This is a genomic window from Brevundimonas bullata, from assembly GCF_003350205.1.
GTDB classification, from domain to species: domain Bacteria; phylum Pseudomonadota; class Alphaproteobacteria; order Caulobacterales; family Caulobacteraceae; genus Brevundimonas; species Brevundimonas bullata.
The window spans coordinates 1-55,548 of sequence record NZ_QLLC01000017.1; the positions used below are offsets into that span (position 1 = coordinate 1).

Consider the following 55,548-nt stretch of genomic DNA (forward strand, 5'->3'; position numbering starts at 1 on the left):
ACCGCCCCAAGCTAACAGCTGGGCCGTAATGCAACGGTTCCGCAAGGGGAGAAGGGATCAGATCAGTTCTTGGCCGGAACCCGCGTGTCCGTGGATGGGTCTACCGCACCGGGGCGGCCTTCGGCGGCGGCTTCGGCCTGATTGCCTTCCAGCTTGTCGGCGACCTTGCCGGCGCCGTCCTCGACCGCCTGAGCCGCCTTCATGGCGCCGGACTCGACGACTTCGCCCGTCTGGGCGGCGACATCGGCGGCCTTGTCGCCAGCGGCCTCGGCGTTGACCTCGGCCTTCTGTTGTTCGGCCTGGGTGCAGGCGCTGGCGCCCAGGGCCAGGATGGAGGCGGCGGCGATGCCCAAGGTACGAGTGGAAAGCTTGCGGGTGCGCATGGGATGTCCCCCTTCTTGCGATAAACCTTGGCGGTAAACGCCGTCAGTCCCAGGGAGTTGCGTTTCCTAGTCCAGATCCACCGGCAGGGTCTGGCTGGCCAGCAGCCGCTCGGTCGTGGCCCAGTGGTCCGGGCCCTGACCCTCGACCCAGGTCTGCACCATGTCGCGGCCCAGACCGTAGTTGATGATGTAGCTGCGATAGGTCTCGATGAAGCTGAGGCGCTGGTTCGCGCGGTCGCGGGCGATCAGATTGTATTTCTGCAGCTGGTCCAGCGCCGTCTCGCGGTCGATGCGCCCGGCCAGATAGGTGTCGGCCACGGTGTATTCGGCCCGGCCCAGCTCGCGGGTCAGGGCCAGAAGCTGGGTCTGGGCCTCGGCCGTCGCCGGGTCCAGTCCGGCCAGGGGATAGAGGACGCGCTTCTCGAAATCGGTGCGCTCATGGCCGGGGAAGGCCAGGTCGATGCCGTAGTTGGCGCTGCCCTCGGCGATGAAGGACATGGGGCTGAACAGGGGGTAGACGCTCATCTCGACCCAGCCCTTCTGTTTCACAAAGGTCTGTTCCAGCAGGGCGTTATAGACGTGGTGGCCGGGATAGCCCTCGTGGCAGCCCAGATCGACGGCGCGGTCGATATAGATGGGCAGGTCGGTGTTCACCTGGATCAGGCTGAAGGCGTTCCCCTTGTACCAGTTGTAGCCCGACCACGGCTTGTCGTTGACGAACTCCAGGGTGAAGGTCTCATGGGCGGGCAGGGTCATGCGCCGTTCGGTGCGCGCCTTGCACTCGTTGATGGCGGCCCGCATCACCGGCTCCAGCCGGTCCTTGGGAATGACGTAGCCGGCGCGGAACGCCGCGACCCGGTCCGCCAGCGGTCCCTCGCCAGGGACCAAGGCGTCGATGCGCGCCAGCACGGGTTCATAGGACGACAGGGGCCGCAGTTCCGGCCGCACGCCGAATTGGGCCTCGGCCTCGTCGGCGAAGCTCATCTTCTCCCCGGCCAGCATCCGCAGGCGCGCCGAGGCCGCCGAGACATGGGCCGACAGATAGGCGCGGCGTTGCAGGCTTTCGGCGTCCAGGCCCGCCGTCGGCAGGGCGACTAGGCGACGGGACAGAGCGGCGGCGCCCTCGGCCAGCTGGGGCAGGGCGCGCGGGCTGGCCTTGGCCGCCTCGGCCCATTCGGCCGGGCCGTAATAGGCGTCGACATAGCCGGGCTCGCGCTCGCCGATCTCCAGCGTCAGGGCGACATAGTCGCGCGCCACGGCGTCCAGGCTGTCCGCCGCCGGTTGCGGCGCGGTGGCGCAGGCGGTCAGCAGGCTGGCGCCCATCAGGGCGGCGATCGTCATGTGGCGCATGGAAACTCCCTCTCTCCGGGACCGACGCTAGGCGTTCGCGCACGCATCGCCAAGTCTGGCTCAAGAGAAGGCGTCGCCGCCGAGATTCAGGGATTGAGGCCGCCGAGCCCATGCTGTAAGCACCGCCGTCCGGCTCTTGAGCCGCAGACGCACCCGTAGCTCAGCTGGATAGAGTGCTGCCCTCCGAAGGCAGAGGTCACAGGTTCGAATCCTGTCGGGTGCGCCACTTCGGTTTAAAACTGAGAACTCCGCCACTGGCGGCGTAATCCCCACCACCACTGGACGCCAAGGCTCGCAGCAGCTCCGTGCGGGAGCCGATGATTCGCGCCTCGGTCTTGCTGATGACCTCCACTCGCTGGGTCAGGGCGCGGAGGTGATCCCGTCGATAGCCACTGGTCCGATCCCCCAGCTTGCGCCGCGCGGCGCTGGCGAACCGATTTAGGGCGTCCGGTGTGATCGTCGGCGCCAACCGATCCACGGATGCGCTGATCCGCTCAGCGTCCGCCCGAGCCTGATCCCGGATGCCCGAAAGTTCGCCCACGCGATCCTTCAGCGAGGCGTCGTCAGGCGCCAAGAGGCCGTTCTCAATGGCCTCATAGAGCCGATTGAGTTTGGCGTCGGCTTCGGTGGCGCGCTTGCGCATCTCCGCGATGTGGCTGCGTCGCTGGTCCGCCCACTCTTCTCGACGATCCAGAAGCTGTTCCATCAGCGCCGCGAGACGGCCCGGATCGAGCAATCGAGATTCGAGGTGATCGATGATGGCGTCATCGAGTTTGTGCATCGGGACGGCGAGGCCCTTGCAGCCTGCCCCGCCCATGCGGGCCTTGGTCGAACAGGCGTAGTAGCGATACTGGCCGCCCGCCTGACCCTTTCCAGTCCTCAGTGTCATGGCGCCGCCGCACGCGCCGCAGAAGCAGATGCCCGTGAGCAGGTTGGGACCGGTGGAGACGCGGGGCGGCGTCCACTTAGGGCTCCGGGACGTGAGACGTGCTCTGACGGCCTCGTGGTCCGCCTTCGACACTATGGCGGGCACGGCCATGATGGCGTGTTCCGACTCCGGCTTATGAGCCTTGGTTTTGTGGTCGCGAGTGTTGAACCGGTGCTCGCCCATGTAGGTCGTACGGGTCAGGATCTGATGGACGGCGCTGATGCCCCAACGCCCGCCGTCACGGGTGCGGACGTTTTGATCGTTAAGCCGCGTGGCGATTGTCTTCAGACCCATCGGCCCCTGGGCACCGTCACCGGTCAGCGCCCAGCGATAGATGGTGCGGACTGTTTCGGCCTGAAGGGGGTCGATCTCCAGCGTCTTCTTGATCTTCGCCCCGCGCTGCTCGGCAGCAACGATGCGGTAGCCGATGGGCGCACGCGCACCGTTCCAGAATCCCTGACGAGCATTCTCCTTCATGGCCCGCAGAGTGTGCTTGGCGTTTTCGCGCGACTGATACTCGTCGAAGAGCGTCATGATCTGGCGCATCATCACGCTCATGGGATCGTCGCCCAGCTCCTGGGTGATCGAGACCAGACGCACGCCGTTCTTCGCGAGCTTCCGGACGTAGAACTCGAACTGGAACTGATCGCGGAAGAACCGCGAGAAGCTGTGCACCACGATCACATCGAAGGCGGGCGGCTTGGTCAGCGCAGCCTCGATCATGGACTGGAACGAGGGGCGACGGTCGTCGGTGGCGGTGTTGCCCGGCTCGACATATTCCGCCGTCGCCTCCCACCCCTTGGTCTCGCAATAGGCTTCAAGCTGGCGGCGCTGGTCGGGGATCGACAGGTCGTTGACGGCTTGCCGCCCGGTCGAGACGCGTAGGTACAAGGCCGCTCGGGTCTGAACGCCTGGGGTAATGGTCGCACTGCTCATGTCCGGCTCCTTTCAGAGGCGCGGCCCCAGAACCTCGTCGAGCACCTCGCCAAGCCACGCCTCCACCGCCAGAAGCTCGGCCGGCGTGATCGGAAGATCATCAAGCCAGGTGTCGGTGACGCGGACGGCCGATTGTACGCCAACTGGCCGGACTTGCGGAGTCCGGCGGCGATGCGCCTCCGGTTCTGATGACGGCTGGACATACATGCCCGCCAAGCTGTTCGCTGTAGGACGACGCGCATACTCGTAACCTCTCCCTCGCAAATCTGCGGCCGCCGCTTTCTCGAAAAGCGGATCGATCCATCGATCCATGCCGAGCCCTCAGCGGCGGCGGCTGACCGGGTCAACGCCTGCGGCGCCAGCCGCAGCCCGCAGGGCGCGGAGCGGGGTTGAAGCGGGCGGACGGCGCTGCTCCCCACTCCGAAGATGAGGGTCGATAAGGCCAAGCTTGTCAGACAATGCCGGCGCAAAGCCTATCCTGCCCTAGACCCTCATTTGCGTTTCGGAGGACCACTACCGGCCGCCTCATCGACGGCGCGGGTCAGCCGGACAAGCGCCTCCGCCAGACGCGTTTCGGCGGCTCTCTTCTCGACGCCCAAGTGGTCGGCGATCTGTTCTAGCGGCATTCCAACGAAGCGATGGAGGACGAAGACATTCCGGCAGCGGCGAGGGAGGCGGCGGATTGCCCGAGCAAGAACCCGGCGCTCGTGCTCTTCGCCGTGGGACTCCGATGGCGGTAGGCTCATTGATCGGTCCCGCCCCCAATGCCTATCGCGGCCTCGACCGCGCTGAGAAGGTCGCAGATGGCTTGATCGGCGATTTCGGGTGGAAGCGGGAGCTTTGGCTTTATGCCGGTACGCAGGGCCCCTGAGCTATAAAGTGGGCCGAGCACCGCAGCGAGTTTGCCAACGCCGTCAGGGACGCCCTCAAATCTCAGCATTCTGACGCAGCGGAGCGCCTTGCTCAGATCGTGCCGGAGCCAGACGCGTGTCCAGTCGTCAGAGAAGCCGCGATGCAGGAGATAGGCTTTGAGGCCAAGCTCAATAGCGATGGCGGAGTGATAGGCCGACTGGGCGCCTACGCGGTCATCGTCTGTCCAAGCCATCGCGTGGAAGCCTCGGGCGTTACGGGCGAAGGCGATAGCCAGTCGGCGCTGTGGCGGACGCCGCCGCCACCGTCGTGACCGGAGTAAGACACGCTGAGGGGTTGGCATGCGCAGACCTCCGTAGCGACGGCGCGGCATGCAGCCGGACGGTGTCGGCTGGCGTTTCGGCACAAGGTGCGTGAAGATGATCACACCGACCCGACTAAGTCAACACGGTGTACTCATAAAGGAGCACGTCGTGCCGACTATCACACCTTTGCAAGTCAAGCTGGCCCGAACCGCGGTAGGACTCGGAGTTAGAGAACTCGCTGAATCGGCTGGCGTCGCCCCGTCCACAATCCAGCGTTTCGAATCCGGGCGAGGGGACATGCAGTCTCGCACGTTAGACAAGGTGCAGAGGTGCCTTGAAGCCTCTGGCGTGATCTTCATTCCGGCTGATTCAACGGGCGGGCCAGGCGTTCGATTGAGGGCTCATACGGAGCGGAGTGCTCCAACGGAAGCACCCTAGAGAAGGCGCAGCGATCGGCACAGCTCACGCCGAGGCGGCATTATGCCAAACGTCCACGGGAACATCCCAGTGACATTACTCTAACAATGTTGCTAATTTGTTCTCACCGCTATTGGCGAGGGTTTGCGAAGATTCTTATCGCGAGGTCCGACTTCCGCCGCGACGAGGACGCAAGAAGTGCTAAGCGGGCTGCCGGAGCGCTCGCCCGAAACGGGAAGACTTGGTTAAATCCCGAGTCGGTAGGATCAACGGGAGGGAGGAAAGGCGCATGTCGGTTCAACACATCCTCGACCTTCTCGATTCCCACGCCGCCGGGGATGAGGAACGGCTGTTATCGGTCGCCCTAGCCGCCGCCGCCGCGGAGGCCAGGGCGGGCCGTCCCCAGGACGCCGCTGCCCTGAAGGAGGCCGTCCAAGCTCTCCGCTCCGCCACTCCGAAGGCCGGCGCGACCGCCGCCCCCATTCCCCTGGCCCGCCCCCGGGGCGAGCTGCAGTCGCTGATCATCAGCAGCTATCCGCGCACCACCCTGGCCAGTATGGTCCTTTCGTCCGAGATGGAGGCCCGGCTCCAGCGTCTCGTGAGACAGCAGCGGGAGCGCGCCGCCCTGCGCGACCATGGCCAGCGCCCGTCCACACATCTGCTGCTGATCGGCCCGCCCGGTACCGGCAAGACGATGACCTCGGCCGCCTTGGCCGGGGAGCTGAAGCTCCCTCTATTCACCGTGAAGCTGGAGGCCGTCTTCAGTCGCTACATGGGCGAGACTGCTGCCAAGATCCGACTGATCTTCGACCAGGCCGCGCAGACCCGGGGCGTCTATCTGCTCGACGAGTTCGACGCCATCGGAGCCCGCCGCGGCGATCCCAATGACGTCGGCGAGATGCGCCGGGTGCTGAACTCGGTGTTGGCCTTCATGGAAGAGCCCAATCAGACCGACAGCGTCATAATTGCCGCGACCAACCATGTCGAAATCCTCGACCGGGCCTTGGCGCGGCGGTTCGACGAGGTGGTCGAATACGGCCTGCCGAGCGTCGCTGAGGCCAAGACCCTGCTCTCGACCCGGCTGAAGAAGTTCAAGCTCGACGCCCGGGCGCTCAAGGCGCTTGCGCCCGACCTCGAAGGCCTCAGCCAGGCCGACGTCGTCCTGGCCGCCGACGCCGCGGTGAAGGACGCCATCCTCGACGGCCAAAGCAAGGTGTCGCTCGATCTGGTGCGCACGGTGCTGCAGGAGCGCCGCGCGGTCAGCGCTCGCTTCCATTCCTAGATTGCGCAATCGATGCAACCGGTGATGATCAACGAATCATCACCGCCGGAAAGCCGATGGCTCTCGAAGACTTCAGCCGCCACACCCTGGCCCATCTGACGATCGACGCCTTTCGCGAGGCGGGTCCCTACACCTATCCTGCGCGCCGCCAGACGCGCACGCCTCAGCGCGACGACTATTTCGCGCACGGCCGGCAGTTGCTGGGCCAACTGGCGGCCGCCTTGCCCGCCCTGCCGGTCCAAGGTGCCGATCCCCGCCTCGTGCTGGATGGATTACGACCGGGCGCTATCGTCTCGGTGGAGACCCGCGCGCCCCAGTCCGATCGTCAGGGCCCGGCCAAGGTCCCGGCCACCTTCGAGCTTCCGGCCCAGGACCTTATCGTCCTGCGCACCAGTCGACGCGATGACCGATCCGAAGTGGCTGTCGTCTTCGTGCCCGACGCCGCCCGCCCGGCCCTGCAGCAGAGGATCACCGCCTATGGCGCCCGGGAGCTCGGTAACCGCGAACGGCCGTATGTGGATCAGTTCGAGCGGATCGAGACCTTCGCCGCCGCCAGCGCGGAGGACCTGTTTGCGGGCGATCACGACTCGAACGACCCGCAGCCTCACTGGTGGGAGTTGTGGGTGCGCGAGGGCAAGGCCGAAGGTGTGCGCGTGCAGGCGCGCGCCGCCGGGTTCGAGGTTCATGCGGACACCCTGATCTTTCCCGACGTCGAGGTGGCCTTTGTCCATGCCGCCGCAGCCACCCTGCGCGGCCTGCTCAACCGCATGCCCGGAGCCGTCGCCGAGGTCCGGAGGTCGGTCGGCACGATCGAGCCCTTCTTGACCTTGGCGACCAACGCTGTGAACCAGCACGACTTCGTGGCCGAGTTCGGCGGGCGCATCCGGGCTCCGGCGCCGGACGCGCCAGCCATCTGCATTCTCGACACCGGCGTCTCCGCCGCCCATCCGCTGGTGGCGCCTGGCCTGGCCCACGCCACGACGATCAACGCGGACTGGGGAACGGACGACCACGCCGACGACACGGGGCACGGGACCGGCCTGGCGAGCCTGGCCCTGTTCGGCGATCTGGAGGCACCGCTGAACGATCTGCGCGTGGTCCAGCTCGGCCATGCGGTCGAATCCGTCAAACTCCTCGCCCCGCGGGGGGCGGTGCAGACCGATGTCCACAGCTATGGCGCGGTGACCCAGTCCGCCATTTCCGTGATCGAGATCGACCGGCCCGGGATCGAGCGGTCCTTCTGCCTGGCGTCCTCCACCGCGCGACACCCGCCGACCCGTCCTTCCAGCTGGAGCGGCGCGATCGACCAGGCCGCCGCCGGCGCGATGAGCGGCGAGCGCGCACGGGGCATGGCCGCCGCCCAGACCCCCAAACGGCTGATGCTGGTCGCCGCCGGCAACGTCATCGGCGGATCGCTGGAGGAGATCGAGGCCGGTGCCCGCATCGAGGATCCGGCCCAGGCCTGGAACGCTCTGACCGTGGGCGGGGTGACCGCCAAGACGACCGTCGAGCCTGGAGCCGCACGGCTGCGTCCGGTCGCGGCGGCCAATACGGTCAGCCCCTACAGCGCCGACACAGTGGGCTTGCCGACCGACCTGCTGCCGATGAAGCCGGAGGTGATGTTCGAAGCTGGCAACATGACCGTGGATGCGGCGAACTGGTGCGACCTGCATCCGGCCTTGTCCCTGCTGGCCGCCGGCCGGGATGTAGAGAGCGAACCTCTATCCTCCTTCTGGGCCACGAGCGCGGCCGTCGCGGTCGGCGGGCATTTCCTGGGTCGGCTGAAGGCCGAGCTGCCCGGTCTGTGGCCGGAGACCTATCGGGCGTTGATGGTGCACAGCGCCCGCTGGCCCGAGCCCATTCGTCGGCAGCTCATCGGCACGGGGGCCAGCTGGCGGACGCGGCTGAGCAAGGCCGATATCCAGCGACTGCTGCGCCGGGTCGGTTATGGCGTCCCGGATCTCGACATCGCGACGCGGTCGGCCCGCAATGATCTGACGCTCCTGGCCCAGGCCGAAATCCAGCCATATGCGGCCGGAGCCAACGATCAGGGGGCGGTCTTCAACGAGGTGCATTTCTACGACCTGCCTTGGCCGGTCGAGGCCCTACGCGCCCTCGGGGACCAGCCGGTGACGATGCGGGTCACCCTCTCGTACTTCATCGAACCCAATCTGAGCGGCAAGGCGGCCACCCGTCCCGAAACCTACCGTTCCTACGGCTTGCGGTTTGCACTGAAGAAGCGAACCGAGACGGATCTTGAGTTCAAAGGACGGCTCAGCCGTCTGCAGAACGAGGCACAGGTGGCCGCGCTAGAGGCCGGCGACGAAGACGCGGACGCTCAAGGCGAGCGGTCTTTCTGGCTGCTGGGGCCCAAGGCGGTTCAGGCCGGATCCCTGCACTGCGACCTCTGGCGCGGCAAAGCGTCCGATCTGGTCAACCACGACCTGATCGCGGTTCATCCCGTGGGCGGCTGGTGGAAGTCGCACCTCGGCCAGCGGCGGCGCAGCGACCGGGGGCGTTACGCCCTGGCCCTGTCCATCTCGGCCCCGTCGTCGGAGGTCGATCTCTACAGTGAGTCCCAGGCCCTGGTGATCGACAAGGACATCGAGATCCTGCTCGGCTGAGATCGAACGCCGCGGCTCAGGCCGGGGGCGCATCCGCTCGGCGACGTTGATTTGTCCTCCTCGACGAACCCGTAAGCCCCTGCCTATTTGGCCGCCTTGGTCGCGAAGACGCAGGGTTCGGCGTCGGTCGGCGGCGCGAAGACCGGCCACCAGAACGGGTGCGCGGTCCATCCGAGATCCCGACCGCCCTGCTGCTGCAGCAAGGCCAGCACTGGCTTGCTGCGGGGCTCATCGAGGAGCTTGCGCCTCAGCACCGTACCGACGATCGACCGGCCGGATTTGTCGCCCGACTTTTCCCGGTTCAGCCGGCGGCCGGTTTCGGCGATCAGGGCGATCTTGCCGTCGCCGCCGTGCTTGGCGTCCGAGTAGTAGTCGATCAGGGCGCGCATGGCGTCCCACTCGAATTCAACAGTGTCGAATTCCATGCTGTTCTCGATGGCGGCGATAATTTCCAAAGCCATCTTGCGCTCGACCTCGACGAACTCGCCGGTGTCTCGCCAAGCGGGATTGATCAGCTTCTCCAGCTTGGCCTGAACAACCGCCATGGCGTTGCCGCCACGGGTCTGAAAATCGGTCGGCAACAGCAGGCTTGACGGAGAGACCGACACCATCTCACTCAGCATCACCTTGTTCGGCGCGCAGGGGCGCACCCGGCCGGTAGGGTCGGACTGGATGAAGACAACGCCGGCGTCTTCCTTCTTCTCGTCGAAGGCCGTGCGGAGCGCGTTTTCCAAGGCGTTTATCGTGTAGAGCCGGTCGTAGACCGCCCGCGAGGTGTAGAAGCGCGTCACCGCCAGGTCCTGCCGATTGCGGTTCCCGTACATGCGCGAGTGCTGCAGCACCGTATCGGCCTGCATCGTCCGGGGGTTCCGCCCGTAGTAGAAGGCAATGAGGTTCGGGATCGTGATCCCACGATCCAGAATGTTACCGCCGACCCATATGTTGTAGGGCGTGCGCAGCTTCAGCTCGGCGTTGTCATCGAGCAGCTTCATGACGTCGTTGTCGGAGTTCACCTTCTCGACGACGACCTCGTCACTCTGCAGGGCGTCGATGAATGCGTCGAAAGCGTCGTCGCGGGGCGGCATCTTGCCCTTGTCGGCGGTGACCGAGGCCTGCAGGTCGTCATATGCTTGATCGAACATTGGCCGCAGCGCGTCGGGGGCGCTCTCCGCCGCCTCGATGATGGCACTGAAGATCCAGTCGATCACCTGATCCTGCCAGGCGTGCGCCGCCCGCTGGATATCGTTGTGGATGACCATGGCGTACTTGGTTGGCCGCAGACCGGCCTCCCGCTGCTGCCACTGCCGCACACCCACGGCCACCACGAAGGTGGTGATGGCGCGGCGCAGGCCCGTGGTGTTGGGCGTATCGAGCACGGTGCTCTGGCTAATGCGGCGCTTGTCGGCCTTACGCAGCGAGTCTTGCTCCTGGTCGGTAACCTCGACGATCAGCTTGGACCGCGGGTCGTCATCGTCGAAAGCGCCGAAATAGTCGTCGCCACCGACATAACCGCCATGGATCGGCAAGGGCTCGGTGAACGCCGGCCGCTTGGGCGTGAACACGTAGCTCTCGCCGCTCGCCGTCTCCTCGTAATCCTCGGGCTGCAAATAGAGCGAATAGGGCGTGGCGGTGACCTGCAGGAAGGCGATGCCGTTGGACATCCCGCGCAGCTCGTCGATCTGCCCCGCGATCGTGCCTTGAGCGATCGCGCCGGTTCCCTTGTCACGGACGAAGCGCACGCTGGCCAGGTCGGCCTCGTCGTCAATCAGCAGGACCTTGCGGTTCTGCAGGCCCTGGTTGGACTGCATGAAGTTGATCAGGCGCTCCAGATTCTTGGCCTGCTTCTTGGCGACAACGACGATCTTGCGGCGCAGCTCTCCGCGCTTAAGCGTAGGGAGGTTCATGATGTCGAGCACCATGATCTCATCATCGGCGATGAACTCCTTGAAATCGGAGCTCAACCGCCTGACCGTCTGGGCTGATAGGGTTTTGGTCCCCTTAGTCAGCACCAGGGCGATGTCAAAGCCGCGGTCGAACGCCTTGGCGATCACTCCGACAAAGGCGCGCGTCTTTCCGGACTGGATCTTCCCCAGCAGCATTCCCGGGCTGCGCCCACTGGTGCCGTTGGCTTCAAGGCGGGTGACGATCCGATCGATGCAAGCGGCGAGGCCCTCGTCATCGTTCCGCTGGCTCTTCAGGCGTGGATAGAAGTTCGAGCCCTCGTCCATCTCGCCGAGTTTACGGTTGTTGCGCTTCAACCAAGCGCGGATCTGAGGCTTTCGGAAGACCGGCCCCGAAGCCAACTCGGCCAGCGGCGACGGGAAGTCAGATGAGCGCGCCCGCCAATTGGTGACTGCTTGGCTGGTCACGCCGGCCAAAGCGGCGATTTCGTTGATGCCGACCAGATCGTGTTCCATTTATCACCTGTGTGGTTTGTACACAGTGTGTACGTCGCACACAGCGCAGGAGTCAACAGTCGTGATCGTGATCAACTCGTCGCTTGGGTACCCAGATAGGCCAGTTTCCGGCAGGTGCCCAATGACATCTTATGGCGCTGACCGGACATCAGCCGGCCACCGCGACCGCTGTGGAATAGTTCTCGGCTTCGTCCGAGCCGGCGCACCTTCGACAGGCCTCGGTCGGATGCGAAGAAGTCCGGTAAACTACGATCGCTTTGGGCTCAACTCGGGCTTTGGCGACGTCCGCTTTCGGGCATGGCGTCGGTCAACCTCCGAATTCTGAGGTCTGAATCTCAGATGACTTTGGGACTGTCTACTTTTGGCGACGAGTCTGTTGGGGCGAGCATGACCATCAAGGTCGTGATCGACGGCGCGTGCCGCGATAAAGCTACGGCTCTCGTGGAAACTCGGGCGTTGGCCGCTACGCAGGGGCGTCAGCTCGCTGTTAGCCGCATCATGGCCCATTGCGCCTCAAACAGGCTGCGCTCGTAATCGGGCATGTCGTAAGCGCCGAGGGTCGCCATCTCGGCCAGGCCGGCGGTGGCATCGCCGGTCTCCGCCAGAAGCAGGGCATACATCCGGCGAACTGGCACGACCATATTCGCAACGGCCGGCAAGTTCGGCAGAACCATCCCTTCCATAAACTGACGCGCCTGGCCGTGCTGGCCCATTTCGCGCATGTCGTCGACGAACTGCAGCGCCGTCTTCATGTAGGACCTGTGAGCGTTACCCAGAACATAGAACTTCAGTGCGAACATTCGATGCAACGGCTGGAGCCGCCGTAGCGCTTCGAGGGCATGACACTCCAGATCCAGCGCATCGCCGATATGGCGGAAATCGTCGTCCATATCCTCGTAGGGTGTGATCAAAGCGAGGATATCAGGCGGGTTCAGGCCGAGGATCCGGGCCTCGCTCAGGCCGAGGCGCCGGTAATAGCCACGGATCACGCCGCCGACGGTCTTGGCCGCGTCGCCCGGTCGCTTCGCCTTCAATTGGGAGAAGGCGAGGTTGTAGTTGAGGACCAGGGTCTGCACCTCGGTCAGGTCCGGCAGGCGGGCGGCGCGGTCGTAGGCGGCGCGCACGGCCTTCATGTTGCCGGCCTCGCCCTGTGCGGCCATGACCTTCATCACCGCAGCCAGGGTCGCGACCTTGCCGAGGACGCCGGAGGCGAGGATCGGTTCGATGGCGGCGACCCGGGTTGCGAAGGTCTCCCAGCGCTCATAGCGCTGGTCCCAGAAGGCCAGGGCGTCGAGCGCCCAGAACCGTTCTTCCGGGTCCTCCACCGTCGCGGCATAGGTTTCGAGGACGGCGTAGAGCTCGACCGGATCGCCGCGCTCGTGGAACATCTCGAAGGTCGCCAGATCGACGAGGGTGTCGATCTGGCCGGTGCGGGCCAGCAGCCGCATCCAGACCGCGAAGCGCCCGAACCGGGCGGTCCCGACGAGGGACTCGCCGATCAGGTCGCGCAGGCTTTCGAGCAACGTCTGCTCGACCGCCGGGGTCTGGGCGAGTGCGGCGGCGGCCGGGATGCGGAATGCATCGTGCAGCCGCACGCCGTCTCCGCCGACGATCTGCACCAGGCCCGCGCGAATGAGCGATTTGACCGCCGGCTGGACACGCGCCGGCTCCCCGAGCTGGGCGCCGGCCCACGCTTTCACCTCCTCTCGCGTCAGGGGCGCGTCCAGCAGGCTCAAGGCGGAGGCGACCAGTTGTTCCGCCTCGCCCAGGTCTTCGAAGGCCCGTCGCAGGATGATCTCGGGGGCGGTCTCGACGGCCTGATCGCTGGCCTCGACCGCCGCGCAGAACGCGGCCGCATCGCCGCTGTAGTGATCGACCGCCAGGCGCGCGGCGCTCTGGATCAGCAAGGGCAGGGCCGACGTCAGGCGGACCAGTCGCGTGATGGTGGCCGCATCAACCCGTGCGCCGGCCGCATCGAACTCGGCCGCGATCGTGTCAGCGCTCCAGCCGGCGAGTTCTTGCCGCTGGATCGGCAACAGGAGGGCGAGCTCGTCGGTGCCTGGCCAGGGCTGGGCGATCATCACGAACCGGAGCGCGGGCGCCGCCGTCAGCAACTGGCGCAGCGCGCCGACATCCATCCGTTGGACATTGTCGAGCACGACCACGACCGGAATGTTCTGTTGGGCCAACAGGGCGGCCAGATGCCTGAACAGGTCCAGACCGAACGCCTCCGGCAATGCCGCGATTGCCCGGGCGCTTTCGGGCTGAGTCAGAAATCGGGCCGCGAGCTCGCGGCCGAGGCTGTTGGCCACCGCCGCCGCCGGCAGGTCGCCGACGTCGAAATAGGCCAGCGGCGCCGCCGAATGACGGGCCGCGTGTGAGGCCCAGGCCGTCTTGCCTGCGCCGGAGAACCCCGTCAGCAGCCGCAGACGGTCGCCGTCGTCCAGGCGCGGCTCGTCCGGCTGCGGCCGGTAAGGCTGGGGCGGTTGCGGGAACGTCTGCAGCTGAACGACGAACTGCTCATAGAGGGCGGGGAGCTGATCGACCGTCACGCGACGGTCGCCCGCCCCGGTGGCGGCGTACTGGGCGACGGCCGCCAGTTTCCAGACCAGGGCCTCAGGCGGCAGTCCGGCGAAGGCCACGCCGGCCGCGGCCGCCTGGCAGGCGGCCAGCCCCGCCTCCAGGTCCGGCCAGGCGTCGGGCACGGGCAGATCGCTGGACTGCCCCGGCCAAGCGATCTGCACGTCGGCCGGCCAGTCGGCGGCGGCGAGGGCCTCGGCCAGCGGTCCGTTCGGCGCGACGTTGCTGACAATTAGGAACCGCGGCGCGCCCGGACGATCACCGCGGGCATGGGCGTCGCGCAGGTCGGCGAACCGCGCGAGCGCGCCGTCGACATCCCCGGAGGCGAGGGGGGCGGAGCGCGTCTTGACCTGGATGTAGAGGCGGCCCGTCGCCTGTACGAGTTCAACGTCCTCGTCGCGCTCCATCACCACGGCCGTGGCACCGGAGTTGGCCATGTTGAGCACGCAGGCGGCCGCATAGAGGTGCTGGTAGAGAAAGCCCCTGTGCAGGGCGCTGATCCGCACGAGTTGGCGGGGCTCGAGAACGTCTACATCGGCATCCTCAATCAGTTGGGGCATGGGGCGCGGTCATCGTCAAAGGGGTGAGGACCCGAGTGAGGTCCGTAGGGAGATGAAGCAGATTTTGCGCGAGGCGCCTGAGGCTGTCTTCGGGCGACAGGCCGCCCGGGTCGAGGACACGCAGAATGGTCGCGAGCGCCGCCCGCGTATCGCCGGTCTGCATCCTCTGGTCAACGCATTGATGACCGCTGCTCACTTCCGCATCAAGTGTCGCTTCCCCCTCGGCTGGTCTCCAGGCACGCATATGCGGCAACGAATTCCCAACAACTTGCGGCCCGCCAGGAAAGCTCGATTTCGCGAATCCGGACACCGGCGGCGACCAGACGTCGCGAGCCAGACGTCGCGAGTATGTCGAAGGCCCGCAGGCCATCGGCCGGGAACCAGACACTCGGGCGTCCACCTAACGTCGGCTTTCCGGCCGACAAGGAATGCCCGCATCTGGCGCTGACCGGACACGGTCTGCTGCCGGCTTGCGCCACAGCGACATCCACGGACCAGACTCCCGATATCCGCCGCAGATGAGCTACTGGCGCTTGCCAAACATCAGCCGGTCACCGCGACTAGTGCGGAATAGTTCTCGGCTTCGTCCAAGGCGGCGCGCCATTTCTTCACATACGGTTGTCGCGCGCCATCTTGAGCGACGCTGAGCCATCTGCCTCCGGGCGCGCATCAGCGGGCCGGGATAACGGGACTCTCAGGCCGCAGAGCTGACCCGTCTGTCGCTGATCGACAGGACGGCGTCGCCGCGCAGAAACGCCTTCGTCGCGTATCTTTCGCAAAACCCCCTTACTGCGCCCATGGCTTAGGCGCGGCGAGAAATGTGGGAGGCGACCATGACCAACAGGCTGACGGGCAATCTTTTTGGGGCCAGCGCCATGGTGCTGGCGATGGCGATCAGCGGGGGCGCGCTGGCCCAGGACGCGGCGGCTCCGGTCGTGGCGGCGGTGGATACGACCTCGACCGGCGAGGCCAGCAGCGGCGTGATCGTGCTGGGCGCCGAGGCTCGCCAGCATCGTCTGGTCTCGGCGGCCGGGCTGTCGGGGCTGGAGGTTTTCGACCTGACGGGCGCGCGATTGGCTGCGGTTCCGGCGGGCGAGGCCGGCGGCCTGGACGTGCGCTACGGCTTCCCGATCAAGGGCCGGCCTGAGACCCTGCTGGTCTCGACCGACAAGACTGAAAACAGCCTGCGTATCTTCGCCATGCGCAATGGCGCGCCGGTCGAGGTGGGCGCGCGCGCCGTGCCTCTGGGTTTCGCGGTCGAGGACGTCTGCCTGCTGCGCAACGCCAGCGACGGCGGTCTCTATGCCGTGGCCGTGGGCGACGGCGGCGAGATCGAACAACTGCTGCTCTACGCCGATGCCGAGGGCAGGGTGGACGCGCGCTCGGCGCGCCGGATCAATCTGTCGTCCAAGGTCAAATACTGCGTCGCCGACGATGCGACGGGCCAGCTCTACGTCTCGCAACAGGCGGTGGGCGTCTGGCGCTTCAACGGCGACCCGGAAGCGGACGCGGCTCCGGCCCTGGTCGACGCGGCGCGGCTGGGTCGGATCAGCGAGGAAAGCGGCTCTCTGGCCCTTTATGACGGCGGCCAGGGCGCGCGCTATCTGATCGCGACCGACGCCTCCAGCGGGCGGCTGTTCGTCTATGACCACAGCGCCGACGATGCCTATCTGGGCGCCGCCAGCCTGACGGGACGCGGCGGCGCGGCGATCAAGGAGCCGGGGGCGCTTCAGGCCGTCGGCACGCCTCTGGCCGGTCTGCCCTCGGGCGCGCTGCTGGTGACGGACGAGGACGCCGCCGAAGGGGCCAACTACAAGCTGGTGTCGATCGCCGCCCTGACGGGGGCGCTGAACCTGTCCGCGGGAACGCCGCAGGACGCGCGCGCCGTCGCCGCGCCGCGCTTTCCCGCCGTCGTCGCCGTGGCGGAAACCGTCCCGGTCGGCAGCCCCGGCGACGCCGCCGACGACCCCGCCATCTGGGCTGATCCGATCAACCCGGCCAACAGCCTGATCATCGGCACGGACAAGAAGGCCGGGCTGAACCTCTATGACATGCAGGGCCGCGTCATCCAGCACCTGCCCGACGGCAAGATGAACAATGTCGATCTGCGCGATGGCTTCATGCTGGGCGGGCAGCCGGTGGTGCTGGTCACGGCCAGCGACCGGACCAACAAGGCGGTGGCTATTTATCGCCTCGACACCGAGGCGCGGCGCCTGATCAACGTCGCCGATGGAGTCCAGCCGACGGGGCAGGGCGATCCCTACGGCCAGTGCATGTATCGCTCGGCCCGGACCGGCAAGACCTATGTCTTCATCAATGATTCCAACGGCGAGAAGCGCCAGTCGGAACTCGCCGACGCCGGAAACGGCAAGGTCCGCGCGGTTCGCGTGCGCGACTTCGCCTTCTCCAGCCAAGTCGAGGGCTGCGTCGCCGATGATGCGGCGGGTCAGCTCTATGTCGCCGAGGAAGACGTCGGCCTGTGGCGTCTGTCGGCCGAACCGGACGGCGGCTCGGCCATGACCATGGTCGCCCGCATCACCGAGAACCCGGCGCTGAAGGACGATATGGAGGGCGTCGGCCTCTATGATCTGGGCGGCGGGCGCGGCTATCTGGTGGCGTCCAGCCAGGGCAATGACAGCTACGCCGTGTTCCGCCGCGAAGGCGACCAGGCCTATCTGGGCTCCTTCATCGTCGTCGCCGACGGCGCGCGCGGCGTCGACGGCGTGTCCGAGACCGACGGTCTGGACGTGACCAGCCGCAACCTCGGCCCCGGCTTCGAGCACGGCGCCATGGTGGCGCAGGACGGCCGCAACGTCCTGCCGGGCGAGAACCAGAACTTCAAATACGTGCCGTGGACGTCCATCGCCGAGGCCCTGGGGCTGGAGGTGCGGCGCTAGGTCGGACCGCGGAGCATCCAGCTCTGTCCCTCCGGCGGCTTCAGGCTGGGTTCGACTGGGTCGAAGTTCGACATCATCGTCATTTGACCCAGGCGGTGCGGCGTCCGATGAAGGCCGGGTGAGCGATCCCCTTCTTCCCGTCCGACGTCTGCCCAAGGGGCGCCTGCCCGCGCCGCCGCCGGGTCAGGGGCGGATCGAGGGGTTTGCCGACATTCGCCTAAGCGTCGAACAGGCCGAGGCCTCGCTGGAGGCGGCGGCGGATCGGCTGTCGCTTCCGCGTTCGGGTTGGTCGTCGGGGCGGTTCGACATGCTGGCGATTTCCGGCGGCGCGGCGGGCGGCGCCTATGGGGCGGGGGCTCTGGTCGGGCTGAGCGAGGCGGGGACGCGGCCCGAGTTCGCCCTGGTTACGGGGGTCAGCACCGGCGCCCTGATCGCGCCCTTCGCCTTTCTCGGCTCAGCCTGGGACGAGCGTCTGGCTGACGCCTATGTCGGGGGTCACGCCGCCGACCTGTTGAGCCTGCGCCGACTGGCCTCCAGCTTCACCGGCGGGCTGTTCCGGGGCGAGGCTCTGGACGCCCTGATCCATCCCTTTGTCGATGAGGCCATGATCGACGCCGTGGCGGCCGAGCACGCGCGGGGGCGGCGGTTGCTGGTGGCGACGACGGACCTCGACAGCCAGCGCGCCTGCATCTGGGACATGGGGGCCATCGCCGCGCATGGCGGCGAGCGGGCCGTGGCCCTGTTCCGCGAGGTCCTGGCTGCCTCGGCCAGCCTGCCGGGGCTGTTCCCGCCGCGCCGTTTCCCTTGCACAGTTGAGGGCGAGTTCGACGGCGAGCCTTTCGAGGAGATGCACGTCGACGGCGGCGTCGCCGCGCCGCTGTTCCTGATGCCCGAGGGCCTGTTGCGCTGGAACCGCCTGGGGCGGCGGCTGCACCGGGGGCGGGTGCATGTCCTGGTCAATACGGTGCTGGAGCCGGAGCCGCGCACCACGGCGCCCAATGTGGCGGCGGTGCTGACCCGCAGCTTCGACGCCATGCTGCGGTTCTCCTATCGCCAGGCCCTGGGCGTGGCGACGACCTTCTGCGCGGCGCAAGGGTTGTCGATCAGCGTCGCCTCCATCCCCGACGTCCCGGATCAGGGCGGCATGTTGAGCTTCGACACCGTCACGATGCAGCGGCTGTTCGACGCTGCGCGAGAGCGGGCGCGTGCGGGGGATCTGTGGCGCTCGCCCGTGGCTGAGCGGCAGGGTCTTCAGGGTCTGCTGGATCGGTTGCGGCCCAGAGGATAGGGGGCGGCTGAGGTCTTGCCTGACCCCGGCGTCGAGGCGCATGGAGGAGGCCTTCTCCCCAAGACGTTCCAAGGCCCCATCGTGTCCGAGATTGAACAAGCGCCCGTCCTCATGCCCGAAGGCCAGCCGGTCGGCCGCGTCATCGCCATGCCCGCCGACACCAACCCCGAGGGCGACATCTTCGGCGGCTGGCTGCTGGCCCAGATGGACCTGGCCGGCGCCACCCCGGCCTTCGAGCGCGCCAACGGCCGCTGCGCCACTGTGGCCCTGGACGGCATGGTCTTCCACCAGCCGGTCTCGGTCGGCGACGAGGTCTCGACCTACGCCAAGGTGATCCACACGGGGCGCACCTCGATCCGCGTCCACGTCGAGGTCTGGAAGCGCTCGCGCGGCGAGGCCGAGGCCCGCTCAGTGCGCGTGACCGAAGGCGTCTTCACCTATGTGGCCATCGACGCGGACCGCAAGCCGCGCCCCTTGCCGCCGGTTCTGGACAGCCAAGCTTAAATCTATCAAGGTTCGCTCGACGCCTCGGGGGAGGCTTGGGGGCTGACAATGTGGATTTTAGGGGCGTTTCTGGCGGGCCTGTTCCTGATCTTGCGGGAACTGGTGCCGCTCCTTCAGGCGCGAAGCAGCGGGGTCGTCTACACCAAGGGGCATAGTCGTCGGCGCGTGGCGCGCGCTGATGATCCCGAGCGGTTTCAGGCCCTGTGTCGCGGACGGTTCAAGGCCATGGGGCTCGGCGCGGTCATCATCGCCATCGCCCTGGCCTGGCTGGCCGTGAATCTCCTGCTGATGGCGGCGGACGCGGCCCTGCCCGCCGCCTGATGGTCAAGCCAAGACCAAGCGCCGCACTCGGTAATTCTTGACGTTCGAGGCTTCGCACCCTACCTGCGGGCCATGGCTATTCGTCGCATCCTGACCATCGATAACGCCGCCGACCTGGCGATCCTCAAGGCTGTCTCCCCGCCCGTGGAGGGCGGCGTGACCGACGCGCTGCGCGCCCTCATGGACGACATGCTGGAGACCATGTACGCCGCGCCGGGCATCGGCCTGGCCGCCGCCCAGATCGGCGAGCTGAAGCGCGTCGTGGTCATGGACCTGGGCGACAAGCCGGTCGAAGGCGCGTCGGAGGACCCCGAGGCCGAGGAGAGCGAGGACCTGCAACTGGCCCGTCGCAACCCGCGCTTCTTCGTCAACCCCGAGGTCGTCTGGGCCTCGGACGAGATGTACGCCTACGAAGAAGGCTGCCTGTCGGTGCCCGACTATTACGACGCCGTCGAACGCCCGGCGCGCATCCGCGTGCGCTACATGGATTACGCCGGCCAGCAGATCGAGGAAGAGATCGAGGGTCTCTACGCTGTCTGCTTCCAGCACGAACTGGATCACCTGAACGGCGTCCTGTTCATCGACCACCTGTCGCGCCTGCGCCGTGAACGCGCCGTCGCCAAGGTCAAGAAGAACGCAAGGCTCGCCGCCTGATGGCCCGCAAGACCACGATCATCGACCCGCGCGGCCGTCGTCGCCTGACCCGCAATCAGAAGGTCGGCGCCGCCAGCCTGGCCACCATCGTCGCCGTCGCCGCTGTCGGCGTGGTGGCGGGCCTGCTGCTGGACCGCCTGCTTGATTTCGACGACGCCCTGGACGCGGGCGGCGAGTGGGACGAGGGCGGCGGCGTCTATACGCGCTGGATGTAATCCGCCCCAGGGTCTAAAGGCGTGGCCATGCGCCTAGCCTTCATGGGAACCCCCGACTTCGCCGTGCCGTCGCTGGCCGAGCTGATCGCCTCGGGACACGAGATCGTCGCCGTCTATTCGCAGCCGCCGCGCCCCAAGGGCCGGGGGCAGAAGCTGACGCCGTCGCCCGTTCACGCCTTCGCCGAGGCCATGGGCCTGCCGGTCTTCACGCCCGAGAGCATGAAGTCGCCGGAAGCCATCACTGACTTCCAGAGCCTCGATCTCGACGCCGCCTGCGTTGTCGCCTACGGCCAGATCCTCAAGCCGGAAGTGCTGGAGGCGCCGCGTCTCGGCTGCTTCAACCTGCACGGCTCGCTCTTGCCGCGTTGGCGCGGTGCGGCTCCGATCCAGCGCGCCATCATGGCCGGCGACCGCCAGACCGGCGCGCAGATCATGCGGATGAGCGAGGGCCTGGACGAGGGCGCGATCATCCTGTCCGAGGTCATGGACATCCATCCCGACGACACGGCAGCCAGCCTCACCGAGCGCATGTCGCACCTCGGCGCCGCTCTGTGGCCGCGGGCGCTGGCCGCCATCGAGCGCGGCGGCTTCACCGAGACGGAACAGGTCGGCGAAGCCACCTACGCCAAGAAGATCACCCCCGCCGAGGCCCGCATCGACTGGACCCGCCCCGCAGCCGAGGTGGACGCCCATATTCGCGGCCTGTCGCCCTTCCCCGGCGCCTGGTTCGAGGTCGAGGCGGACGACGAGCCGGTGCGGATCAAGGCCCTGATGTCGGCTTTGGCCGATGGCGAAGGCTCGCCCGGTCAGGTGCTGGACGACGTCCTGACGGTGGCCTGCGGAACCGGCGCGGTGCGTCTGAGCCGCGTGCAGCGGCCCGGCAAGGCGGCGCAGTCGGCCGAAGAGATGCTGCGCGGTTTTCCGGTCGCAACCGGAACCGTGTTGGGCTGATGCCCCGCTATCGTTTCACGGTCGAATATGACGGCTCAGCTTACAACGGCTTTCAGGCTCAGGCCGGCCAGCCGACGGTGCAGGGCGCGATCGAGACGGCGGTGACGGCCTTCAGCGGCCAGACCGTGCGCATCGCCGCCGCCGGGCGCACCGACACCGGCGTTCACGCCACGGGCCAGACCTGTCACGTCGATCTGGACAAGGCCTGGCCGGCGCGGACGGTGATGAACGCCCTGAACGCCCACCTGATGCACGAGGCGGTGGCGGTGCTGGACTGCGCCCCCGTCAGCGACGACTGGCACGCCCGTTTCACCGCCAATGGGCGCAAGTATCTGTATCGCATCCTCAACCGTCCCGGCCGTCCGGCGCTGGACCGGGGCCGGGTCTGGCACGTCAAGAAGCCGCTGGACGCCGAGGCCATGCATGCGGCGGCGCAAGCCCTGGTGGGGCTGCACGACTTCACCACCTTCCGCGACGCCCAGTGCCAGTCGGCCAGCCCGGTCAAGACGCTGGACGTCGCCCGCGTCAGTCGGGTGGGCGAAGAGGTGCATCTGGTGTTCGAGGCGCGCAGCTTCCTGCACCGTCAGGTGCGCTCAATGGCGGGCAGTCTGGCCGAGGTCGGCCTGGGCCGCTGGGCCGTGGCCGATTTGGCGGATGCGCTCGCTGCGCAGGACCGCGCGCGCTGCGGCCCGGTGGCGCCGTCAGACGGGCTCTATCTGACGGGCGTCACCTATGAGGCCGAGGCTTAGGTCTTCATTTTCTATCGTCATCCTCGGGCTTGATCCGAGGATCGAGTGTTCGGCTCCGCATCGGTGGAAGGGCGCCCGCGACCATGCCCCATTGCCCTGTCGTCGAGCGCGCGGGGCGCCCGATCCTCGGGTCAAGCCCGAGGATGACGGAGGGAAGAAGCGGTCGCGTTTCTTCTAGCGTTTGAACAAACCGCCCAGGGCGTCGCCGAGGCCGCCCGGCAGGTTGTTCATCAGGCCGCCGAGCAGGTCGTCCGCGCCCTCGGCCGAGCCGTTCGGCGTCAGGCGGTCGACGGCTTCCGGCAGCAGGCCCGCCAGGGTCTCGCTGGCCTGTTCCGGCGAAATGCCGAGCTTCTGTGCGAAGTCGGCGATGGGACCGGAGCCGAGCACCGCCACGATCTGTTCGGGCGAAATCCCGGCGTTGCCGCCCTTGCTGATCCACGAACCGACGACGTCGCCGAGGCCGTTCTGACCGAATTTCTCGGCCAGACCGGCGACGCCGCCCTGACCCTTGAGCAGGTCCGACAGGCCGCCGGCGGCGTCTCCGCCGAGGCCGCCCAGCACGTTATCCAGCAGTCCCATGGTCATTCTCCGATGTGAGGTCGGCAGTCTGAGGGACGGAGGCTACGCTTTTGTGGCGGGATCGCAAACGATCGCAAACCCCGCCGGGATGACGGTCCTAGTTGCGGGCCGAGTTGGAGCTGGAGGTCACGGCCTGGCCGGCGGCTTCCAGATCGCGGCCGACGCCGGCGACGGTGTTGCAGGCGGCGGTGGTCAGGGCGGCGGCGATGACGCCGAGGACGATGAGCTTGCGCATGGAGGTTTCCCCGAAATGACGATTGACGCTTCAACATGAAGCTTGACCATAAGGCAGCATGGCCAATTCATCCTTCAATCTGCTAACGGCGATCTTATGACGCAAGCTCTCGATACCGCCGCCCGCCGTCTGGTCGACACCCTGGTGATGAACGGGGTGGACAAGGTCTTCTGTGTGCCGGGCGAAAGCTATCTGGCCGTGCTCGACGCCCTGGCCGACGTGCGCGACCGGATCGAGGTCATTGTCTGCCGCCACGAGGCGGGCGCGGCCAACATGGCCGAGGCCTATGGCAAGCTGACCGGCAAGCCGGGCGTCTGCATGGTCACGCGCGGACCGGGCGCGACCCATGCCTCCATCGGCGTGCATACGGCGCATCAGGACTCCACGCCGATGATCCTGTTCGTCGGCCAGATCGCCCTGACCGACCGGGGCCGCGGCGCCTTCCAGGAGGTCGATTATCGCGAGGTTTTCGGCGGCCTGGCCAAGTGGGCCACCGAGATCGAGAGCCCGGAACGCACCGTCGAGGTGGTCGAGCGCGCCTTCGCCACCGCCCTGCAAGGCCGCATGGGGCCGGTGGTCGTGGCCCTGCCCGAAAACATCCTGCACGACCACGGCGGCCCGGCTCCGGTGCGCCCGGTGGTCGCCGCCAAGGCCGCGCTGGACCCGGCCTTCGTCGAGCAGGTGAAGGCGCGTCTGGCCAAGGCCGAGCGCCCCATGCTGATCCTCGGCGGGTCGGGCTGGACCGACGCCGCCACCGACGCGATTTCCGGCTGGGCCGAGCGACTGGGCCTGCCCGTCGCCCTGTCCTTCCGCCGCAAGGACCTGATCCGCAACGACCATCCGGCCTATGCGGGCGACCTCGGCCTCGGACCGAACCCCAAGCTGGTGGCACGGGTCAAGGACGCCGATCTGCTGCTGGTGATCGGCGCCCGCATGGGCGAGAATCCGACCCAGGGCTATACCCTGCTGGATCGCGCCAGGACGGCTGATACCCTGATCCACATCCATCCGGGCGCCGAAGAACTGGGCCGCGTCTGGGCGCCGAGCCTGTCGGCGGCGTCTGACAATTCTCTGGCCGCCCTGGCCCTGTCGGCCATCGAGCCGGGCCGTACATGGAGCGAGCAGGGCGCCGCCGCCCACGCCGACTTCCTCGCCTTCTCCTCGCCCATCGAGGTCAAGAGCGCGGTCAACATGAGCGAGGTCGTCGCCCATCTGGCCGAGGCCCTGCCCGAAGACGCCATTATCACCAACGGCGCCGGCAACTTCGCCGCCTGGTTGCACCGCTTCCACCGCCATCAGGCCCGCCGGACCCAACTGGCCCCGACCTCGGGCGCCATGGGCTACGGCTATCCGGCGGCCCTGGGGGCCAAGGTCGTCGATCCGTCGCGCGAGGTGGTCTGCATCGCCGGCGACGGTGACTTCATGATGAGCGCCAATGAGATGGCCACCGCCGCCCAGTACGGGCTCGGCGTCATCGTCGTGGTCGTGGACAACGGGACCTTCGGCACCATCCGAATGCACCAGGAGCGGGACTACCCGACCCGCATCATCGCCACCGAGCTGAAGAACCCCGACTTCGTCAAATACGCCGAGGCCTTCGACGCCTTCGCCGTCCGCTGCGAGACGACCGAGGACTTCCCTGAGGCCCTGGCGGCGGCGCGCGAGGCGGCGGCGGCCGGGCGTCCGGCCCTGATCCACCTGATCACCGACGCCGAGCAGATCGCGCCGGGGCGGACGATCACGGATTTGCGCGGGCAATAGTCTTTTACCCTCTCCCGGCGGGAGAGGGCTTGAGCCTCCGAGAGCGTAGCGATCGGCAAGGCAAAAAGGTGAGGGGCTGACGTCTCCGTCGGCGTGAGCCGTAGCGCGGCGGCTTACGCCGACTTCAACCGCGAACCCTCATCCGACCCTTCGGGCCACCTTCTCCCATCGGGAGAAGGATTGCGTCAGCGGCTTGCACCTGACGCCGCCGCGGGGAACAGTGCCGCCTCGCAGTTCCGAGGGGGTTTCATGCGTCGTTTTCTGATCTCGTCCGCCGCCGTTCTGGCGCTTTGCGGCGCCGCGCCCGCCGTCCTGGCCCAGGCCGCCGCGCCGGTCGCGGCGCCCGCTGAGGCCCAGAGCGAGGATGCGCGCCTCAACGCCTTCTTCGAACAGGCCTTCCAGGCGCGGATCGCGCTGAGCCCGCAGCAGATGACCTCGCTGGGTATCAAGACCGACTACGACAAGCTGGACGATGTGTCCGACGCCGCCTCGGCTCGTTCGCTGGCCCTTCAGGAGGCGCAGCTGGCGCAGATGAAGGCCCAGTTCGATCCGGCCAAGCTAGGCCCCCAGAGCAAGCTGTCCTGGCGCCTGTTTGAGTACGGCGTCGACCAGGCCCGGCTGTCGAACCAGTGGCGCGACTGGGGCTTCCAGTTTGCGGCCAACGGCAATCCGACCACCAGCCTGCCCGTCTTCCTGATCAACAACCATAGCATCAGCAGCGTCTCGGACGCCGAGGCCTATGTTTCGCGCATCGGCGAAGCGGAACGCTACATGGGTCAGGTAGCCACGACGCTGAAGGCCCGCGCCGCCGAGGGCGTGGTCTCGCCGCGCTTTGTCTTTGCGCCGTCCATCGAGAACACCCGCGCGGTGATCGCCGGCGCGCCCTTTGACAACGGCGCCGACAACCCGGTCTGGGCCGACGTCCAGAAGAAGGTCGCCGCGCTCGACGCCGATCAGGCGACCAAGGACCGGCTTCTGGCCTCGGCCCGCGCCGCCCTGACCGGCCCCTACAAGCGCGGTTTCGACACGGTGCTGACGGCCCTGGCCGAGGTCCAGCCGCTGGCCGACAGCGATGCGGGCGTCTGGCGGCTGCCGAACGGCGAGGCCTATTACAACGCCCGCCTTCAGCTCTCGACCACGACTGACCTGACCGCCGACCAGATCCACCAGATCGGTCTGGACGAGGTCGCCCGCATCCAGCGCGACATGGACGCCATCAAGACGCAGGTGGGCTTTGAGGGTTCGCTGCAGGACTTCTTCGTCTTCCTGAAGACCGATCCGCGCTTCCAGTATCCGAACACGGCGGAGGGCAAGGAGCAGTATCTGACCGACGCCCGCGCCTTCGTTGCCCAGGTTATGGCCGTGTCGCCGCAGTGGTTCTCCAACCTGCCCAAGGCGGCGCTGGAGGTGAGGGCGGTCGAGCCCTTCCGTGAGGCGACGGCCTCCATCGCCTTCTACAACTCGCCGGCGCCGGACGGCTCGCGACCGGGCATCTACTACGTCAACCTGTCGGATATGACCCAGGTGCTGAAGCCCCAGATCGAGGGCATCAGCTATCACGAGGGCGCGCCGGGCCATCACTTCCAGATCGCCTATGCGCAGGAGATCGAAGGCCTGCCGCGCTTCCGCCGGTTTGGCGGCTATGGCGCCTACGCCGAGGGCTGGGGCCTCTACGCCGAGCAACTGGGCAAGGAGATGGGCTTCTATCAGGACCCCTATTCCGACTTTGGCCGCCTTTCGACCGAGCTGTGGCGCGCGGTGCGTCTGGTCACCGACACCGGCCTGCACGCCAAGCGCTGGAGCCGCGAACAGGCGATGGACTACTTCCGCCAGAACTCCCTGCTGTCGGAGCGCGACATCCAGAAAGAGGTCGAGCGCTACATCACCAACCCCGGCCAGGCGACCAGCTACAAGATCGGCGAGCTGAAGATCAAGGAACTGCGCGCCAAGGCCGAGACGACTCTGGGCGACAAGTTCGACATCAAGGACTTCCACGCCGTGGTCCTCGGCTCCGGTTCCGTGCCGCTGGACGTGCTGGTCGATCAGGTCGACGCCTGGATCGCGACGGGCGGCGGTGCGCCGGACTAAAAGCTCAATCGCTGGTCCCTCTCCCGATGGGAGAGGGATTGAGCCTCGGAGAGCCGAAGGCGATCCGCCAAGGCGAAAGGGTGAGGGTTCGCGGATGCCGTCGGCGAAAGCCGTCGTGTCGCCGTTCGAGAGCTAAGCCACCCGCAGTGATACGGCTCACGCCGACTGAAGGGCCGAGCCCCTCACCCTTTCGCCTGTTCCAATCGCTTCGCTCTTGGAGGCTCAAGCCCTCTCCCGTCGGGAGAGGGAGGGCGGCCATTGCAGTCAGACTCGGATTTTTCCGACTTTCTGGTGTATGAGCCGCCGCCATGCCCTTTACCGCCACCGTCCTGACCATGTTCCCCGAGGCCTTTCCCGGTCCGCTCGGCGTGTCGCTGATCGGCACCGCCTGGCGCGAGAAGGGGCTGTGGGATTTGCAGACGCTGGACATTCGGGCGTTTTCCGAAGATAAGCGCGGCTTCCTGGACGACACCCCCGCGGGTGGCGGTCCCGGTCAGGTGCTTAAAGCGGACGTGGTGGCCCGGGCTTTAGATAGTCTGGAAGGGCCGCCTCGGCCGCTTTTGTACATGAGCGCACGCGGTCGACCCCTGACGCAGGCGCGAGTGACGGAATGGGCCAAGGCCGACGGAATCGTCGTGCTTTGCGGTCGTTTCGAGGGGGTGGACCAGCGGGTGCTAGACGCGCGCGGGTTCGAGGAGGTCTCCGTCGGAGACGCGGTGCTCGCCGGCGGCGAGGCTGCGGCCATGGTGGCGATCGAGGCGTGCGTACGACTGATCCCCGGGGTGCTTGGCGCGGCAGACAGCCTGTCGTCCGAAAGCTTCGAGGACGGTCTTCTGGAACACCCGCAGTACACGCGACCGCGGACGTTCGAGGGGCACGACATTCCCGAGGTGCTGCTGTCGGGCGATCACAAGAAGATCGCGCAATGGCGAGAGGCGCAGCGGGAGGTGACGACGCAGGAACGGCGCCCGGACCTCTGGGCGGCGCATCTCGCAAAGACGATCGCGGAGCCTGGCTCCGCCAAATCAAAGGCAAAGGGCGCTAAAGCCCGAGGAGAATAGACATGAACATTGTTCAGCAGATCGCTGCCGAAGAAAAAGCCCGCCTGCTCGAAGGCAAGACCATCCCCAACTTCCAGCCGGGCGACACCCTGCGCGTCTTCGTGAAGATCAAGGAAGGCGAGCGCGAACGTATCCAGGCGTTTGAAGGCGTCTGCATCGCCCGCGACAGCGGCGGCATCAACGAGACCTTCACGGTCCGCAAGATTTCCTTCGGTGAAGGCGTGGAGCGTCGCTTCCCGATCCTGTCGCCGAACATCGAGTCCATCGAAGTGAAGCGTCGCGGCGTCGTCCGTCGCGCCAAGCTGTACTACCTGCGCGACCGTCGCGGTAAGTCGGCCCGTATCGCAGAGCGCCAGACGGTTCGTCCGGCCAAGGGCGTGGCTGTTCCGGTCACGGGTTCGGACGACAAGGGCGACGAGGCTTAGTCTTAAGCCCCCGCTCTACGCTGAAAAGATCGAGGCCCCGGCGGAAACGCCGGGGCCTTTTGTCATTCTTGGTGCGCTATCGCGCGCCGCGCGGCGTCGCGCTGCTTGAGCGCGGTTTCTCCCTCCCCTCATGGGGAGGGTGGTCGCGAAGCGACCGGGTGGGGCGGGCGAGGCGATACAGGCGCAGCGCTCAGCCTGCCAAAGCGCCCCCACCCATCTTCGCCCTTCTGGCCGCTAATGCGGATGCAGCGGATTATCGGCGTCGTGCTGGCCTTCGAGGCTGCGTCGCAGGACGTGCATCTCGTCGTGACCGGCTTTGACGGCGGCGTGGGCGCGGCGGATCGTCTCGCGAGTCGTGGCCGACAGGCTGTCGTCGTCCAGGGCGCGGTCGAATCGGGCCTGCAGGTGGGCCTCGCCGCGTTCGACCGAACCGACGACCGAGGCCTCATCCCGCATCAGGGCGTGCTTGATGTCCATGAAGGCGCGGTGCGCCTTGGCCAGGATGGAGCCCTCGTCCTCCGGGTGGCCGCCCATGCCGCGCACCGTGTCCTGCAGTTCGGTGGCGATCCGGCGCCGTTCGACGCTGCGGCTCAGAAAGAGGTCGCGATAACGCATCTCCTCGGTCTCGGCCGCCGCCTCGGCATAGCCGTCGGCGCTGTCGATCAGGCCTTCAGCGAGGCCGTTCAGAACCTTGATGTCGTGGCTATTGGGGCTGCTCACCAGAAACCTCCGTGGCTGACACAGGTAAAACCCGCGCCCCCGGCGAAGGTTGCCGGGCATAGACTGGCGCGAAGATCTGAGTTTGGGCGCGAGCGCGCCCAAACCGATTTCGCTCTAGAGCTTCGTCCGCAGCGACCATAGTTCGGGGAAGCAGCGGCGCTTCAGCGTCTCGACCAGATAGCCGACGCCGTCCGTGCCGCCCGTGCCCTGGCGACGGCCGATGATGCGCTCGACCGTCACCACGTGCTTGTGACGCCAGGTCAGCAGGGCGTCGTCCAGATCGACCAGCTTCTCGGCCAGCTGATACAGCGGCCACCAGCGCTCGGTGTCGCGGTAGACCTCCAGCCAGGCGGCCTCGACGCCTTCGGACGGCTCATAGGTCTGGCTGACGTCGCGGTTCAGCACCTCGGCGGGGACGGGCAGGCCGGCCTTGGAAAGCTGCAGCAGGGCGTCGTCATAGAGGCTGGGGGCTTCCATGGCGGCGAGCAGGGCCGCATGGGCCTCGGGCCGCTCGACGTGGAAGCGCAGGAAGCGCGGGTCCTTGAGGCCCAGCATAGTCTCCAGGCGGCGGAACTGGTCGCTCTGGAAGCCCGAGCTGGCGCCCAGGTCGCCGCGGAACTTCAGATAATCCGAAGGCGTCATGGTGGCCAGGATGTCCCAGCTCTGGGTCATCACGGCCTGGATGCGGCTGACGCGGGCCAGGCTCTTGTAGGCGGGCACCAGATCGCCGGCGCGGATCAGGCTCTGGGCCAGGGCCATCTCGTGCAGGATCTGCTTGAGCCACAGTTCCTTGGTCTGATGGATGATGACGAACAGCATTTCGTCATGCTGGTCCGAGCGGGGGTGCTGGGTGCTGAGCAGGTCGTCGAGCGACAGGTAGCCGGCGTAGGTGATGCCGGCCGGCTCGTGCTTCGCCGTTTCGATCGCGTGAGCGCGAATGTCGTTCTTTGCGTCGGTCATCCGTCACCTATCGCCGGATCAGGCCGCAAGGGCCAGCCCGGAGGCGGCGGAAAAATCAGTTGGCGGCGCGAGGTTCGTTCGCGGCGGCGGCGGCCATCTGACGGCCATTGTCAAAGGCGTCGCGGGCGCCTTTGTAGACAAAGCCGTAGGTCGGATAGACCGTGGTGCCCAGGGCGTTGATCGGGTTGTACCAGACCTTGACCCGGCTCCAGTCGCCCGAGGGGGAGACGTCGACGACGGTGACGTTCTCCTCGACCTTGCCGCGGCTGCCGCCCCAGTTGGCGTGGGTCACACGGATGACGCGGTCGGTCAGGATGTCGGAAACGACGGCGACATGGCCCTTGTCCATGCGGCCATTGGGCTGAAACACCAGCACCGAGCCGGTTTCCGGGGCGCGGCCGGTGCGGAACTTGTCCACCGCCTGACGCCACCAGGTCCAGGCGTCGCCGAAGATGTTGATGCCCGAGAACATGCGCGCGAAGGTCACGCACTGCCAATAGGGGTCATCGGCCTTGGCCGGCGCGGGGCCGATCGCAAAGAAACCAAGGGTCGCCGCAACCGCGGCGGCTGTGAGCCGTTTCATCATCTGGCGTGCTCCCGACTAAAACGCGGACCAAGCCTTAGACGATAGTGTCCGAAGGTTGAAGAACCGTTTCCGACTGTTTCGCCGTGTGATCCACAGGTGCGCGTCGCCGGTCGGCCATCCCGCGCAACGCCTGTCGGGCCGGGCGTTCGATCAGGTGATAGGTGGCGGCGGCGGCTGCGATCAGACCCAGAATGATCCCCAACCACACGAGAACGTGAAGACGCTTGTCGTCTGCGCCCGTCGCGCGGGCGGCCAGATTGACCGCCAGAATCTGCCACGGGGCGCAGACCATATAGACCGAATAGCTGATCTCGCCGAGGTAGACGGCGGGCCTGGACCCCAGCCAGCCGGCGCGCCCATCGGGGATCGAGGCCAGGGCCAGGATCAGCAGACCGGCGGCCAGCACCGTGACGGCGTCCCAGGCCAGGACCGAGGCCGAGCCCACCATGACGACGGCGGCGCTCAGCGCCAGCAGCCCGGCGCGGGGCAGGGGCGCGCGGCGATAGACCAGGTAGAGGGCGCAGCCGTAGGCGAAGCAGGGCACGATGCGCAGCGCCCCCCAGCGGAAGGTGGCCTCGGTCAGGGGGAAGCCCGCCAGACGCTCGAAGGCCGCGTAGAGCCCCATCAGGAAGACCGCCGCGCCCGCCGTCGCTACCCAGGGGCGCTTCCTCAGCGGCCAGGCCGCCAGGGCGAACAGGGGGAAGGCCAGATAGGCGAACCACTCCGCCGAGATCGACCAGGACGGGTGGTTCCAGCCCGCCTCGCCGGCCAAGCCCCAGGCGTGCAGCATCAGCAGGTGGGCGGGCAGGGTCTTCCAGCTCAGCACGCTGTCGTCGATGCTCAGCCCCACAGCCACCGCGCCCAGCCCCAGCGCCATGACGCCCAGCAGGGTGAAGAGGTGCAGGGGATAGACCCGCGCGATCCGCGCCCAGAGGAAGCCGCGATAGGAGAAGCGCTTTTCCGCGAAGGCGTTCAGATAGACGTGGCTGAGGATGAAGCCCGACAGGACGAAAAACAGCTCGACGCCCAGATAGCCCTTGGCCGCCAGGTTGGGCAGGAAGCCCACGTCGAGGTTGGGCCAGAAGGTGTAGAACACCACCCATAGCGCCGCCATGAACCGCAGGGCGGTCAGCGGGCGAAGGTCGACAGGCGTCGGGGTCATGCGGCCACCATGGGATAGCGCCGCTTTGGGAAGCGTCAAGCGGCCTGGGGCTTCAGCAGCAAGACCGGCGCCAAGATCCCTTTCTTTCGCTCATCCCGGCGCAGGGCAGGATGAGCGGGGGGAAGAGGGCTACTCGACCCGCCCGCTTTCGCCCGCCTTTTCGATCGCCGCGCTGGCGGCGGCGCAGCCGGTCAGGCTTTCGCCGCCGATCTCGACCTTGGCGGTCAGGGGATAGGTGCGGTCGCTCATGCCGTCCGAGCAGTCGGTGGCGGTCAAGGTCACGACCAGCGGGGCCTTGGCCTCGGTTTCCGTGGTCCAGACCGCGACCGTGCCTTGCAGCGCCGGGCCGGGGTTGGCGGCCTTCTGCTCGGGGCGGTCCACGCCGGAATAGGTCAGGCCGGCGGGCGTGATCTCGACGGCCCAGAAGGGTTCGGTCCCCAGCACGCGCAGCGGTTGGTCCAGATCGACCCCGGCCAGGGTGCGGGCCTCGGCGGCGGCGGCGGGCGCCTTTTCCGCCGTCGGCTGCGAACAGGCCGTGAGAGCGGCGAGGGCGGTCGCGGCGGCGATAAGAGAGGCGAGGCGCATGGCGGGCTCCGTTTCAGGTCGAGGATCAGGAACCGCAGGCGCGATCCTGGGTCAAGGGGAGGCGCCAAACGCCTCGCGCTGGGTTATGGTCCCGGACATGACGAATCGCGTCGCCGCCCCTTCCGTTCCCCTGACCGCCTGCGAGTTCTTCGCGGGGGGCGGTCTGGCGGGCCTGGGCCTGTCCGGAGGCCTTGCCGGGTTCGACACCGTCTTCGCCAACGACATCGACCCGATGAAGGCCCGCGCCTTTCGGGCCAACCACGCGGGGACGCGATTGGCCGAGGGCGACGTCTGGGATCTGACCCCCGCCGACATCCCCGGAACGCCGGACCTGTGCTGGGCCTCCTCGCCCTGCCAGGACGTCAGTCTGGCGGGCGCGCGCGGCGGGCTGAAGGCCGTGCGTTCGGGCGCCTTCTGGGGTTTCTGGAAGCTGATGCAGGGGCTGGACCTTGAGGGCCGTGCGCCCCGCATCATCGTCATCGAAAACGTCGCGGGCCTGCTGACCTCGGGCGAGGGGGCGGACTTCGAGGCCGTCTGCGCCGCCATGGTCGAGGCCGGATACCGCGTCGGCGCGCTGGAGATGGACGCGGCCCTGTGGCTGCCGCAGTCGCGACCGCGTCTGTTCGTGGTCGCCATGCGCGGGGTCGAGGGACCGACGGCGGCCGCGCCGAGCGGGCCGTTCCACACGCCGCGCCTGATCGCCGCCCACGCCCGTCTGTCGGACGCGGTTCAGACGAACTGGGCCTGGTGGGCGCTGACCCCGCCGCCGCGCCGCAATCTGGATCTGTCCACGGTGCTGGAAGCCAGGGTTCCGGTCTTCACACAGACCCAGACCAAGACCCTGCTGGCCATGCTGTCGCCGCTGCATCGGGCGCGGCTGGACGCCATTCTAGCCTCGGGCGAACGCCGCGTGGGCGCCGCCTTCCGGCGGGTGCGCACCCTGGACGGGGTCAAGCATCAGCGGCTGGAACTGCGCTTCGACGGGCTGGCGGGCTGTCTGCGCACGCCGTCCGGCGGCTCGTCGCGGCAATATGTGCTGATCTGCGACAAGGGGCGGGCTAAGATGCGTCGTCTGACCGGGCGCGAGGCGGCGCGGCTGATGGGCGTCTCGGACGACTACGCCCTGCCGACCAGCGAAAGCGCGGCCTTGAAGCTGATGGGGGATGCGGTCGCCGTGCCGGTGGTCGAGGCCCTGACGCGGCAGCTGTTCGAGCCCGCGTTGGGCGTCGAAGCAGATGGGGCGGTCGCCGCCTAATATTGAAGGTCGTCGTCTTCGGCTTCGTCGCGGCCCGGGTCCAGATGGTTGTCCACCTGATCGTCCCAGCCTTCGCGATCAGAGCGAAACGCAAGGCTCATTAACAGCCAGGCCAGGCCGACGGTGCACAGCACGCCCAGGCCCATGGCGATCCAGCCGTGGATGGACATCGGTCCGCCGTCGATCAGTCGCCAGTACCCGGCCAGACCGAGGGTGGCGACAGCGGCGATGACGACCGCCAGGCCGAGGGCCAGCAGGAAGCGTCCTGCCCGACCTTCGACCCGGGGCGTCTTCATCACGTCAGATCAGCGCTGGACCCACTGGCCCGCGGCGTTCTTGTACCACTGACCCGAGCTGATGCGCGGCAGCAGCTGGGTTTCGAACATCCGGGCGCCGGCTACTTCGGCCGTGGTGCCGGCGTCGGCGGCGCTGCGGGCATAGGCCTGACGACGACCGGCGTTGATGGCGGCGACAGCAGCCTGGGTGTCCGGTTGGACCGAGGTGCGCACGCCGAGGTAGCCGTCGGCCTGCTCGCCGACGGCGCCGGCGGCCTTGGCCTGATCGACCAGAGCCTTTTGCGAGGCGGTCTGGGCCACGGCGGCGCCGGCGGCGACACCCAGAGCAGCGACGGCGGCGACGGCGACGAAGAGTTTACGATGGTTCATGTTCAGCCCCTTTCTTGAACGGTCAGAACAGGTTGGGATTTTCGCGCAGGAGGTTCTGCAGTTCCTGGTCGAGCTTGATGCGGATGTCGGCGTCCAGCTTGGCGTTGATCTGCAGCGGCTCGCTGAATTTGATGTTCACGGTCGGCGTGCACGCTGCGACGCCAACGGCGGCGAGGCCGAGCAGGCCGATCTGACGCTTGCTGATCATGGGGCCGAACTCCGAAGGCGGCGGTTGAGGTCGTGACGATCTAACGCCGTCGCGGGTGAATGGGTTCTGAACAAAGCGGCGCCGTATCTCAAGGGGCGACTTTGGGCGTTTCGCCGCGACGCGCATATTCCAGCAGGTCGGACACGATCTGGTTGGCGTTCCAGGTCGTGTCCAGCGTCAGGTCGATCGGCGTGTCGGACGGCAGGGGCAGCTTCTTCTTGAGGAAGTCGCGGCGGATCACCTCGATCCAGCTGAGGCGCAACTGTTGGCGCTGCGGCGGATCGTGGCGGCCATGGATGTGGAAGCGGACCCCCAGTCGCCCGGCGTCCAGGCTGTTGACCTCGGCGCTCAGGTCGCTGATCGCCAGGTCCTGCATGGCCTGATAGGCGAGATCCTGCATGGTGTTGGGCGGCAGCGGCGTCTCGCCTTCGACCGCGGCCGCGCCAGCGTCCAGATCGTCGAAGACCTCGGGTTGGATCGACAGGCGACCGGGGCGCACGGCGTTCAGGATGCCGCCGCTGATCCGCCAGCCCACGTCGGGGGCGTAGGTGAAGGGCAGGCGGCCCGAGACCACGGCGTCGAGCTGGGCCTTGTCCTGCAGGTTGGCGCTCTTCATCAGCTCGTTCAGCTGAACCTGTTCGACCAGGATCACCCCGCCCCAGGCCTCGCCCGGCGTCAGGGGGACGTTGATGGGTTCGATGCTGATGCGGCCGCCCGCCGCCTCGATCTTGCCGCCCGCCAGACTGAGGAACTTCTCGTCGAGCGCGAAGCGCAGCTCCAGATCGGTCAGGGGGGTGACGGCTTCCAGCCGGTTGATGGTCAGCACCTGATCGGGGGCGGTGATCAGCGGGGTCAGGCTGGTGAATTCGATCCGCCCCTTCATCCCCTGCACCTTGCCCGCCGGGCTGGTGAAGTCGAGCTCGGGGATGGTCACGACGCCAGAACTGGTCGCGGTCGTCGGCGACCAGTCGATGCGCCCCTCGAACCCGGCTGAGCCCTCGACCGGCGACTTCAGATAGTCGGCGGCCAAGGGGCTGAGATCGCTGGGTTGCAGGCCGTATTGACTGAAGGCCAGGTTGGGCGCGCGGATGGTCACGCCGCCGGCCTCGGCCTGGCCGTCGTGCCGCAGGTCGATTCGGCCGATGGCGTGCTCCAGACGGGTCAGGTCGAACCCGCCGCTCCAGACGTCGCCGGCCAGCCTGGCCTCGCCGACCGCCGTCAGCGGCAGGAAGCGCAGCGGATCGGTGGTGTCGGCGACCTGGGCGCGGCTGACCGTCGCGGTCATCGACAGGCCGGCGGGCTTGCCGTCCACGACCAGTCGGCCCTGGGCGTCCGAGAAGCGCATGGCCAGGAAGGGAGCGACGGCGTCGACATCGGCCAGGGTCCCCTGTGCGCGCCACGCCCCGTTCGCGACCGTGATCAGCGGGGTCTCGGCGGGGCAGAAGCGACCGTTGATGTCGGTCACGTCATTCTCGCCCAGTTCCAGCCGCTCGACGCTGAGGGGGATGCAGTCGCGGGTGGTATAGGTCAGCCGCCCGCCGCTGGAGGCCAAGTCGCCCTTGGTCATCAGGGCGATGCTGCGCGCGGGACCGAAGTCCAGCGCTGCCTTGCCGTCAAGCGTGGCGCGGAAGCCGCCGGGCGTCAGGGTCCACGACGGCACGGCGATCTGCGCCTCGGGCAGACCCCCGCCGCGTTGCGCCGTCAGGCTCAGGGCGCCGCCGCCCGACTGGCCGGCCTCGGCCGCGAACAGGGGCGTCGGTGCGGGCGCGATGGTCAGCAGGCCGCCATTTTCCGGGCGGGCCGTAATGGGCCGGGTCAGGGTCAGTTCCGTTCCGACGTTGCTGGTGGACAGCCTCAGGCCCGGCGCATCAATGGCGAAGGCGTTCAGCGCCCGCTTCAGCTCGGCCATCTCGGGCAGGTCGTCGCGGGTCGGCGCGCCGAGGCCGGGCCACGAGGCGCGGGCGGCGGACAGGGCGCCGGTCGCCGTCATCCGGGTCACGCCGTCGCGCACCAGATCCAGATCCAGCCGTCCGCGCGCCTGGTTCAGCTTCAGGTCGCCCGAGGCCAGCTCTCCGGCGCTCAAGGCCAGAGGGCCCTGCATCTCGAAGGCCGCGTCGCGTCCGCCCGCCGTCAGGCCGTCAGAGGTCAGAACGGCCTGGCTCAGGCGCGTGCCCGCCGCCGAGCTGCGGTCCAGCCGGATCACGGCGGGCGACGCGACGCGCCACTCCAGGCCGCGCTGGCCGCGCTTCACCATGACGTCGGCGCGGTTCAGGGCGAGGTCGGCGCCGCGCGCCGTCAGGCCCTCGCCGGTCAACTGTTGAGCCCGCAGCCGCGTCTGGCCCTTGCCGACGATCTGGAAGGTTTCGATCCAGCCTTCGGTCAGGCCGTCGAAGTCGACCGAGGCCTCGGTCTTGCGGCTCTCCATTCCGCCCGCCGACAGGGCGTCGGCGCTCAGGCGGGCGGCGATGACGGCGCGACCGTCGCCGCGACGCATCTTCAGGTCGGGACAGGGCAGGTCGCCGGTCAGGTTCAGCCTGGCGGCGGTCCCGCCCGCCTCGGCCAGGCTGAAGCGGTCGGCGGCGGCCTCGACCTTCAGCGCCACGCGGTCGCCGGTGGTGGTCAGGTCGACGACGGCGCTGAGGCCGCGCGCTTCCGTGTCGCCGCTCTTCAGCGAGGCGGCGGGCAGGCGGGCGTTCAGCCGCATCAGCCTGCTATTGTCGATGCGGGCGTCGGCCAGGATCTGCAAGGGGCCATATTCGGTGTCGATGCGGGCGCGGCCGCCCTCGATGATGACCAGGGGCGCGCGCTGGTCGGGGCGGGGCGGCTTGGCGGTGAACTCTTTGACCAGCGGGTCCAGCGAACCGAGCGACAGCTCGCCGTCCTTCCAGCTGGCGCGGACCAGGGGCCGTATCAGGCGGATACGGCTGGGGGTCACGCCCAGGCCGGCTTTCGACCAGGGCAGGCCCAGGACGTAATCGACCTCGACCCGTTCGACCTTAAAGTCAGGGTTGCGCGGATCGCCGATGCTGATCTTGCCGACGAAGCCGTCGATCTCCAGCTGTTCCACCTCGACGTCGGCGTCGATGCCCTTCCTGTCCAGCCAGCCGACCAGAAGCTCGCGCGCGGCGGCGCGCCGGTTCAGGTAGAGGGCGGCGGCCAGCACGATCAGCAGCAGGACGCCGATCAGCAGAACGATCAGCGCCGTTCTGACGGCGGAGCGTCCACGGCGGGGCGTCTGTGGGCGCGTCTGGGGCTGGGAAGTCGGAGTGTAGTCGGTCAAAGGCGTTCGGCGTTCTTCGGCGTAAGGATGGAGCGACAACGCCACAGATTGGCCGCGGACAACAGTTGTGGCTGCATGAACACTGAAGCGTGGCGCTGTAGTCACTGTTCAGTCAAGCAAGGCCAGAAAAGGGCCGTTCATCGCCGATGATTCAGGAATAACGGTGGAATACTTGACGACGACCCGGCCAAGTTAACCAATTGTAACCTACGCGCTTCCCAAGATGGAACAGACGGGCTATATCGCTCGCTTCGCGTTTTCGGGGCTGCCGGGGCGCGATCCACGATTCGAATGGTTTGGCGCCAGTAGGGCGTCGTCGATTGCCGGGGAACGATGGCTCAGTTTGATCCGCGCCGCCAGCCCATGCGGCTCGCGCCGCATCTCCTGACGACAGCTGCGGCAGTGGCCATCGCCCTTGTGGCGGGTCAAGCCTATGAACCCGTCCGCGCCGAGGAAGTTCCCGCGCTGACATCGGAACAAATCGCCTATCTCGAGACCCAGGCCTACGCCGCCGCCGGCGCGCCGGTCGGTCTGACGGCCCCCGAGGCCATTCCTGTACAAATCCGCCGCGGCGAAACCTTCGAGCAGGCCGTGCGCCGCACCGGCATCGGCGCCGAAGAAGCTAGCGCCGTCGCCGCCACCATCGCCAGCGCCTTTGATCTCAAGGATCTGCGCGCCGGGCTGAAATTCGAAACCGCTGTCTCCAAGCCGCGCGGCGGCCGGGGCGACGCCCGCCTGATCGGCCTGACCATGCGCACGGGCCCGGCCAGCCAACTGACCGTGTCGCGCAGCTTCGACGGCGCCCTGCGCCTGCGCGCCCTCGACGAAAAAGTGACGCAAGAGACCGTCGTCGCCAACGACAAGGTCCAGCGTTCGCTGTCGGCCAGCGCCCGCGAACTGGGCGCCACCTCGGCGGTCGTCCGCCGCGCCAGCCAGTTGTTCGCCCACAAGTTCGACATGCAGCGCGACGTGCGCGCCTCGGACGAGTTCACCCTGGTCTTCGACCGCTCGGTGACTGAGGCCGGCCGCACCGTCGAGACCGGCGACCTGCTGTACGCCGAGCTCAAGGGTCACGCCTTCTATCGCTTCCAGCGCCCCGGCTCGAAGACGGCGGAGTATTTCGACGCCACCGGCAAGAACACGCGTTCGGCCATGATGCGGACCCCGCTGCAGAGCTTCCGCCGCGTCAGCTCCAACTTTGGCGTCCGCACCCACCCCATCTCGGGCTATCGCAAGATGCACCAGGGCATGGACTTCGCGGCCACCACCGGCACGCCCATCGTGGCGCCCGCCGACGGCGTGGTCGTCGAGGCCCGTCGCTGGGGCGGCTACGGCAACTGGCTGCGCATCCGTCACTCGAACGGTCTGGAAAGCGGTTACGGCCACCTGTCGCGCTATGGCTCGGGCATCCGCGCCGGCCAGCGCGTTTCGCAGGGTCAGATCGTCGCCTATGTCGGTTCGACCGGCGCATCGACCGGCCCGCACCTGCACTATGAAATCTGGCGCGGCGGACGGCGGATCAATCCGGCCGGCGTGAAGACCCAGGAGGGCACCGTTCTGGCGGGCGCCGACCTGGCCGCCTTCCGCGCAGAAAAGAGCCGCATCGACCGCATCATCGCCGCTGGCGGCCAGCGTCGTCCGGTGGTGCAGCAGGCCTCGGCCTCGGGCCTGCGCTCCGTCGAAGGCTGAGGACGCGCGTCAGGGGCTTCGCGGCCCCTGCCTCTATCCCACCAGAACCGGCGTCCGGCCCTGCGTCGGGCACTGAACCCCGTGCACCCTCACGTCGGCCTCGCCCAGCTTCAGGCCCAGCAGATCGAGCAGGGGCTGGACCACGCCGTCCAGCACGGGGCCGAGGGGCGTCAGCAGCACGCCGACGGCCTTGGCCAGATCGCCTAGACCCACGAACAAAGGCCCGAGGGCTACATTGGGCTTGAGTTCCTGAAGCAGGCTGACGATCAGGCCGTTGACGAAGCCGCGCGACCGCACGGACTTGGTGGTCTGGTTTGAGATGTCCACGCTGTTGAACGCAGCCTCCTGCCAGTTCAGGTCGGCGATGTTGAGATCGGCGTGCGCCGTGATCGTCACCAGGCCCGCCAGAGCCGACAGGATCGTGGCGTCTGAACTGATCAGCGACGCCTTGAAGTTTTTCAGCTTCGTCTCGTCGATGGCCCCGATGCGGGCGCGCGCCACGCCGGGCCGCACGGCCACCGTCACCGAGGGCGCGCCGACGCAGTTGATCCGGCTCAGCCTGGCCTCGGATGAGGCCGCCTCGATCAGGATCGGCAGCTTGACCTGGGCCAGGCCCGCTAGGCTCTGGGCCGTCGTCGCCTTCAGATAGATCCGGGTCTGGGCGGTGCGGATGATCGGCTCGCCCTTGCTGGTGATGGTCAGCCATGGCGACTTGTTGGGCCGTTCGCCGATGGCCAGCATGATGTCCAGATCGGCCAGACCGGCGCGCGCGCCCAGGTCCAGCGCCACCTGTCGGTCGCCATTGGCGGTCTCCAGCGAGGCCATGATCAGGTCCAGCGCGGACACATCGGCGTTCAGCGCCTGGCGCAGACCGTGCTGGGCGTCGGCCTCGACCCCGATCAGGTCCTTCAGCTTCAGCTTGGCGTCTACGGGGGCGCGGGTCAGCTTGCTCAGGGCGGATCTGGCGTCGGCGCCGGCGATGCTCTCCAGCACTTTCAGCGCCTGGCCCGCCGTCACCTCCTGCTTGAGCAGGGCGTCGTAGTCGCCGGCCGTCAGGCCGATCTCGGTCGCCAGGGCGTCCGAGAACTGCAGCAGATTGACCTGGGCCCCGGCCAGGGCGCGATAATCCATCACGGTCAAGGAGACATTGCTGCCCAGCAGCCCCGACAACAGGGCGTTGGCCAGTCCCCCGTCCAGACTTGCGAGGCGAGAACCGATCGAGAACATGGCCTGGGGCTGCCCGCCCGGAATGGCGGCGGTCGCAGTGCGGCGCACAGCCAGGCTGTCGCGTTGCAGGACCCAGCGGCCGAAAAAGAGCGGCGCAGGGGCCGTCACCTCAACCCGTGCGGCGTTGGGATCGGCGGCGCCGGCAAGGAAGCGATCCTTGGGCTTGATGCGCCCATCGGCGACATAGGCGCCCTTGACGACGTCGACGGTCTGGACGTCGCTCAGGTTGGCCGAGGCTGTGGCGTGGGCGGCGGCGTCGGCCCGGGCCAGGTCGTGGGCCGCGGCCATGGCCGACAGGTCCGCCGCGCCCTGGATTTGCCGCGCCTTCAAGGAGACGGAACCGACATCCACCGCCAGCGCCGCCAGCACGCAAAACACGCCGCCGAACAGGGCGGTCATGACGGCCACGCCGCCGCCTTCGTCCTTCAGGCTGTTGCGGGGCGCCAACTCAATAGCCTCCCAGCCGGACCACCGCCGTCCTGCGGATGACCTTGGGCGGGGAGGGAATGAGGCCCGACAGGGCCATCAGCGGGTGGTCGCTGGCGTCATAGGCGATGTTGACGCGGATGACGTTGGGCGTGCTCTCGACCTCCACCGCCGCCTTGGCGCTGTCCAGTCCCAGATCCCCGACCTGAAGCCCGACGAACGCCCGCGCCAACTGCTCCCGCTCGGCAGGGTCCAGTCCGGCGATCGCCGCGCGCGCCCTCCGACGCCATCGACTGAACCGAATGGGCCATCCAGAACCAGCTGCCGTACATGATCATGCCGAACATCATCATGATCAGCAGGGGGGCGACGATGGCGAACTCGATCGCCGCCACGCCGCGTCGGTCACGCCTGAACCGTGAAAGAAATCCGCGTCGCCTCATGGTCGAGCCTCACTCTTTTTCGGTGATCAACATAATTCAATCACCGTTAAGCGGTGTTAAACGCACAGGTTGAATTCGACGAAGAGGGCGCAGCGCCCGAAGTGAAGCCTTCGCCTTGAGCGACGGCGCTCGAACGGATATGGAAAAGGGGTCTTCAAGGGAGCGGGTGTGAACCCGGCTGCATCATGCCACGGGGCATGGACGCAGCCGTGGAGAAGCCCTTGAACAATGCGGCCGTAGTTCAGAGGTAGAACGTCAGCTTCCCAAGCTGAATGTCGCGGGTTCGATTCCCGCCGGCCGCTCCAAAAATCAACACCTTGGCGCCACGACAGCGACCTCGGCGGAAGCCGTTGGGGGTCAGTTGGGTGCTTTTGTCCGGCTGTGCGCGGGCGCAGGGGCGTCTCGCGGCGAGACGTCCGCGCCGTGCTCGATCAGGATGCGCCGCGCGATGGCGGGGACGCCGTAGATCGGCATCGGCGTACCGAAATGCGCCCGCCAGACCTCGGCAAGTCGCGCATCTTCGTCGTTGGGCAGCAATCCCATCTCGCTCTCCTCGCGTGACGAGGACGCAGGCTAGCCCAGCCTGACGGCGCTGACTGCAAAACCCTGTAACGCGGGTCTGCCTGCCTCAGGTTGTGACGGGACGAGCGGGGCAGGCCTGCGCTTCGGCGTCGACTCCAGTCGGGCGGAACGCTGGGGGGGCGTGCAGTTCCGCGGTGAGGTCGTCGCGCCGAAGCGCCTTGTTTTGGACGGGACGTGTCTGCGTCCCGGCCTGGCCCGCCCGATGGCGTCGATCCCGCGGTTGCGGTGGTGGCGATCGGCGGCCAGGGGTCTGGGGCTCCGTCCACGTCAAGATTTGGCGTTGCGGGAGCGTGTGGGGTGATGGTGTGGCGGCTATCGATCTTCCTTCAGTGTTTTGTTGGTCAATTGGGCAATGTTTCAGCAAAAACTTCATCAATTGATCGGTTGTATGCAGATATCTATACGGTGAACTCAGTATTTTCGTCGACTCATGATATCGTTATTGCCTATTTGACTGTATATTCGGTTCGCTTTGCTAAATATCCCCGGCATGAGGGATGTTTGTTGGAATATTTTGAGGTATGTTGGGCGTCTTCGGGGATCTAGCATCGCGTCTCATCAGCGGCGCGGCGACCGCCTTTATCGAGGGGGTGCAGCCTTGGAGATTTTGGCGTGAGCCAGAGACGGATCGATCCTGCGAGTGTCCGGGCTTCGTTATGCGACCCATTCCGGGTTCCTGCGGACGCCCCCACTCCCGCGCAGGTCGACGCCGTCTGCGGTCAGGCTGCCGTCAACTGGATCGAGGGCGAGCGCCGGGCGCGGTTGATCGTGTCGCGCGATCTGGAGGTCATGTGGATGAACGGCGCGGCGCGGGCCCTGTCTGACGACGGCGAAGCGTTCGGCGTGGAGGGGCGGCGTCTGGCGCCGTCGTCGCCGATCCTCGCGAGCCTGGTCGCCTCGGCGGGCGCTGACGAGGCGCGTTGCACGGTCATGCCGGGCGACGGCGGGCGGCGCTGGGTCGCGTGGGCGCGTCAAGTCTGTGCAGCGCCGACCGCCCTGATCGGACTGACGCTGCAACGGGCGCGAGGCGAGGCCCGGTTCCAGGCCCTGATCGACCACCACTTTCTGACGCCGTCGGAGGGCCGGATCATTGAAATGCTGCTGGGCGGAGCCGAGACGGGCCGCATCGCCCAGGCGCTGGACATCTCCATCGAGACCCTGCGCACCCATCTGAAGCACGCCTATCAGAAGATGGGCGTGCGCAGCCGGGGCGAGCTGTTCGCCGAGGCGATCAGCTTCGTCGGCCCCTAGACGACGTCAGGCGGCGGGCGTGGCGGGCAGAGCCGGAGCCGGAGCCGGCGCAGGGGGCAGCGCTGACAGGGCTGATCCGGCCGGCGCCGCTTCCACCAGCAAGGGGCCAAGGGCGAAGGCCGCAACGGCGGCGCCAGCCGACAGGGCCAGGACCGCGACGACGGCATAGGCCGCGAGCGAGCGTGAACGACGCCGGCGGAAGCCGCCGGACTTCACGCCGCGAATGATGACGAAGGGGCCTTTGGTGAAGGCCTCGGAGCCGATGATATTATGCTGGGACAAGAACGCGCTCCCCGACTGTCCTGAAATGGATCAGGTCAGAGAGCGGTCCCGTAAGGCCAAAGGATGGCGAACGCCGATCCCCGGCGTCGTTCAACTTCCGAGGGTGACGCTGATCATGCGCCCGCCGCGCGTCTGAACCCGTTTCATCAGCACCACGATGTCGTCCCCGGCCTTGACCGGCGAGATCAGGAACCAGCTGCCGTCGGGCAGGCCGGTGAAGCGGAAGGCCCCGTCGGCGCAGGGCTGGGCGCGCTCGAACGAGCGGTAGTCGGCGCCCTGTTCACCCGCCGAGCGGGCGCGCACCACGGCGGCCGGCACGGCGGCGCGCTCGGTCGAGCCGTAGAGACGCTGCATCCGGGCGCGGGTGTAGCCGGTGTCGGGGATCAGGCCGACATTGCCGACGCAACTAAAGGTCTTGCCGTCCTGGGCGAAGGCGACGCGGCCCTCGATTGCGGCCTGACCCGCGCGGGTCGACCAGGCGAAGGCGTCGGCGCTGAACTCGGTCGAGCCAGCGCTGATCCCGCCGCCCATGGGCGCCGTGGCGCAGGCGCTGAGGGCAAGTCCGCCGACGAGGACGGCGGCGAGGGCGAGGGAAGGGCGGCGGTTCGACATGAAGGGGGCTCCGAAACTCGTTTCAAGCGTCACCGGCATGGCCCCCCATGGCCCTTTGAGTCAAGGTTGCCCGGCGTCGTCAGGTGCGTCACAAGAGCGTCCAGGACCGGGCGCAGAGACCGGCCAGAAACGTTTTCAGGGACTTCATGACCGTCACCATCGACGACATCCGCGCGGCGCAGCAGCGTATCGCCGGTCAGGTCGACCGCACGCCTGTGCGCCATTCCCGTCGCCTGTCGCAACTGACCGGCGCCGAGATCTGGATCAAGTTCGACAACCTGCATTTCACCGGCAGCTTCAAGGAGCGCGGCGCCCTGAACCGGCTGCTGCAACTGACCCCGGACGAGATGAAGCGCGGCGTGGTCGCCGCCTCGGCGGGCAACCACGCCCAGGCCCTGGCCTATCACGGCGGCCGCCTCGGCGTGCCTGTGACCATCGTCATGCCCGAGGGCACGCCCTTCGTGAAGGTCGACGGCACCCGCGCCCACGGCGCCAATGTCGTCATCCACGGTCTCGATTTTTCCGGCTCGACCGAGGAGGCCAAGCGGCTTCAGGTCGAGCACGGCTATGTCTTCGTCTCGGCCTTTGACGACGAAGGCATCGTCGCGGGCCAGGGGGTCTGCGGCCTGGAGTTCATCGAGGACGCGCCCGATTTGGACGCCCTGATCATCCCCATCGGCGGCGGCGGCCTGATCTCGGGCAGCGCCATCGCCGCCAAGGCGATCAAGCCCGACATCAAGATCTTCGGCGTCGAGGCCGCCCGCTATCCGTCGTTCACCGCCCGTCGTCGCGGCGAGCCGGCCAAGTGCAGCGGGCAAACGATCGCCGAGGGGATCGCCATCAAGGCCGTGGGCGAAATCCCCTTCGCCCTGGCCGACAGCCTGATCGACGAGATCTTCGTCTGCGAGGAAGCCGACTTCGAGAAAGGCGTGGCCCTGCTGGCGACGCTGGAGAAGACCGTGGCCGAGGGCGCCGGCGCCGGCGGTCTGGCCGCCATCCTGGCCAATCCCGAACGCTTCAAGGGCATGAAGGTCGGCATCGCGCTGACCGGCGGCAATATCGACGCCCGCATGCTGGCCGTGGTGCTGAACCGCGAAATGGTTCGCGAGAAGCGGTTGATCGTCTATCGCATCCTGGGCGACGACCGCCCCGGCATGCTGTCGGCCATGGCCGCCGTGATCGGCGGGCTGGGCGGCAATATCATCGACGTCGTGCACAACCGGCTGGCGCTGGACGTGCCGGCCAAGGGGGCGGAGTTCGACATCATGGTCGAGACCCGCGACGCCAGACATGCCGAGGAAATCGGCGAAGCCTTGAAGGAACGTGGCTATGAACTTCGCATGGGCTAGACCCGTATTCGTCGGCGTGTCTGTCGCCGCCCTGCTGGCTGTCGCCGCCTGCAACCGCCAGCCCGCCGCATCCAGCGCCGATCTGGCCAAGAACGCCGAGGCCGCCGCCGCCTTCATGAAGACGAACGCCTCGGCGGAAGGGGTCCAGACCCTGCCCTCGGGCCTGCAATACAAGGTGGTCGCCAGCGGCCCGGCGGGCGGCGTCCGTCCCGACCGCAACGATCTGGCGCGCGTCGATTATGAAGGCAGCCTGACCGACGGCACCGTCTTCGACAGCTCGTTCAAGCGCGGCTCGCCCGCCGTCTTCTCGCCGGAACAGGTCGTGCCCGGCTGGACCGAGGCCCTGCAACTGATGAAGCCCGGCGACGAATGGCTGCTCTACGTCCCGCCCGAGCTGGGCTACGGCGAAGCGGGCGGCCCGCCGCTGATCCCCGGCAACGCCGTGCTGGTCTTCCGGCTGAAACTGCTGGATGTCGCCCCGGTGCCCGGCGGCGGTCGCGGCGTCGGTTCCGCCGACGTCTGATCTTTCTCCCTCCCCTTCATGGGGAGGGTGGTCGCGTAGCGACTGGGTGGGGAGGGCAAGGCTGATTATCCGCTGCGTCTGATTTCCGAAGCGCCCCCACCCGACTTCGGCCCCGATCAAGTCGGGGCCTCAGCCACCCTCCCCATGAAGGGGAGGGAGAGGGGGCTCCATTCACTTCTCACACTCTCATCGGTTTCCCCCGCCAGCCGCGCCTCGCGCAGCGCTTCGAACCTCCCCGCATCCAGCCGCGACAGCGCCCAGACCGCCGCCCCGCGCACTACGGGCGCCGGGTCGTCCAGCAGAGCTTCGACCGCGACGATCAACTCAGCGTCCCCGGAGTTCCCCGCCGCATACAGAACGTTGCGGATGAAGCGGTCCCGCCCGATGCGCTTGACCGGGCTCTTGGTGAACAGGGCGCGGAACGCGGGATCGTCCAGCGCCAGCAGGTCGGCCAGCCTCGGTCCCTTAAGGGCGTCGCGGGCGTGCAGCCGGGCCTCCGAGGCCCCTTGCGCGAACTTGTTCCACGGACAGGCGCCCAGACAGTCGTCGCAGCCGTAGATTCGCGGCCCCGCCGCGATGCGAAACTCCACCGGCCACGGGTCCGCAAACTCGATCGTCAGATAGGACAGGCAGCGCCGCGCATCGATCTGGAACGGCGCGGGGAAAGCCTTGGTCGGGCAGGCGTCCAGGCAGGCGGTGCAGCGGCCGCAATGCTCGGTCTCAGCCTCGTCCGGCGTGATCTCGGCCGCGGTCAGGATGACGCCGAGGAACAGCCAGTTGCCGTGGGTGCGGCTCAACAGATTGGTGTGCTTGCCCTGCCAGCCCAGACCGGCGCGCTGGGCCAGGGGCTTTTCCATCAGGGGGGCGGTGTCGACGAAGACCTTGACCTCCTGCCCCAACCGCGCCGCCATCTGACCGGCCAGGATCTTCAGCCGGCCCTTGATCACCTCGTGATAGTCGTCGCCGCGCGCATAGACCGAGATATAGCCCGCCGACTTGTCCTGTAGTTCCGGCAGGGGATCGGCCTCGGGGCCGTAGTTCATGCCCAGCACGATGGCGGTCTTCGCCCCGTCCCACATGGCGGTCGGGTGAGCGCGGCGCTCCAGCGTCGTCTCCATCCAACCCATGTCGCCGTGGCGCCCGGCCTCGACGAAGTGGGCCAACTTCTCGCCCGCGCTCCACGGTTCGCTGGCCGAGGCGAAGCGGCACACGCCGAACCCCAGTTCGGCGGCGCGCTGTCGGATGAAAATGCGGGGATCGGCCGCCATGGGGCTCGTTTGGTGCGGTTGTGGGCGGGAGTCGAGTCCGTTGATCTTCCTCTGCCGTCATGCCGGACGGCCGGAGGCCGGTCCGGGACCCAGGCGGCGGCGTCATGAACGCCGGGGGCCTGTCGATCTCTACCGCCTGGGTCCCGGATCTTCGGCCCGCTGCGCGCGCCTTCGTCCGGGATGACCGAGGGGAAGGACAGGCTTCAGAAGTCGAGGTCGGCGTACCAGGTCGCCGGATGCACGCCGGGGAAACGGTCGGTCAGCAGCGGCCGGAAACAGGGCCGCGACTTCAGCTTGGAATACCAGGTCTTCAGCGCCGGATACGACGCCCAGGTGATCTCGCCGAAATAGTCGAGCACCGACAGGTGTCCCGCCGCGATCAGGTCGGCCTGGCTGAGCCGCCGCCCGGCCAGCCATTCACGCCCGGCGGCCAGGGCCTCGAACATGGCCAGATGGATGCGCAGCGCGTCGCGCCCCTCGCGCAGCATCCGCGCCTCGGGCGGGCCCAGCCGCAGCAGGGGTTTCTCCATCCGCTCATGCAGGAGGACGGCGTCGACCTCGTCGATGAAGCGGCGGTTGAACCAGGAGGTCAGGCGCCGCGCCTCGGCCCGTTCGCCGATGTCGGCGGGCATCAGGACGTCGCCCTTGGAGCGATCCTCGATCCAGCCGAGGATGGCGTCGATCTCGCACAGGGTCAGGGTCTTGCCCTTTTCCGTCACGGTCAGGACCGGCGGCATCCCCGAGGGATTGAGGTCGATGACGGGGCAGTCGTCTTCCCACGGCTTGACCAGTTCCTCGCCGAACTCGACGCGCGCCTCGCCCAGGGCCAGTCGCGCCGTGCGCGAGCCGGGGTGGAAGGCGAAATGATAGAGGACGGCGGGGGCGGACATTATTCGGTCTATGCGCCCGCGCTCGTTAAGACCGCGTTTACCGCGACGGACGGTCGCAGCTCATGACCAGGGGCCGGACTGGATCGTCAGAGGCTCGACGGCTTCCTCGGGGCGGGCGGCGTGGACCTCCGCCCGACCGCGCGGGTCGGCGTGGATCAGGATGTCGGCGTGGGGGAAGGCGGCCTGAATGCGCTGCTCGGCCTCGACGACGATGGCGTGGGCGGCCTCCAGCGTCAGGGTCGGGTCCAGATCGACGTGCATCTGCACCATCAGCACCTGCCCGGCCAGGCGGGTCCGCAGCTGGTGCAGTCCCGAGATGCGCGGATCGGCCAGGACGGCGGCGGTGATGGCCACGCGCGCCTCTTCCGGCCCGGCATGGTCCAGCAGGTGATCGGCGGACTCGCGCAGCAGGGTGATCGCGCCCCAGAACAGCCAGACCGCCACGACCAGACCCGCCGCCGCGTCCAGCCCCGGCGCGCCGAGGTAGGCGCCCGAGATCACGCCGATCAGCACCACCACATTCGCCGCCAGGTCGGCGGCGTAGTGGGCGCGGTCGCCCGCCACGGCCAGGGAGGCGGTCTTCTTCAGCGCCTGGGTCTGCATCCACACCAGCCACAGGGTTACGGCGATGGAGGCGACGACTACGCCGACGGCCCAGCCGCCCGCAGCGACGGGGCGAGGATCGAAGATGCGCTGCACCGCCTCCCAGCCGATGAAGACGGCGGAGGCGAAGATCAGACCCGCCTGCACCAGACCGGCCAGGGCCTCGGCCTTGCCATGGCCGTAGCGGTGCTCGGGATCAGCGGGCGCTGCGGCCCAGCGCACGGCGAAGAAGGTCGCCAGAGAGGCGATCAGGTCCAGCGTCGAATCCGCCAGGGTCGCCAAGATCGACACCGAGCCCGAGGCGCCGAGCGCAAAGGCCTTCATCACGATCAGGATCGTCGCCGTTCCCACCGACAGGGTGGTGATCCGGCGGGTCGTGGCGTGGGCGTCGTCGAGAGCGGAGGCGGTCATCCCCGCCCTTGTCGCGCAAAACCGCGCATCCGCCAATGGCGGCGTCTTGTCCGGGGCGCTAAGAAGGCCTGCCCGGCGCGGACGAACCGCCGCCGGTCGAGACGGAGTTTCCATGGCTGACTGGCTGACGGCGATCCTTCTGGGTCTGGTCGAGGGATTGACCGAGTTCATTCCGGTGTCGTCCACCGGCCACCTGCTGCTGCTGGGGCATTTCCTCGGCTTCGAGAGCACCGGCAAGACGTTCGAGATCGTCATCCAGCTGGGCGCCCTGCTGGCCATCATCAGCGTCTATTTCAAGCGCCTGTGGACCCTGGCGACGCGCTGGCCCTTCGATCCCGAGGCGCGGCGCTTCCTGATCGGGCTGCTGGTCGCCTTCGCCCCCGCCGTGGTGATCGGCTTCCTGGCCTACGGCTTCATCAAGACGGTGCTGTTCGAGACGCCCCTGGTGGTCTGCGTCGCCCTGATCGTCGGGGGACTGCTGCTGCTGTGGCTGGACCGGCTGAAGAAGATGCCCACCTATCTGGACGCCGACCGCTATCCGTTCCGCGTCTATTTCCTGATCGGCCTGTTCCAGTGCCTGGCCATGGTTCCGGGCGTGTCGCGCTCGGGCGCCACCATCGCCGGCGGCCTGTTGCTGGGCACGGACAAGCGCTCGGCGGCGGAGTTCAGCTTCTTCCTGGCCCTGCCGACCATGGGGGCGGCGGTCTTCTACGACCTGTTCAAGAACCGCGACGTGCTGGACTTCAGCGACTTCGGCCTGATCGCGGTGGGCTTTATCGCCGCCTTCCTGACGGCCCTGGTGGTGGTGCGCTTCCTGCTCGACTTCGTGTCGCGGCGCGGCTTCGGCCCCTTCGCCTGGTGGCGGATCGTGGTCGGCGTGGCGGGCATCATCGGCCTGGCGGTGACAGGCGCGCTGTAAATACTTGCCGTCATCCCGGACGGCCGTCAGGCCGATCCGGGACCCAGGCGGCGGCTCCATGCGCGGCCTCGTCCCATTGATCTCCGCCGTCTGGGTCCCGGATCTTCGGCTCGCTTCGCGCGCCATCGTCCGGGATGACGGCAGAGGAATAGCCCAAGAAAAACCCCTCGGAACCAGTGTCCCGAGGGGTTCTTTATGACCAGCCCGATCAGGCGGCGGTCGGGTTCTCGGCGTACTGGCCGCCGACGCGGTAGCGGAACAGATAGCCCGGAGCGATGGCTTCCAGACCCGTGGGCTCGATGCCCAGTTCGGCCAGACCCTCGGCGCCCGGGGAGACCACATTGTCGCCTTCCAGCAGCAGGACCTGATCCTTGGTCAGGGCCGGCGCCAGGCCGATCGCCGCCGGAATCTGCGCCAGCGACCCGATCATGCGGGCGATGGGGAAGGGGATGGGGATCAGGAAGCGCTCGCGCTTGGTCTCGCGCAGGATGAACTTCAGGATGTCCTCGAAGGTCCAGACCGAGGGGCCGCCCAGTTCGAAGGTCTTGCCCTCGGCTTCCGGCGAGACGGTGGCGCGGGCGACGGCTTCGGCCACGTCGCCGACATAGACAGGCTGGAACTTGGTCACGCCGCCGCCGATCAGCGGCAGGGCGGGCGAGAAGGTCGCCATGGCGGCGAACTTGTTCAGGAAGGCGTCGTCCGAGCCGAAGATGATCGACGGGCGGATGATCGCGGCGCCGGGGAAGGCGGCGCGCACGGCGGCCTCGGCGGCGCCCTTGGTGCGGGCGTAGGCGGCCTTGCCGTTCACGTCGGCGCCGATGGCCGACATATGGGTCAGGCGCTTGACGCCGGCGGCGCGGGCGGCCTCGGCGACATTGACGGCGCCCTGGACGTGCAGGGCCTCGAACTTGCGGCCGCCGGTTTCGAACAGGATGCCGACCAGGTTGACCACGGCGTCGGCGCCCCTGATCGCCTCGGCCACGGCGGCCTTGTCGGTGATGTCGCAGCGGACGGTCTGGATCTGGCCGACGTCGCCGGCCATGCGCAGCTCATAGGCCAGGGCGGGCTTGCGCACGGCGACGCGCACGCGCCAGCCGCGCTTGGCCAGGGCCCGCACCACCTGGGTTCCGACAAAGCCCGAGCCGCCGAAAACGGTGACAAGACCGGGGGCGAAATCAGCCATCTGTACGCTCCAACGCCAAACCCCGACCGCAACGGGCGGCCGGAGAAGAAATCCTCGCCGGGGCTTAACCGATGCGCCGCCCCGCCGCAACGCACAGGCGGGTCAGAAGCCTTTAGTCGGCCCGGTAGACCACCTGTCCGTCCACCACGGTCAGGACGGCGCGGCCTTTGGGGATGTCGGCGGCGGGCACGGTCATCAGGTCGATGTCGAAGGCGGTGAAGTCCGCCCGCTTGCCGACCTGGATGGTGCCCAGTTCCTTCTCGCGGAAGCTGGCGTAGGCGGGCCAGAGGGTGAACATCTTCAGCGCCGTGGCCCGCTCCACGGCCTCGTTCGGACGCCAGTCCGGGCCCTGGAAGCCGTTCAGGTCGCGCCGCGCCACGGCGGCGTAGAACTCGATCAGCGGATCGCCGCGCTCGACCGGCGCGTCCGAGCCGCCGACCAAGATGACGCCTCTGTCCACCAGGGTGTGCCAGGCATAGGCCCCGTCCAGCCGGGCGTCGCCCAGCCGATCGGCGGCGAAATGCAGGTCGCCGATGGCGTGGCTGGGCTGCATCGAGGCGATGATCGGCAACTCGTCGAAGTAGTGATAATCGGCGGGCCGGATGATCTGGGCGTGCTCGATGCGCCAGCGCGGATCGGCCAGCTTCCACTCCGATTTCGGCACGGACCGCAGGGCTTCCTCGTACCAGGCCGCGACGTCGTGGTTGCCCTGATCGCCGATGGCGTGGGTGGCGATCTGGATGCCGGTGCGCAGGGCCTCTTGATACAGCGGCATGACCGTCTCGCGCGACGCCAGCATCAGGCCGGACGTGTCGGGGCGATCCGAATAGGGCTCGAACAGCTTGGCCCCGCGCGAGCCCAGGGCGCCGTCGGCGTAGAACTTGATCGCGCGGGTGATGATCCGCCCGGCGCCCGCGTCGCGCGGCCCGCCCGTCATTAGGGCGCGGGCGTCGCCCATGTCGATGCTGTTATAGACCCGCAGCGGCGCCTCGCCTTCCCGCGCCATCGCCTCCAGCAAGGGCACGTCCTTCCACGGCGCGCTCATGAAGTGGACGCCAGTCCAGCCATAGCGGGCATAGACGCCGAACCCGGCGCGATAGGCCGCGCGCGTCGCGGCTTCGTCGGCCTGGGGCGTCAGCGGATCGACCAGCGCCATGGCCCCATCGACCAGCAGGCCGGTCGGCTGGCCGTTCGCGTCCTTCAGGATCTCGCCGCCCGATGGGGCGGGCGTCGCGGCCTTGATCCCGGCGGCGCTCAGCGCGGCGCTGGAGACGGCGACCGCATGGCCGTCGGCCCGGCTCAGCAGCACCACCCGACCGGGCGCGGCGGCGTCCAGATCGGCGGCGGTCAGGAAGCGCTTCTCCGGCCAATGGGTCTCGATCCAGCCGCGCCCGATGATGACGCCCTCCGGGTGGGCCTTGGCCCAGTCGCTGAGCCGCGCCATCGCCTCGACGACCGAGGCCGAGCCCTCCAGGTTCAGCGTCATCTCGCGCCAGCCGATGCCGTCCAGATGGGCGTGGCCGTCAGTGAAGCCGGGGAACAGGGTCGCCCCCTTCAGGTCCACCACCTCCAGCCCCTCGGCCGAGGGCGCGCCAGCGGCGGCGCCGACATAGGCGATGCGCCCGTCGCGCACGGCCACCACCTCGGCGGTCGGCTGGGCCTCGTCCCCCGTATGGATGGTCCCGCCCCGGATCATCAGGTTCTGGGCCAAGGCGGCGGGGGCTGCGGCCAGCATCAGGGCAGTGGCCAGCGGCAGGGTCGTCTTCAGGGTTCGGAACATCAGCGCCTCCAGGTCGAACGCAGGGGAGCCGCAGCCGCGCTTGGCGTCAAGCGATCCTGCGCGCATCATCGCCGGATGAAGCTGTTCACCATCGGCTATGAAGGCTCGACCCAGGCCCAGGTCATTGGGCGATTGAAGACGGCTGGCGTGGAAGTTCTGGTCGATGTGCGGGCGGTGGCGGCCTCGCGCCGGGCCGGTTTTTCCAAGACTCTGCTGGGCCAGAGCCTGAGGGCGGAAGGCGTCGACTATCTTCATCTGCGGCCGCTCGGCACGCCCAAGGCCGGGCGCGACGCAGCGCGCAAGGGCGACGTGGCGACCATGCACGCCATCTTCAACGCCCACATGCAGGAACCCGACGCCGAGGCCGCCTTCCAGAACCTTCGGCATGTGGCGGGGCAGAAGCGCGTCGCTCTGCTGTGCTTCGAGGCCGAGGCCTGCGGTTGCCACCGCGCCATCCTCGCTGACCGGCTGGCCCGCGAGGACGGCGTCGAGGTGGTGGACCTGTAAAAATCCTCCCCCCCACAGGCGGGGGAGGATTGCTTTCGCTACGGCCGTCCCACCAACTGATCCACGGAACCCGACGTCACTGGGTGATAGAGCGGCCGCGCCTTGGCGTATATGCGCGTGGCGATCGGACGGCCCCAGTCGCCCTCGCCCCACAGGGTCTGGAACAGGGGCAGGACGAACTTGCGACGGCCCTGGGTTGTCAGGAAGCGATCGGCGGTGGCGACGGCGGGCTCATAACGGTGCGCCAGGGCGATCTGCAGCCAGGCGAAGGTCAGCTCGGCGTTGCCTTCGTCAGCCAGGTTCAGCGTCTTCTCCAGATCGGCCAGCTGCGCCGTCGTCAGCCAGTCGGCGCCGGCCTTCAGCCCTTCGGGACGCCAGGCCAGGAAGCGCTGGCGCTGCTGGGTGTTCCAGTTCTTCCAGTCGATGGCCGAAGCCGGGCCCCTGTCGGCGAAGACGGCCTTCGCCTGGACGTCCACAGCCGCGAAGGCGTCCGACACTGGCGGGACCCAGTTCGAAGGCATGCCGGGCTGGTAGATCCAGTTTTCGAGTTGAAGCTGGGCCTCCAGCGCCGCATCGCCCTTGATCAGATGCTCTTGAATGTCGGCCAGGAAGCCGACGTCGGTCATGGGCTGGAAGGCGTGGCGGTCGAAATAGCCGCGCAGCCAGGCGTCAAACGTCGGGCGACCGACGATGCGTTCGATGGTGCGCAGCATGGCCGCGCCCTTCTCATAGGGCACGCCCGACAGGCCGTCGTCGGGGTCGCGCCCGGTCAGGTCGATGTGCAGCTTGGTGTCGTCCGGCGCGGTGGTGGCCAGTTCCGCCGACAGCTCGCCCCAGCCCAGGACCTGCTCCTGCATGGCCCGCTCGCGACCGTACAGGGCCTCCATGATCCGGTTCTCGAAATAGACCGTGGTGCCTTCGTTCAGCCAGATGTCCGACCAGGTGGCGTTGGTCACCAGATTGCCCGACCAGGAGTGCGCCAGCTCATGCGCCACCAGCGAGACCAGCGACTGGTCCCCGGCGATGATGGTCGGGGTGGCGAAGGTCAGGCGCGGGTTCTCCATCCCGCCGAAGGGGAAGCTGGGCGGCAGGACCAGCAGGTCATACCGGCCCCAGCGATAGGGGCCGTACAGGGCCTCGGCGGCGTCGACCATGCGCGGGGTCGAGACCAGCTCGGCGCGGGCGGCCTCCAGTCGGCTCGGCTCGGTCCAGACGCCGGTGCGCCCATCGAACGAGGCGAAGGCGATGTCGCCGATGGCGATGGCCATCAGATAGGGCGGGATCGGCCGATCCATGTCGAAGCGCCAGGCCTTCTGGCCCGCAGCGGCGGCCTCGCCTTGCGGCGTCAGGTGCTCGGCGGACATGACCACGGTCAGGTCGGCGGGGGCCGTGATGCGGGCGGAATAGGTCTGGCGGATGCCGGGGCTGTCCTGGGTCGGGACCCAGGTTCGGGTCAGGATGGCCTGCCCCTGGCTGAACAGATAGGGCTTCTGGCCGCCCGCCGTCTGTTGTGGGGTCAGCCATTGCAGCGCCGCCGCCTCGGGACGGGTCGAATAGTCGACGACGACCTTCTGGACCTCGGTCCCGGCGAAGGCGGGCAGGTGGACCGTCAGGGCCTGGCCCTTGATGGCGTCCACGGCGCCCAGTTCATGGCGCAGCGGGCGCCCCTGCGCGTCGCGCACGCCGCGGATGTTCAGGTTCTTGGTGTCCAGCACCACCTCGGTCGCGCCGACGCGGCCGGTGACGTCCAGCGTCGCCGAGCCCGACAGGGTCTTGGCCGCGAAGTCGGCGGTCAGGTCCAG

The 55,548-nt window shown here is 67.9% G+C and carries 51 protein-coding genes, 2 tRNA genes and 1 pseudogene (1 of these 54 only partly in view); 24 read left to right on the plus strand and 30 right to left on the minus strand.

Features of this window, described 5'->3' with window-relative positions; translation table 11 throughout:
* Window positions 1–62: 62 nt before the first annotated feature.
* Both DXK21_RS09625 and DXK21_RS09630 read right to left on the minus strand, forming a co-directional pair.
* Window positions 63–383: a hypothetical protein gene (locus tag DXK21_RS09625; protein WP_114817572.1), complete on the minus strand. Its 321-nt coding sequence runs from the start codon at window positions 381–383 to the stop codon at window positions 63–65.
* Between the two features lie 66 nt (window positions 384–449).
* Window positions 450–1,733, minus strand: a complete 1,284-nt coding sequence (locus DXK21_RS09630) for a hypothetical protein (protein WP_114817573.1) — start codon at window positions 1,731–1,733, stop codon at window positions 450–452.
* Between the two features lie 149 nt (window positions 1,734–1,882).
* Between DXK21_RS09630 and DXK21_RS09635 the strand changes: the two genes are divergently transcribed.
* Window positions 1,883–1,959 (plus strand) — tRNA-Arg (locus tag DXK21_RS09635).
* Here DXK21_RS09635 and DXK21_RS09640 read toward each other — a convergent pair.
* The 3 genes from DXK21_RS09640 to DXK21_RS17130 all read right to left on the minus strand — a co-directional run bounded on the left by DXK21_RS09640 (window position 1,930) and on the right by DXK21_RS17130 (window position 4,400).
* Window positions 1,930–3,597: a recombinase family protein gene (locus DXK21_RS09640; protein ID WP_114817574.1), complete on the minus strand. Its 1,668-nt coding sequence runs from the start codon at window positions 3,595–3,597 to the stop codon at window positions 1,930–1,932. The genes DXK21_RS09635 and DXK21_RS09640 overlap by 30 nt on opposite strands.
* 12 nt (window positions 3,598–3,609) lie before the next feature.
* Window positions 3,610–3,909 carry a hypothetical protein gene (locus DXK21_RS09645; RefSeq protein WP_114817575.1) on the minus strand — a complete coding sequence of 100 codons (300 nt, stop codon included), beginning with the start codon at window positions 3,907–3,909 and terminating at the stop codon, window positions 3,610–3,612.
* A 179-nt stretch (window positions 3,910–4,088) separates the two neighbouring features.
* A complete protein-coding gene (locus DXK21_RS17130; RefSeq protein WP_376856796.1) occupies window positions 4,089–4,400 on the minus strand; it encodes a sigma-70 family RNA polymerase sigma factor in 312 nt (103 codons plus the stop codon).
* A gap of 486 nt (window positions 4,401–4,886) precedes the next feature.
* Between DXK21_RS17130 and DXK21_RS09660 the strand changes: the two genes are divergently transcribed.
* The 3 genes from DXK21_RS09660 (at window position 4,887) to DXK21_RS09670 (ending at window position 9,095) form a co-directional block, all read left to right on the plus strand.
* A complete protein-coding gene (locus tag DXK21_RS09660; RefSeq protein ID WP_114817635.1) occupies window positions 4,887–5,210 on the plus strand; it encodes a helix-turn-helix domain-containing protein in 324 nt (107 codons plus the stop codon).
* A gap of 268 nt (window positions 5,211–5,478) precedes the next feature.
* On the plus strand, window positions 5,479–6,471 hold the full coding sequence (locus DXK21_RS09665) for an AAA family ATPase (RefSeq protein WP_114817578.1): 993 nt from the start codon (window positions 5,479–5,481) through the stop codon (window positions 6,469–6,471).
* A gap of 56 nt (window positions 6,472–6,527) precedes the next feature.
* Window positions 6,528–9,095 carry a S8 family peptidase gene (locus DXK21_RS09670; protein ID WP_114817579.1) on the plus strand — a complete coding sequence of 856 codons (2,568 nt, stop codon included), beginning with the start codon at window positions 6,528–6,530 and terminating at the stop codon, window positions 9,093–9,095.
* 83 nt (window positions 9,096–9,178) lie between these two features.
* On the opposite strand, the gene DXK21_RS09675 is transcribed toward DXK21_RS09670, so the two are convergent.
* Window positions 9,179–11,512: a Z1 domain-containing protein gene (locus DXK21_RS09675; protein ID WP_114817580.1), complete on the minus strand. Its 2,334-nt coding sequence runs from the start codon at window positions 11,510–11,512 to the stop codon at window positions 9,179–9,181.
* A 476-nt stretch (window positions 11,513–11,988) separates the two neighbouring features.
* On the minus strand, window positions 11,989–14,652 hold the full coding sequence (locus DXK21_RS09680) for an AAA family ATPase (RefSeq protein ID WP_114817581.1): 2,664 nt from the start codon (window positions 14,650–14,652) through the stop codon (window positions 11,989–11,991).
* An 833-nt stretch (window positions 14,653–15,485) separates the two neighbouring features.
* Between DXK21_RS09680 and DXK21_RS09690 the strand changes: the two genes are divergently transcribed.
* From DXK21_RS09690 to truA, 8 genes are all read left to right on the plus strand, one after another.
* Complete coding sequence (locus DXK21_RS09690) at window positions 15,486–17,549, plus strand: phytase (protein ID WP_114817636.1); 2,064 nt, start codon at window positions 15,486–15,488, stop codon at window positions 17,547–17,549.
* Between the two features lie 118 nt (window positions 17,550–17,667).
* Window positions 17,668–18,837, plus strand: a complete 1,170-nt coding sequence (locus DXK21_RS09695) for a patatin-like phospholipase family protein (RefSeq protein WP_114817583.1) — start codon at window positions 17,668–17,670, stop codon at window positions 18,835–18,837.
* A 111-nt stretch (window positions 18,838–18,948) separates the two neighbouring features.
* Complete coding sequence (locus tag DXK21_RS09700; protein WP_114817584.1) at window positions 18,949–19,341, plus strand: acyl-CoA thioesterase; 393 nt, start codon at window positions 18,949–18,951, stop codon at window positions 19,339–19,341.
* Between the two features lie 48 nt (window positions 19,342–19,389).
* On the plus strand, window positions 19,390–19,662 hold the full coding sequence (locus DXK21_RS09705) for a hypothetical protein (protein WP_114817585.1): 273 nt from the start codon (window positions 19,390–19,392) through the stop codon (window positions 19,660–19,662).
* Window positions 19,663–19,734: 72 nt separating this feature from the next.
* Window positions 19,735–20,316: a peptide deformylase gene (locus DXK21_RS09710; RefSeq protein WP_114817586.1), complete on the plus strand. Its 582-nt coding sequence runs from the start codon at window positions 19,735–19,737 to the stop codon at window positions 20,314–20,316.
* On the plus strand, window positions 20,316–20,531 hold the full coding sequence (locus DXK21_RS09715) for a hypothetical protein (RefSeq protein WP_105563730.1): 216 nt from the start codon (window positions 20,316–20,318) through the stop codon (window positions 20,529–20,531). Before DXK21_RS09710 ends, DXK21_RS09715 begins: the two co-directional genes overlap by 1 nt.
* A gap of 27 nt (window positions 20,532–20,558) precedes the next feature.
* Window positions 20,559–21,482, plus strand: coding sequence for a methionyl-tRNA formyltransferase (gene fmt / locus DXK21_RS09720; RefSeq protein WP_114817587.1), 924 nt, complete (start codon window positions 20,559–20,561; stop codon window positions 21,480–21,482).
* Window positions 21,482–22,231, plus strand: a complete 750-nt coding sequence (gene truA / locus DXK21_RS09725) for a tRNA pseudouridine(38-40) synthase TruA (protein WP_114817588.1) — start codon at window positions 21,482–21,484, stop codon at window positions 22,229–22,231. Before fmt ends, truA begins: the two co-directional genes overlap by 1 nt.
* Before the next feature lie 174 nt (window positions 22,232–22,405).
* Here the strand turns inward: truA and DXK21_RS09730 are convergent, their stop codons facing one another.
* The gene (locus DXK21_RS09730) at window positions 22,406–22,810 is read right to left on the minus strand and encodes a YidB family protein (protein WP_114817589.1); all 405 of its coding nucleotides are present in this window, start codon (window positions 22,808–22,810) and stop codon (window positions 22,406–22,408) included.
* A 97-nt stretch (window positions 22,811–22,907) separates the two neighbouring features.
* Entirely contained in the window at window positions 22,908–23,045 is a 138-nt protein-coding gene (locus DXK21_RS09735; protein WP_105563734.1) for an entericidin A/B family lipoprotein, read from the minus strand.
* Between the two features lie 96 nt (window positions 23,046–23,141).
* Here DXK21_RS09735 and DXK21_RS09740 point away from each other — a divergent pair, with 96 nt between their 5' ends.
* From DXK21_RS09740 to rplS, 4 genes are all read left to right on the plus strand, one after another.
* On the plus strand, window positions 23,142–24,806 hold the full coding sequence (locus DXK21_RS09740) for a thiamine pyrophosphate-binding protein (RefSeq protein WP_114817590.1): 1,665 nt from the start codon (window positions 23,142–23,144) through the stop codon (window positions 24,804–24,806).
* 249 nt (window positions 24,807–25,055) lie between these two features.
* Entirely contained in the window at window positions 25,056–26,894 is a 1,839-nt protein-coding gene (locus DXK21_RS09745; RefSeq protein ID WP_114817591.1) for a DUF885 domain-containing protein, read from the plus strand.
* Between the two features lie 308 nt (window positions 26,895–27,202).
* Window positions 27,203–27,955 (plus strand): tRNA (guanosine(37)-N1)-methyltransferase TrmD, encoded by a 753-nt coding sequence (trmD, locus tag DXK21_RS09750; protein WP_114817592.1) that lies wholly within the window; start codon window positions 27,203–27,205, stop codon window positions 27,953–27,955.
* Between the two features lie 2 nt (window positions 27,956–27,957).
* Window positions 27,958–28,380 (plus strand): 50S ribosomal protein L19, encoded by a 423-nt coding sequence (rplS, locus tag DXK21_RS09755; RefSeq protein WP_114817593.1) that lies wholly within the window; start codon window positions 27,958–27,960, stop codon window positions 28,378–28,380.
* A 234-nt stretch (window positions 28,381–28,614) separates the two neighbouring features.
* On the opposite strand, the gene DXK21_RS09760 is transcribed toward rplS, so the two are convergent.
* The 5 genes from DXK21_RS09760 to DXK21_RS09780 form a co-directional block, all read right to left on the minus strand.
* Window positions 28,615–29,100, minus strand: coding sequence for a PA2169 family four-helix-bundle protein (locus DXK21_RS09760; protein WP_114817594.1), 486 nt, complete (start codon window positions 29,098–29,100; stop codon window positions 28,615–28,617).
* A 114-nt stretch (window positions 29,101–29,214) separates the two neighbouring features.
* Complete coding sequence (locus DXK21_RS09765; RefSeq protein ID WP_245945172.1) at window positions 29,215–30,060, minus strand: tryptophan 2,3-dioxygenase; 846 nt, start codon at window positions 30,058–30,060, stop codon at window positions 29,215–29,217.
* A gap of 55 nt (window positions 30,061–30,115) precedes the next feature.
* Entirely contained in the window at window positions 30,116–30,646 is a 531-nt protein-coding gene (locus DXK21_RS09770; RefSeq protein ID WP_114817595.1) for a CHAP domain-containing protein, read from the minus strand.
* A gap of 34 nt (window positions 30,647–30,680) precedes the next feature.
* Entirely contained in the window at window positions 30,681–31,808 is a 1,128-nt protein-coding gene (locus DXK21_RS09775) for an acyltransferase family protein (protein WP_114817596.1), read from the minus strand.
* A 129-nt stretch (window positions 31,809–31,937) separates the two neighbouring features.
* A complete protein-coding gene (locus tag DXK21_RS09780) occupies window positions 31,938–32,393 on the minus strand; it encodes a COG3650 family protein (RefSeq protein WP_114817597.1) in 456 nt (151 codons plus the stop codon).
* Between the two features lie 97 nt (window positions 32,394–32,490).
* Here DXK21_RS09780 and DXK21_RS09785 point away from each other — a divergent pair, with 97 nt between their 5' ends.
* Window positions 32,491–33,648 (plus strand): DNA cytosine methyltransferase, encoded by a 1,158-nt coding sequence (locus DXK21_RS09785; RefSeq protein ID WP_114817638.1) that lies wholly within the window; start codon window positions 32,491–32,493, stop codon window positions 33,646–33,648.
* On the opposite strand, the gene DXK21_RS09790 is transcribed toward DXK21_RS09785, so the two are convergent.
* The 4 genes from DXK21_RS09790 to DXK21_RS09805 form a co-directional block, all read right to left on the minus strand.
* The gene (locus tag DXK21_RS09790; protein WP_114817598.1) at window positions 33,645–33,944 is read right to left on the minus strand and encodes a hypothetical protein; all 300 of its coding nucleotides are present in this window, start codon (window positions 33,942–33,944) and stop codon (window positions 33,645–33,647) included. The two genes, DXK21_RS09785 and DXK21_RS09790, sit on opposite strands and share 4 nt — an antisense overlap.
* Before the next feature lie 9 nt (window positions 33,945–33,953).
* Window positions 33,954–34,313 (minus strand): YdbL family probable chaperone protein, encoded by a 360-nt coding sequence (locus DXK21_RS09795; protein WP_114817599.1) that lies wholly within the window; start codon window positions 34,311–34,313, stop codon window positions 33,954–33,956.
* 22 nt (window positions 34,314–34,335) lie between these two features.
* Window positions 34,336–34,521 carry a YnbE family lipoprotein gene (locus DXK21_RS09800; protein WP_114817600.1) on the minus strand — a complete coding sequence of 62 codons (186 nt, stop codon included), beginning with the start codon at window positions 34,519–34,521 and terminating at the stop codon, window positions 34,336–34,338.
* Between the two features lie 88 nt (window positions 34,522–34,609).
* A complete protein-coding gene (locus tag DXK21_RS09805; protein WP_114817601.1) occupies window positions 34,610–37,801 on the minus strand; it encodes an intermembrane phospholipid transport protein YdbH family protein in 3,192 nt (1,063 codons plus the stop codon).
* A 402-nt stretch (window positions 37,802–38,203) separates the two neighbouring features.
* Between DXK21_RS09805 and DXK21_RS09810 the strand changes: the two genes are divergently transcribed.
* Window positions 38,204–39,490 (plus strand): M23 family metallopeptidase, encoded by a 1,287-nt coding sequence (locus DXK21_RS09810; RefSeq protein WP_245945173.1) that lies wholly within the window; start codon window positions 38,204–38,206, stop codon window positions 39,488–39,490.
* 33 nt (window positions 39,491–39,523) lie between these two features.
* On the opposite strand, the gene DXK21_RS09815 is transcribed toward DXK21_RS09810, so the two are convergent.
* From DXK21_RS09815 to DXK21_RS17105, 3 genes and pseudogenes are all read right to left on the minus strand, one after another.
* Complete coding sequence (locus tag DXK21_RS09815; RefSeq protein ID WP_245945174.1) at window positions 39,524–41,164, minus strand: TadG family pilus assembly protein; 1,641 nt, start codon at window positions 41,162–41,164, stop codon at window positions 39,524–39,526.
* 1 nt (window position 41,165) lies between these two features.
* Window positions 41,166–41,375 (minus strand): hypothetical protein, encoded by a 210-nt coding sequence (locus tag DXK21_RS16930; protein WP_245945176.1) that lies wholly within the window; start codon window positions 41,373–41,375, stop codon window positions 41,166–41,168.
* Window positions 41,376–41,472: 97 nt separating this feature from the next.
* Window positions 41,473–41,586 (minus strand): annotated as a pseudogene (locus DXK21_RS17105) (TadE/TadG family type IV pilus assembly protein); the annotation flags it as partial.
* Window positions 41,587–41,816: 230 nt separating this feature from the next.
* Here DXK21_RS17105 and DXK21_RS09825 point away from each other — a divergent pair.
* Window positions 41,817–41,891 (plus strand) — tRNA-Gly (locus tag DXK21_RS09825).
* 52 nt (window positions 41,892–41,943) lie between these two features.
* On the opposite strand, the gene DXK21_RS09830 is transcribed toward DXK21_RS09825, so the two are convergent.
* Window positions 41,944–42,129 (minus strand): hypothetical protein, encoded by a 186-nt coding sequence (locus tag DXK21_RS09830; protein WP_114817603.1) that lies wholly within the window; start codon window positions 42,127–42,129, stop codon window positions 41,944–41,946.
* 651 nt (window positions 42,130–42,780) lie between these two features.
* On the opposite strand from DXK21_RS09830, the gene DXK21_RS09835 reads away from it, so the two are divergent.
* A complete protein-coding gene (locus DXK21_RS09835) occupies window positions 42,781–43,419 on the plus strand; it encodes a helix-turn-helix transcriptional regulator (RefSeq protein WP_162790622.1) in 639 nt (212 codons plus the stop codon).
* Between the two features lie 6 nt (window positions 43,420–43,425).
* On the opposite strand, the gene DXK21_RS09840 is transcribed toward DXK21_RS09835, so the two are convergent.
* Both DXK21_RS09840 and DXK21_RS09845 read right to left on the minus strand, forming a co-directional pair.
* The gene (locus tag DXK21_RS09840) at window positions 43,426–43,701 is read right to left on the minus strand and encodes a hypothetical protein (RefSeq protein ID WP_114817605.1); all 276 of its coding nucleotides are present in this window, start codon (window positions 43,699–43,701) and stop codon (window positions 43,426–43,428) included.
* A 90-nt stretch (window positions 43,702–43,791) separates the two neighbouring features.
* Entirely contained in the window at window positions 43,792–44,313 is a 522-nt protein-coding gene (locus DXK21_RS09845; protein ID WP_114817606.1) for a hypothetical protein, read from the minus strand.
* Between the two features lie 146 nt (window positions 44,314–44,459).
* Here DXK21_RS09845 and DXK21_RS09850 point away from each other — a divergent pair, with 146 nt between their 5' ends.
* Together DXK21_RS09850 and DXK21_RS09855 are read left to right on the plus strand one after the other, a co-directional pair.
* Window positions 44,460–45,662, plus strand: coding sequence for a threonine ammonia-lyase (locus DXK21_RS09850; RefSeq protein WP_114817607.1), 1,203 nt, complete (start codon window positions 44,460–44,462; stop codon window positions 45,660–45,662).
* Complete coding sequence (locus tag DXK21_RS09855; RefSeq protein WP_114817608.1) at window positions 45,643–46,185, plus strand: FKBP-type peptidyl-prolyl cis-trans isomerase; 543 nt, start codon at window positions 45,643–45,645, stop codon at window positions 46,183–46,185. The genes DXK21_RS09850 and DXK21_RS09855 overlap by 20 nt, the downstream gene beginning before the upstream one ends.
* 116 nt (window positions 46,186–46,301) lie before the next feature.
* On the opposite strand, the gene queG is transcribed toward DXK21_RS09855, so the two are convergent.
* The 3 genes from queG to DXK21_RS09870 all read right to left on the minus strand — a co-directional run bounded on the left by queG (window position 46,302) and on the right by DXK21_RS09870 (window position 49,357).
* The gene (gene queG / locus DXK21_RS09860; RefSeq protein ID WP_114817609.1) at window positions 46,302–47,453 is read right to left on the minus strand and encodes a tRNA epoxyqueuosine(34) reductase QueG; all 1,152 of its coding nucleotides are present in this window, start codon (window positions 47,451–47,453) and stop codon (window positions 46,302–46,304) included.
* Window positions 47,454–47,656: 203 nt separating this feature from the next.
* Entirely contained in the window at window positions 47,657–48,343 is a 687-nt protein-coding gene (fzlA, locus tag DXK21_RS09865; protein WP_114817610.1) for an FtsZ-binding protein FzlA, read from the minus strand.
* A 60-nt stretch (window positions 48,344–48,403) separates the two neighbouring features.
* On the minus strand, window positions 48,404–49,357 hold the full coding sequence (locus tag DXK21_RS09870; RefSeq protein ID WP_114817611.1) for a cation diffusion facilitator family transporter: 954 nt from the start codon (window positions 49,355–49,357) through the stop codon (window positions 48,404–48,406).
* A 112-nt stretch (window positions 49,358–49,469) separates the two neighbouring features.
* Here DXK21_RS09870 and DXK21_RS09875 point away from each other — a divergent pair, with 112 nt between their 5' ends.
* Window positions 49,470–50,276: an undecaprenyl-diphosphate phosphatase gene (locus DXK21_RS09875; protein ID WP_114817612.1), complete on the plus strand. Its 807-nt coding sequence runs from the start codon at window positions 49,470–49,472 to the stop codon at window positions 50,274–50,276.
* Between the two features lie 208 nt (window positions 50,277–50,484).
* Here DXK21_RS09875 and DXK21_RS09880 read toward each other — a convergent pair whose 3' ends face one another.
* Complete coding sequence (locus DXK21_RS09880) at window positions 50,485–51,459, minus strand: complex I NDUFA9 subunit family protein (RefSeq protein ID WP_114817613.1); 975 nt, start codon at window positions 51,457–51,459, stop codon at window positions 50,485–50,487.
* Between the two features lie 112 nt (window positions 51,460–51,571).
* Window positions 51,572–53,239, minus strand: coding sequence for an amidohydrolase (locus DXK21_RS09885; protein WP_245945175.1), 1,668 nt, complete (start codon window positions 53,237–53,239; stop codon window positions 51,572–51,574).
* A 75-nt stretch (window positions 53,240–53,314) separates the two neighbouring features.
* On the opposite strand from DXK21_RS09885, the gene DXK21_RS09890 reads away from it, so the two are divergent.
* Window positions 53,315–53,746, plus strand: a complete 432-nt coding sequence (locus tag DXK21_RS09890) for a DUF488 domain-containing protein (RefSeq protein ID WP_114817615.1) — start codon at window positions 53,315–53,317, stop codon at window positions 53,744–53,746.
* Between the two features lie 38 nt (window positions 53,747–53,784).
* On the opposite strand, the gene DXK21_RS09895 is transcribed toward DXK21_RS09890, so the two are convergent.
* Window positions 53,785–55,548, minus strand: the 3' portion of a protein-coding gene (locus tag DXK21_RS09895) for a M1 family metallopeptidase (protein WP_114817616.1). It continues 204 nt past the right edge of the window; 1,764 of the gene's 1,968 nt are visible here — the last part of the coding sequence; its start codon lies off the right edge, out of view; its stop codon occupies window positions 53,785–53,787.

Bases quoted from the DNA above. Each gene is read 5' to 3' on its own strand.
- DXK21_RS09625 (WP_114817572.1), bottom strand. From the start codon at position 383: ATGCGCACCCGCAAGCTTTCCACTCGTACCTTGGGCATCGCCGCCGCC.
- DXK21_RS09630 (WP_114817573.1), bottom strand. From the start codon at position 1,733: ATGCGCCACATGACGATCGCCGCCCTGATGGGCGCCAGCCTGCTGACC.
- DXK21_RS09640 (WP_114817574.1), bottom strand. From the start codon at position 3,597: ATGAGCAGTGCGACCATTACCCCAGGCGTTCAGACCCGAGCGGCCTTG.
- DXK21_RS09645 (WP_114817575.1), bottom strand. From the start codon at position 3,909: ATGGATCGATGGATCGATCCGCTTTTCGAGAAAGCGGCGGCCGCAGAT.
- DXK21_RS09660 (WP_114817635.1), top strand. From the start codon at position 4,887: ATGATCACACCGACCCGACTAAGTCAACACGGTGTACTCATAAAGGAG.
- DXK21_RS09665 (WP_114817578.1), top strand. From the start codon at position 5,479: ATGTCGGTTCAACACATCCTCGACCTTCTCGATTCCCACGCCGCCGGG.
- DXK21_RS09670 (WP_114817579.1), top strand. From the start codon at position 6,528: ATGGCTCTCGAAGACTTCAGCCGCCACACCCTGGCCCATCTGACGATC.
- DXK21_RS09675 (WP_114817580.1), bottom strand. From the start codon at position 11,512: ATGGAACACGATCTGGTCGGCATCAACGAAATCGCCGCTTTGGCCGGC.
- DXK21_RS09680 (WP_114817581.1), bottom strand. From the start codon at position 14,652: ATGCCCCAACTGATTGAGGATGCCGATGTAGACGTTCTCGAGCCCCGC.
- DXK21_RS09690 (WP_114817636.1), top strand. From the start codon at position 15,486: ATGACCAACAGGCTGACGGGCAATCTTTTTGGGGCCAGCGCCATGGTG.
- DXK21_RS09700 (WP_114817584.1), top strand. From the start codon at position 18,949: ATGCCCGAAGGCCAGCCGGTCGGCCGCGTCATCGCCATGCCCGCCGAC.
- DXK21_RS09705 (WP_114817585.1), top strand. From the start codon at position 19,390: ATGTGGATTTTAGGGGCGTTTCTGGCGGGCCTGTTCCTGATCTTGCGG.
- DXK21_RS09710 (WP_114817586.1), top strand. From the start codon at position 19,735: ATGGCTATTCGTCGCATCCTGACCATCGATAACGCCGCCGACCTGGCG.
- DXK21_RS09715 (WP_105563730.1), top strand. From the start codon at position 20,316: ATGGCCCGCAAGACCACGATCATCGACCCGCGCGGCCGTCGTCGCCTG.
- fmt (WP_114817587.1), top strand. From the start codon at position 20,559: ATGCGCCTAGCCTTCATGGGAACCCCCGACTTCGCCGTGCCGTCGCTG.
- truA (WP_114817588.1), top strand. From the start codon at position 21,482: ATGCCCCGCTATCGTTTCACGGTCGAATATGACGGCTCAGCTTACAAC.
- DXK21_RS09730 (WP_114817589.1), bottom strand. From the start codon at position 22,810: ATGGGACTGCTGGATAACGTGCTGGGCGGCCTCGGCGGAGACGCCGCC.
- DXK21_RS09735 (WP_105563734.1), bottom strand. From the start codon at position 23,045: ATGCGCAAGCTCATCGTCCTCGGCGTCATCGCCGCCGCCCTGACCACC.
- DXK21_RS09740 (WP_114817590.1), top strand. From the start codon at position 23,142: ATGACGCAAGCTCTCGATACCGCCGCCCGCCGTCTGGTCGACACCCTG.
- DXK21_RS09745 (WP_114817591.1), top strand. From the start codon at position 25,056: ATGCGTCGTTTTCTGATCTCGTCCGCCGCCGTTCTGGCGCTTTGCGGC.
- trmD (WP_114817592.1), top strand. From the start codon at position 27,203: ATGCCCTTTACCGCCACCGTCCTGACCATGTTCCCCGAGGCCTTTCCC.
- rplS (WP_114817593.1), top strand. From the start codon at position 27,958: ATGAACATTGTTCAGCAGATCGCTGCCGAAGAAAAAGCCCGCCTGCTC.
- DXK21_RS09765 (WP_245945172.1), bottom strand. From the start codon at position 30,060: ATGACCGACGCAAAGAACGACATTCGCGCTCACGCGATCGAAACGGCG.
- DXK21_RS09770 (WP_114817595.1), bottom strand. From the start codon at position 30,646: ATGATGAAACGGCTCACAGCCGCCGCGGTTGCGGCGACCCTTGGTTTC.
- DXK21_RS09775 (WP_114817596.1), bottom strand. From the start codon at position 31,808: ATGACCCCGACGCCTGTCGACCTTCGCCCGCTGACCGCCCTGCGGTTC.
- DXK21_RS09780 (WP_114817597.1), bottom strand. From the start codon at position 32,393: ATGCGCCTCGCCTCTCTTATCGCCGCCGCGACCGCCCTCGCCGCTCTC.
- DXK21_RS09785 (WP_114817638.1), top strand. From the start codon at position 32,491: ATGACGAATCGCGTCGCCGCCCCTTCCGTTCCCCTGACCGCCTGCGAG.
- DXK21_RS09790 (WP_114817598.1), bottom strand. From the start codon at position 33,944: ATGAAGACGCCCCGGGTCGAAGGTCGGGCAGGACGCTTCCTGCTGGCC.
- DXK21_RS09795 (WP_114817599.1), bottom strand. From the start codon at position 34,313: ATGAACCATCGTAAACTCTTCGTCGCCGTCGCCGCCGTCGCTGCTCTG.
- DXK21_RS09800 (WP_114817600.1), bottom strand. From the start codon at position 34,521: ATGATCAGCAAGCGTCAGATCGGCCTGCTCGGCCTCGCCGCCGTTGGC.
- DXK21_RS09830 (WP_114817603.1), bottom strand. From the start codon at position 42,129: ATGGGATTGCTGCCCAACGACGAAGATGCGCGACTTGCCGAGGTCTGG.
- DXK21_RS09845 (WP_114817606.1), bottom strand. From the start codon at position 44,313: ATGTCGAACCGCCGCCCTTCCCTCGCCCTCGCCGCCGTCCTCGTCGGC.
- DXK21_RS09850 (WP_114817607.1), top strand. From the start codon at position 44,460: ATGACCGTCACCATCGACGACATCCGCGCGGCGCAGCAGCGTATCGCC.
- DXK21_RS09855 (WP_114817608.1), top strand. From the start codon at position 45,643: ATGAACTTCGCATGGGCTAGACCCGTATTCGTCGGCGTGTCTGTCGCC.
- queG (WP_114817609.1), bottom strand. From the start codon at position 47,453: ATGGCGGCCGATCCCCGCATTTTCATCCGACAGCGCGCCGCCGAACTG.
- fzlA (WP_114817610.1), bottom strand. From the start codon at position 48,343: ATGTCCGCCCCCGCCGTCCTCTATCATTTCGCCTTCCACCCCGGCTCG.
- DXK21_RS09870 (WP_114817611.1), bottom strand. From the start codon at position 49,357: ATGACCGCCTCCGCTCTCGACGACGCCCACGCCACGACCCGCCGGATC.
- DXK21_RS09875 (WP_114817612.1), top strand. From the start codon at position 49,470: ATGGCTGACTGGCTGACGGCGATCCTTCTGGGTCTGGTCGAGGGATTG.
- DXK21_RS09880 (WP_114817613.1), bottom strand. From the start codon at position 51,459: ATGGCTGATTTCGCCCCCGGTCTTGTCACCGTTTTCGGCGGCTCGGGC.
- DXK21_RS09885 (WP_245945175.1), bottom strand. From the start codon at position 53,239: ATGTTCCGAACCCTGAAGACGACCCTGCCGCTGGCCACTGCCCTGATG.
- DXK21_RS09890 (WP_114817615.1), top strand. From the start codon at position 53,315: ATGAAGCTGTTCACCATCGGCTATGAAGGCTCGACCCAGGCCCAGGTC.